Origin of the sequence: Streptomyces sp. NPDC057617 (assembly GCF_042800555.1) — a bacterium.
Taxonomy (GTDB): domain Bacteria; phylum Actinomycetota; class Actinomycetes; order Streptomycetales; family Streptomycetaceae; genus Streptomyces.
Genome location: NZ_JBHVGV010000005.1, coordinates 1 through 57671, shown reverse-complemented (window position 1 = coordinate 57671; position 57671 = coordinate 1). Strand labels below are relative to the sequence as shown.

Sequence of the window (57671 nt, the reverse complement as noted above, 5' to 3'; positions counted from 1 at the left end):
GTGCCGCCGTCGCTGAAGCTGAGCTTCAGCTTCTGGCCGGGGACGCCGACCGCGGTGAGGTCCTCGGTGGCCACGACCGCTGTCCGGCCGCCGAGACCGTTGTCGACATACCCGACGACCTGGCCCTCGCTGATCGCGACCGCGGAGGTCAGAGCCGTACGTACCGCCTCGATGACCTTCTTGCTGTTGTCCTGCACCAGGACAAGGCTGTTGGCGCCGTTGGGGTCGGGGGCAGGGGCGTGCTGGTCCATCATCGTGCCGAGGATCAGCCGGTCCTCGCCGTCCACGGTCTTGTAGGCCGCCCAGGACAGTGTGCCTCCGGCCGGTGTGTTGGAGCCGGTCTTGATGCCCCTGACGCTCAGTCCGGCCATGATCAGGCGGTCGTTGTTGTTGTAGATGCGCCCATGGCCGGGGATGTCGGCGTTGGGCAGGGCGACGATCGCGCGGAAGGCGTCGAACTCCATGACCGCCTCGGCCAGTTTGAGCTGGTCCACGGCGGTGCTGACGGTCTCCTTGTCCAGCCCGCTGGGGTCGGTGTAGGTGGTGTTCTTCATGCCGAGGGCCTTGGCCGCGTCGTTCATCTTCGTGACGAACGCCGTCTCGTCCTGGGACCCGGTGTCCCAACGGGCCAGCAGTCGGCCGATGTTGTTGCCCGACGGGATCATCAGCATCTTGAGCATGTCCTGCTGGCTGAACGTCTGGCCCTCCTCAAGCCCCTCGATACGCGACTCGTCCTCGGACTTGCCGTCCTCCACGGTCTGGGCGTCTACCTCGATCAGGGGACCCTTCTCGTCCTTCTTGAGCGGGTGCTCGCGAAGGATCACATAGGCCGTCATGATCTTGGCGATGCTCGCGGTCGGTACGGGCTTCTGCTCGCCGGACGTCCCGACACTGCCCGAACCCACGACCGTGACGGCGGCCTGCCCCTGCTCGGGCCAGGGGATGGTGAGGCTGTCGCCTCCGACAGTGAAGGTGGGCGGGGTCTCACCGAGGTCGAGCGCCGGGTCGGGGAGCGGGCGGAACATCTGTACGGAAAGGAAGACCAGCCCGAGGAGTACAACGAGCGGCGTCCAGATCTTGAGCCTGCGCACCAGGGTGCGGGCCGGGGACGGCGGCGGCGCGGGGGTGTTGGTCAGCTGCGCGAGCAGGTCGAGCGGGGGACGTACGTCCTGCTCGGCGGACTGGACCCGGGGCGCGTCGGCCGGCTTCAGGGCTACGAATTCGCTGGTGTCGACGTCCGGACCGGCGGGGCGGTCGGGCGTCTTGGGAGCAGGCGCGGGGGACGGGGCGGGCGCGGGGGACGGGGGCGCTTTGGGGCTGGGCGCGGCGGGCGCGGCGGGCTTGGCGGGCGCGGTGGGCTTGGCGGCCGGAGTGGGCTTGGCGGCCGGGGTGGGCGCGGCCGGCGGGATGATCCGGAGTGTGACGGTCGGTGTTATGAGTTCCTGGGTGCTGTCCGGGGATTCCGGCTTGCCGGAGGGCTTGGAGGATTCCGCCTCACCGGAAGGCTTGGGCGATCCCGTGTTGCCGGAAGGCTTGGAGGATTGCGTCGCGGCGGAGGGCTTGCGAGCGGCTTCGCGGTCCTCGCGCTTCGGTGTCCCGGGCGCCTCGGCCGCGCCGCCGGCCGCTGTCCGGGGGCGGTCGACCGTACCCGCGGCCTTGTCGGGAACGGCGCTCGTCGGCGACACCTTGGAGGGGCCGGAGGCCGGGGACTTGGCCCCCGATAACCCGGCTGCCGCCGCGGGCTCCGGCGCTGCCGCGCGGTCGGCCGCTCCGGGCTCCGGCTGTTTTTCCGCGGCGCCCTTCGGCGGCGACGCCTTCTTCTCGGACGGTTCTCTCGGCTCTCTCGGCTCGCTGTTCTGATCGAGTGTGTCGGGGGATCGGTCCGCCATTGATGTCTCCTTCATGTGCCGCGACGCCGCTTTGTGCCCGAACCGGCGGCGTCGCGTGTCCTGATGCCGGATGCTTCGGTCCGGCGCGGGCGTCGGTGCTCCCGTACCGCTTCCGTGAGCGCCTCGGCGACCGGGGCTCCCGGCGGGCCGTCGGAGCCGTCGGAGCCGTCGCTGTGCCCGGCGCGGGACACGAACCAGACGTACGGCCGCTCGTCGCGGCCATCGGCACCCCGCCGGGCGGTACGAGGCCAGGCCCTGTCCGGCGACAGAACCTCGCGCCCGACGCCGACCCTATCGATCTTCACCCTGCTCCCGCTGCCACCGTCGGCCGTGCAGTCGATTATCTCCTGCGCATCGGTCGCGATCGCACCAACGGCGGCCGCGGACAAGGCATCTGTCAGCGCCGAGTGGCGTGTTGAGAGTCACGCAGGGCGGGCAGTACGGGGGTGAGCGCGGCCAGGGCGAGCAGAATCACGGCGATGGCCTGGAACGCGTGCCCATAACTGCCGGCCAGTGCGGCGGGCGTGGTCGGCGTATCAGGGGTGGCGGTCGCGGTGAGGGTGAGCACCACGGCGAGGCCGAACGCGCCGCCGAACTGCCGTGAGGTGTTCATGAGCCCGGAGGCCGCGCCCGCGTCGGCGGACATGACGCCCGCGGTGACGGTGGTGGTCAGCGGGGTGCTGAGCAGTCCGCCGCCGAACGAGATCGTCACGGCCGGGCCGAGGATACCGGTGAGGTAGCCGCTGTCCGGCGTGACACCGCTCTGCCACCAGAAACCGGCCGCGGAGATCAGCGCCCCGGTGGCGATCAGAACCCTGGCCTGCACATGCCGCATCAGCCAGGGAATGAGACGCAACCCGACCAGAAGCATCACCACCGCGTGCGGCACGAACGCGAGGCCCGTCTGCGCGGCGCTGTAGTGCAGCACATCCTGCATGGTCAGGGTCAGGAAGTACCACAGCGGAACCTGGCTCGCCCCGGCCAGCACCATCGCCAGATTGCCCCAGCCGATCCCCGGCAGCCCGAACAGCCGCGGCGGTATCAGGGGGGCCCGGGCGAATCTTGTCTCGACGACCACGAACGCGGCCAGGGCGGCGGTCCCGCCGAGCAGCGGCAGAGCGGTGCCGCGGTCGGTCCAGGCGTACGTGTGGGCCTGGGAGACGGCGAAGGTGAGCAGGGTCAGCGCGGCCGTGGCCAGTACGGCGCCGGGCAGGTCGAGCCGTACCCGCCGCGGAGGCGCGCCGCGCCGGGCGAGCACCCGGGCGGCGAACAGCATCGCCGGAACCCCGATCGGTACGTTGATCAGCAGGACGGAACGCCAGGACAGATACTCGGTCAGCACACCGCCGAGCAGATTGCCCGATGCCCCGCCGGCCAGGCTCACCGCCGTCCAGACCGTCAACGCCCTGGTGCGCGCGGGACCTTCGGGAAAGGTCGTGGTCAGCAGGGTCAGGGCCAGCGGGGCGAGCACGGCCGCGCCGATCCCCTGCGCGGCCCGTGCCGCGATCAGCATGGCCGGGGTGGTCGCGAGCCCGCCGATCACACTGGCGCCGGTGAACACCGCGAGCCCGCCGATGAACACCCGCCGGTGTCCGTAGAGATCGGCCAGCCTTCCGCCCAGCAGCAACAGCCCCGCGAACGCCAGTGTGTAGCCGCTGACGACCCATTGCAGATCCTCCGGGGCGAACCCGAGATCCGTCTGGACCGACGGCAGCGCGACGGTCATCACGGAGACGTCGAACAGGACCAGGAAGTGTGCCGTACATGCCAGGGCCAGGGCCGTCGTGGCAGCGGATCTCCCCTGCATGACTCCCCCAGTCGACAGTCGACGGTCGGCTCCCGGCGCCGCGCTCTCCGGCGGATCCGCGCTCCACCGGATCCGCGCTCCACCGGATCCGCGCTCCAGCGGCCGTGCTACGGCGTGGGGGAGAAACTCACGCCCTGGGCCAGTGCCACATGTCCGGAGTAGTTCACCGTGTTGGTCGCCCGGCGCATATACGCCCGCCAGGCGTCGGAGCCGGACTCGCGCCCGCCGCCGGTCTCCTTCTCCCCGCCGAACGCGCCGCCGATCTCCGCGCCCGAGGTGCCGATATTGACGTTGACGATGCCGCAGTCCGCGCCGTCGGCGGCGAGGAACCGTTCCGCCTCGCTCTGGTCGGTGGTGAAGATCCCGGACGACAGCCCCTGCGGTACGTCGTTGTGCAGGTGGACCGCCTCGTCGAAGTCCCGGTAGGTCAGGACGTACAGGACCGGCGCGAAGGTCTCCTCGCGTACGACGGCGGTCTGCGCGGGCATCCGTACGAGCGCCGGCCGGACGTAGTACGCGCCCGGTGCCGCCTCGGTGAGCTGCCGTTCGCCGCCGGTGATCAGGGTGCCGCCTTCCGCGGTCGCGCGGTCGAGGGAGACCTGCATCCTGGTGTGGGCGGTCTCGTCGACGAGCGGCCCGACCAGGGTGGTGTCCTGGAACGGGTCGCCGATCGGGAGCCGGCGGTACGCGGCGGTGAGCCGCTCGACGACGGTGTCCGCGATGTCCTCGTGCACGATCAGCCTGCGGAGCGTCGTACACCGCTGGCCCGCCGTGCCCACGGCGGCGAACAGGGCCGCGTTGACGGTGAGTTCGAGGTCGGCGGACGGGGTCACCACGGCGGCGTTGTTCCCGCCCAGCTCCAGGATGCTGCGTCCGAACCGGGCGGCCACCCGGGGACCCACCGCGCGGCCCATCCGGGTCGAGCCGGTCGCGCTGATCAGCGGCACCCGCGGTGAGTCGACGAGGCGCTCACCGGTCCCGGCCCCGCCGAGGACGACCTGGCTGAGCCTGGCCGGGGCGCCGGTCTCGGCGATGGCGCGGTCGAGCAGGGCGGAGCAGGCGAGGGCGGTCAGCGGGGTCAGTTCCGACGGCTTCCACACCACGGTGTCACCGCAGACCAGCGCCACCGCGGTGTTCCACGCCCACACGGCCACCGGAAAGTTGAAGGCGCTGATCACACCGACCACGCCCAGCGGGTGCCAGGTCTCCATCAGCCGGTGGCCGGGGCGTTCGGAAGGCATGGTGCGGCCGTAGAGCTGCCGGGACAGACCCACCGCGAAGTCGCAGATGTCGATCATCTCGCGCACTTCGCCGAGCGCCTCGGAGCGGATCTTGCCGGCCTCGATGGTGACCAGATCGGCGACCTCCCGCTGATGCTCGGCGAGCAGCTCGCCGAACCGCTTGACCAGCGCGCCGCGCACCGGCGCCGGGGTGGTCCGCCACGTACGGAACGCGGTGTACGCGCTCTCAACCGCCTGGTCCACGTCCGCCGGGGTGTCGGCGCGCAGGCCGAACAGGGCGGCGCCGGTGATGGGCGTACGGGCGGTGATCGCGTCGCCCTTGAACGCGGCGATTTCGACTCCGCAGCGTGTCAGGGCCGTCTCCGCCCTGCCGCGTATGCCGTCGGTACCGCTGACTCCTGCTGTGCCCATGGCGGCGCCCTTTCTGTGCCTGGAAACCTTGCCCCGGAACTGTGCTCGGACCGCCTGTGCCCAGGACTGCCTGTGTCCTGGACTGCCTATGCCTCGGACTTCCGGCGGATATTGACGTAGTTGCCCTGGATCCAGTCCTTGAAGGTGGCGGTGTCGCCGTCCAGGCTGATGTCGAATCCGCACTGTCTGGCCAGCGGGACCGAGAAGGTGAAGTCCGAGTCGGGGCGCAGGAAGAAGACACTGGATGTACGGCTGCTGCCCGCGATCCGGTCCCGGCCCGGCGCCGCGACATGATGCTTCGGGGCCTTCACCTGGCCACCGGTCACCAGGGTCGCCACGGCTCCGCAGAAGACAAGCACCGCATCCGGTTTGGCCGGCAGGTCCACAAAAGTACCGCCGACCTCGCACTGAAGACTCACAAAGCCGTTCGGGCACGGAGTCTGCTGAATCACCGTCACCGTCGACAAGTCGTAATGCGGCGCCATCCGCAGCGGCTCTTCCTCGGCGCTGCGATGCGCCGGGACCTCCGGGAAATACCGGAATCTCAGCAGCGGTTCACAGTTGACGAACGACTCGACACCGCCTTCCGGCTCAGTCCCGGTCGCCTTCAGCACTTGCCTCGCCGCTTCTCGGGTGGCGTCATACATACGGTCGAAGTAGTGCGTCCAGATCCGTTCGAAGTCCTCGGTGGGGAATACATTGTCCGCGGTCCCCATCGAGTAGCACATCGAATAGTCGGAGTAGGTGCCGGTGTTGGTGATCTGCGCGGTGCTCTCCGACTCCAGCCCGGTGAATCCACGGCGGATGGTGGGAACCGGGGATGTGACGGCCCGCTTCGCCTCCTCCGTACCGTGCTCGAAGAAATCGACGACGACATCCTTGGCGGATTTCTGGTCGGCCTCCGACAGACTGCTGCCCGTCAGATAGAAAACACCCTTGTTCTTCAGGCAGCTGCGGAACTCGTCCTGGTGGAGCCCCTCCTGAAGCTCGGCCAGGTGGAACGTCGGTACCGTCGTGTCCAACACGTACTGCTCCTCTCGTCACCGCTCGGGCAGGGGGAACGCGACGAACGTGAAGCACCGTAGCAGCCGGCGCGCGATTTCGAACAGGTGCTTTCCTGCCGTTGCCGGAAATCCCGGAAGAGAACTCCGAGAGAGCCGGAAGAGGACCTCAAGAGCAGCCCGGGGCAGAATGGCAGCATGGGTGAACAAGAACACTGTCCTGACCGAGGCCTTTCAGAAGCGGGAGCACTGAACGCTCAGGACGTGCATCGCGCGCTTGAGCCCCATATGCTTGTGGACGGCTATGACATCGTCCTTGATTTTTCCGCCAGTTCGGGTTCCTGGCTGGTCGACGCCATTACGGGGAACCGCTATCTCGATCTCTTTTCCTTCTTTTCCTCGGCGCCGCTCGGCATTAATCCGTCCTGCATTGTCGACGACCCCGCATTCATGCGCGAGCTGGCCGTGGCGGCCGTGAACAAGCCGTCGAACCCCGACCTCTATTCGGTTCCGTACGCCAGGTTCGTCAGGACCTTCGCCCGGGTGCTCGGTGACCCGCGGCTGCCGCGTCTGTTCTTCGTGGACGGCGGGGCGCTGGCCGTGGAGAACGCTCTCAAGGCGGCCCTCGACTGGAAGGCACAGAAGCTGGGCCTGGACGAGCGGGCCGTCGACGGTCTCCAAGTCCTGCACCTGGAGCGCTCGTTCCACGGTCGCAGCGGCTACACCATGTCGCTGACGAACACCGAGCCGGCAAAGACCGCCCGCTACCCCAAGCTCCCCTGGCCCCGGATCCCGTCCCCCGCCCTTCAGCACCCGCTCGCCGAACACGCCGCCGCCAACCGGGAAGCCGAGCGGCAGGCGCTGGAGGCCGCCGAGGCGGCATTCCGTACCGCGGGCGGCATGATCGCCTGCTTCATCGCCGAGCCCGTCCAGGGCGAAGGCGGCGACAACCATCTCAGCGCCGGTTTCCTCCAGGCGATGCGGCGGCTCTGCCACGAGCACGACGCGCTGTTCGTCCTCGACGAGGTCCAGAGCGGCTGCGGAATCACCGGCACCGCATGGGCGTACCAGCAACTCGGCCTGGAGCCCGACCTGGTGGCGTTCGGCAAGAAGACCCAGGTCTGCGGGGTGATGGGCGGCGGCCGGATCGACGAGGTCCCGGACAACGTCTTCGCGGTCCCGTCCCGGATCAGCTCGACGTGGGGCGGCAACCTCGCCGACATGGTCCGCGCCACCCGGATCCTGGAGACGATCGAGCGTACGCAGCTCTTCGACACCGTCGTCCGGCGCGGCAAGTACTTCGGCGACGGCCTCGAAGCCCTGGCCGCCAAGCACCCCGCCGTTGTGACCAACGCCCGCGGCCGGGGTCTGATGTGCGCGATCGACCTGCCGGACACCCGCCTCCGTGACGAGGTCCTGCGCCGGATGTACCGGGACCACCGGGTGATCGCCCTGCCGTGCGGCGACCGCGGCCTCAGGTTCCGCCCCGCGCTGACGATCGGCGAGAGCGAGATCGATCACGCCCTTGAGGCGCTGGCACTCAGCGTCCAGCCGCTCGGCGTCGAACCGCTCGGCCTCTGAAGCGCCCTGTGTAGTCCCACTCGTCCGCATCCCGTACGACGGAGAGCCCACGAATGATGTCAGCACGGTACCCGAGGACCGCAGCGGACTGGACTGCCCGCATCGAAGGTGTGTCGAGCGAGCGCTGCGATCTGGAAATGCTGCTCAAGGACGAGTGGCGCAACAAGATCGCGGTACGGGACGACGATCCTGGTATCCGTACGACGAAGCAACAGGACCTGCTCATCGGCGGCCGGGACTACACCGCGCTGAAGAACGCGCTCCGGGATGACGAAGGCACGTCCGTGGGCGCGTTCGCGCTTGCCGCGCTGCACAGCGTCATGCGCGCGTACGGCCACGGGAACCGGACGGTCGCGGCCTTCGTCGACGCCACCGGTACGGACGGCCTGCGGCAGGCCGGCGTTCTCCCGGTCGTCGTCGACCACACCGAGCAGGCCCGGCTCACCTGCGCCGCGGCGGTACGGGAACTCGACGAGGCGCTGCGGCGGAAGGACGCGTACGGCAGCCCGGCCGAGCTGCTGGAGCGCGGCCTGTTCGACGCCCTGCTCGTGCTCGCCGACCGTGACATGGCCCTGGCCGACCTGCCGTCCACTCCGCTCGCCGTGATCGTCCGGGACATCGAGGCCGACGGCTGTCTGCGCTGGACGATGGCCTACGCGGGAGATCTGTTCGAGGACCGGACGGTCGCCGGTGTGCTCGATGTCGTACGGGAGGTGCTCGGCCAGTTCGTCGCCCGGCCCGGCCACCCCGTGGCCGGCATCGAGCTGGCGTCGGCGGAGCAGCGGGAGCGGCTGCGCGAATGGAACGCCACCGACGGTGATTTCCCGGAGGGCAAGCGGCTCAACGAGCTGTTCGAGGACGCTGTCCGGCGGTCGCCGGACCGCGAGGCCGTCGTCTTCGGCGACACCGCACTGACGTACCGCGAGGTCGACGAGCGGTCCAACCAGTTCGCGCACTGGCTGCTCGGCCCCGGGATGGGCGTGCGCCCGCAGCAACTGATCGGGCTCTACCTCGACAAGAGCGATCTGGGTGTCTTCGCCACCCTCGGCATCTGGAAGTCCGGCGCGGCGTACGTACCGATCGACCCGGCCTACCCGGCCGACCGGGTGCGTTTTGTCGTCCGTGACACCGGTCTGACCGGCATCGTCACCAACCGCCACCACGCTCCGCGGCTGCGGGAGATGCTCGAAACGCTCGGTCCTGAGCACTCGGCCGTCCGCGTCATCGAGATCGAAACCGTGCTGGCGGGGCAGGACGCCGGCGGGAGCGCGCTGCGGGAGAGACCGCGGCTGTCCCTGGGCAGCCGGGACCTCGCGTACCTCACGTACACCTCCGGCACCACCGGCGTGCCGAAGGGCGTCCCCAAATACCACGACAGTGTGGTGAACAGCATCACGGATCTGTCCGAGCGGTACGGCATGCTCTCGCCCGGCGAGGAACGGGTCGCGCTCTTCGCGTCGTACGTCTTCGAACCGCATCTGCGGCAGACGCTGATCGCGCTCATCAACTCACAGACGCTGGTGATCGTCCCCGAAGAGGTCCGGCTCGACCCGGATCTGTTCCCCGCGTACATCAAGCGCCACGGCGTCACGTATCTCAACGCCACGGGATCGGTGGTCCAGCATTTCGATCTGCGCCGCTGTACGAGCCTCAAGCGGCTGCTGCTGGTCGGCGAGGAGCTGACGGCGGCAGGGCTGCGCCGGCTCCGTGAGAGGTTCTCCGGTCGCGTCATCAATGAGTACGCCTTCACCGAGGCGGCCTTCGTCACCGCCGTCAAGGAGTTCGCTCCGGGCGTGACGGAGCGCAGGGACCGCAGCATCGGGCGGCCGGTACGGAATGTGAAGTGGTACGTGCTGAGCCAGAACCTGAAGCAGTTGCCGATCGGCGCCATCGGTGAGCTGTACATCGGCGGGCACGGGGTCGCCCCGGGCTATCTCAACCGGGACGATCTGACCGCGGAACGGTTCATGGCGAACCCGTTCCAGTCGGAGCGGGACAAGGCGCGCGGTGTGAACGCCCGTATCTACCGGACCGGCGATCTGGCGCGCGTACTGCCGTCCGGCGAAGTCGAGTTCATGGGGCGCAGTGACTTCCAGCTCAAGCTCAACGGTGTCCGGGTGGAGCCGGGCGAGATCGAGGCGCAGGCGACGGAGTTCCCGGGGGTGCGCAAGTGCACCGTCGTGGCGCGCGAGGGGGCGGGTGGTACGGGCGACCGCCATCTGGTCGGGTACTACGTGACCGAGTCCTCGGCGGAGGTGACCGAGGAGGAGCTGCTGGCCTTCCTCGAACAGCGGCTGATACGGATCATGGTCCCGGCCCGTATGGTCCGCCTCGACACCATTCCGGTCAATGTCAACGGCAAGGTGGACTGGCGGGCGCTGCCGGAGGTGGAACCCGCCCGCCCGGGCGGGACTCCCGTGATCGCCCCCGGTGGTGCCACGGCCGGCGGTGGCGCGGGCGTTGGTGTCATCGACGAGCTGCGCGAGATCTGGAGCACGGTCCTCGGAGTGCCGGCGGCACGGATCGGCGACGGCGACGACTTCTTCCGGCTCGGTGGCCAGAGCATCTCCTGCATCCTGCTGATCGCGCGCGTACGGCGGCGGCTGGGTGTCTTCGTCAGCGTCGAGGACGTGTTCACCCTCAGAACACTGGGCGAGCTGGCGCTCCACCTGGACCAGCGGCGCGGGGAGCCGGGGCCCGAGCCGCGAACGGCTGCCGAACAGGCGGCCGACGAGCGGGCGTCGGCCGACGGCGAGTCCGTCAGGCTTCTCGCGAACGGTCTGCAACAGGGCCTGCTCTACCACGCCCTCAAGCGCAGGAACGGCGACGACGCCTACGTCATGCAGTCGGTGCACCGCTACCACTGCCGTATCCGCCCCGATCTGATGCGGGACGCCTGGCAGCAGGCGCGGCGCAAGTACCCGGCACTGAGACTGCGTTTCGAGTGGGGCGAGGAGCCGCTCCAGATCGTCGACAACGACGACAAGCCCTTCGAGTGGCGCTTCACCGATCTCAGCGATGTGCCGGACCCCGGTGAACAGGACGCCCTCATCAGGGAGTTGCAGGAGCGGGACCGGACCGAGCCGTACGATCCGGGCGCGGGCCGGCTGTTCCGGGTCTATCTGATCAAGCAGCGCGAGGACCTGTTCTCGCTGATCTTCAGCTGCCACCACATCATCCTGGACGGCTGGAGCCTGCCCGTACTCCACGACGACGTGCACCGTACGTACCTCCGGCTGCTCCGCGGCGACGCGGCCGGACCGGCGATCGACAGCACGTACGTCGACGGTGCGCACACCGACAGCGCGTACATGGCGGCACAGCGGCACTGGGAGACGCACCGGAACGACGACGTCGAGTACTGGACGCGGCAGGTCGAACGCATCGACGAGCGCGGTGACTTCGCCGGACTGGTCAAGGAGGACATCCGGTACCAGGTCGCGCTGAGCGACTACGACCACGTGCGGGAGCACCGTACGAAGAAGCTGCGCCTCGGCGCGGACCGGACCGCCGCGCTCAAGGCGGTGTGCGCCGCCCACCGGGTCACCCTGCACTCGGTGCTCCAGTTCGTGTGGCACAAGGTGCTGTACGCGGTCGGCGGCGGGAACACCACGGTGGTGGGGACGATCGTCTCCGGCCGGGACCCCCGCATCGACTCCATCGAGAACTCGGTGGGTCTATTCATCAACACACTGCCCGTGATCGTCGACCACGACGATCAGGCGACGAAGAGCGTCGGCGCGGCCATCAGCGAGATCCAGACCGCTGTGAACACCATGAACAGCAAGAGCACCGTGGAGCTGGGCCGGCTGGAGACCGGTGGGATGAAGCGCCGGCTGTTCGACACACTGCTCGTGCTGGAGAACTATCCGCGGCTCCTGGACGAGGACGAGGAGCGGGAGCACGAGGAGCTGCTGCGCTTCGAGAAGGCGTACGACGCCGACAAGGTCGACTACCCGCTGGCCGTCGTGGCGCGCGAGGAGGGCGACGAGCTGACGGTCACGCTGTGGTACGCGGGTGAGCTGTTCGACGACGACGCCATCGGCACACTGCTCGACGTGACCGGCACACTGTTCGGCCAGGTGGCGGACGACATCACGCGGCCGGTCGACGCCCTCGAATTCGTCACGCCGCCGATGATCGAGCGCTTCGACGCGTGGAACCGTACGGAGACCGGGTTCCCGGACGGCAAGACTCTGCACGGGGTGTTCGAGGAGATGGCCGCGGCCTGGCCGGACGAGATCGCCGTGGTCTACCGGGAGACGAGACTGACGTACCGTCAGCTCAACGAGCGGGCCAATCAGTTGGCGCACTATCTGCGGACCGTTGTGGAGCTGCGGCCGAACGATCTCGTCGGCCTGATGGTGGACAAGAGCGAGCTGATGATCACCGCGATCCTGGCGGTGTGGAAGACCGGAGCGGCGTACGTACCGATCGACCCCGGATATCCGGACGACCGGGTCACGTTCATGCTCGAAGACACCCGGTCCCGTCTGGTCATCACCAACCACGCCCACGCCGAACGGCTCCGCGGCCTTCCCTGCGCGGCCGGGCTGCCGGTGGTGGAGCCGGACCGGCTGCCGATGGGCTACCGGTCGACGGAGAACCCCGTCACGGCCGTTACGAGCACCGACCTCGCCTACGCCATCTACACCTCCGGCACCACCGGCAGGCCCAAGGCCGTACTCGTCGAGCACCGGGGAGTCGTCAACCTCCAGACGTCCATGGTGAAGCTGTTCTCGCTCGACAAGAGCGCGGGCGACGAGGCCCTCCTGTCGTTCTCCAACTATGTGTTCGACCACTTCGTCGAGCAGATGACCGACGCCCTGCTCAACGGGCAGAAGCTGGTGGTGCTCGACGACTCGATGCGTACGGACGCCGAGCGCCTGTACAAGTACATCAACGACGAGAACGTCACCTACCTCTCCGGAACGCCCTCGGTCCTCTCGCTGTACGACTACTCGACGACGACGTCCCTGACCCGTATCGACGCGATCGGCGAGGACTTCACCGAGCCGGTGTTCAACAAGATCCGCGGGATGTTCGGTGGCACCATCATCAACGGGTACGGCCCGACGGAGATCTCGATCACCAGCCACAAGCGGCTGTACGCGCCCGGCGAGCGGCGTGCCACCAAGAGCATCGGCCATCCGGTGGCCAACACCATGTGTTACGTGCTCGACAAGTCGATGCGGCGTGTGCCGGTCGGGGGCATGGGCGAGCTGTACATCGGCGGTGTCGGTGTCACACGCGGATATCTCAACCGTGACGAGCTGACGGCGGAGCGCTTCCTGGACAACCCGTTCCAGACCCCGGAGGAGAAGGCGTCGGGGCAGAACGCGCGCATCTACAGGACGGGCGACCTGGCCCGCTGGCTGCCCAACGGCGAGCTGGAGTGTCTGGGCCGTACCGATCACCAGGTCAAGATCCGCGGGCAGCGTGTCGAACTCGGCGAGGTCGAGGCGGCGCTCTCGTCGTACCCCGGTGTGACCCGGTCCCTGGTGATCGCCCGCGAGCACCGGGCGGCGGGGCCCGGGGGCGCTGGGGCCGCGGGCGCGGGGCTTCCGGGCGCGCAGAAATACCTTGTCGGCTTCTACGTCTGCGACCGCGAGCTGGACGAGACGGATCTGAAGCAGTGGATGCGCGGGAAGCTGCCCGAGGCCGTTGTGCCCTCCCGCCTTCTGCGCATCACGGACATTCCGGTGACCCCCAGCGGAAAGCTGGACACACGGCGGCTTCCGGAGACGGACTTCGGGCCGGACGAGGGCAGTGCGTACGTCGCGCCCTCGAACGATGTCGAGGCCAAGCTGTGCGGTATCTGGTCCACGGTGCTCGGTGTCGCCCCTGACCGGGTCGGTGTGCACGACGACTTCTTCGCGCTCGGCGGCGACAGTCTGCGCGCGATGGTGCTCGCGCAGGCCATCACGACCGGTTTCGGGCGTGGCCTCGGCGTCGCGACCGTACTCCAGCACACGACCCTCGGGGCGCAGGCGGAACACATCCGGGAGATGGCCGCGCAGCCGGAGGAGGAGCGGGGCGAGCCGGCGGGCGGCGGGGGCGCGGCGGGGTCGGCGGGCGCTTCCGGCCCGGCCGACGCTTCCGGCCCGGCCGGCGTGGAGAACCCTCCGGTGTCCCTCGCGCAGGAACGCCTGCTGTTCATCGACGAGTTCGAGGGCGGGACCGCCGCGTACAACATCCCGTTCGTCCTCCGGATCGCGACGGACGGCGACCGCGTCACGCCGGATACGATCACTCGCGCGCTGCGCACACTGGTACGGCGCCATCCCGCGCTGCGCACCCTGCTCACCATGGACGGTGCCGGTGTCCGGCGGCAGCACACACTGCCCCAGGACGACGCGTCCGCCATGTTCGATGTGCCCGTGCACACGGTCGGCGGCGTCACCGAGCTGGACGAGAAGCTTGTGGAGCGTTCCGGGTATGTGTTCCGGCTGCACGAGGAACTGCCCGTCCAGGCGGACCTGTTCGCGCTCGCCACGGACCGCGGCAGTGTGTATCTGAGCATTGTGCTCCACCACACATGCTTCGACGGCTGGTCATGGAACACCTTCCGCGGCGAACTGGCGGCCCTTCTGCACGGTTTGCCCGAGGCGGAGCTGGGGGCGGTCCACGGTACGTACGCGGACTTCGCCGTGTGGCAGCGGGAGTATCTGGCCGGGCGGCGGCTGTCCGAGCTGACCGAATTCTGGACGAATACGCTGGCCGGGTTCGAGACGGTCAGGCTGCCGCTGGACAATCCTCGCCCGGCGCGGTTCGACTACCGCGGCCGGGAGATCGAGTTCGGTCTCGACGAGCGGACCACCGAGGTGCTGAGGGCACTGGCCCAGTCGTCGAGGGTGAGTCTGTACAGCGTGCTGCTGGGCGCCTGGTGCCTGATGCTGCACATGTACACGGGCCAGGACGACTTCGTCGTGGGGACCCCCTCCGCCAACCGCGGGCGCCCGGAGTTCGACCGTACGATCGGCTTCTTCGCGAACCTGCTGGCGCTGCGGGTACGGGTCGACGCCGACGCGACGCCGGAGGAGTACGTACGCGCGGTCGGCGCGGGTGTGGTGGCGGCGCAGGTGCACGGCGAGCTGCCGTTCGAGCAGCTCGTGAAGGAGCTGGATCCGGAGAGGGACCCGAGCCGTCACCCGGTCCTCCAGATCAACTTCACACTGCAGAACGTCACAGATCGCGACCCGGGTGCCGGCGCGGCTGCCCCGGCGTCCGACGAGCGGCCGGCACTGGTCGACCACAAGCCGGACGGCGGCGGCTGGACGGCCACCAAGTTCGATCTGTCGGCCACCCTCACCGAGACCCCGGGCGGTCTGGCGGGCAATCTGACCTTCGCCGCGTCCCTCTTCGACGACGCGAGCGCCGACGGCTTCATCTCCACCTTCCAGCACATCCTGCGCGAGTTCGCCCGGCTCTTCGCCTCCGGCAACGGGGCCACACTGGCGGACGTCACCTGCCTCGACGAAGCGGGCCGGGCTGCGCTGCCGGCCGACGCGACGGAGCCCGGCGGTCCCGTCGTACCGACCGCTGCCACCAGGCCGGCCCGGACGCTCCACGGGGTGTTCGAGGAGATGGCCGCGGCCTGGCCGGACGAGATCGCCGTGGTGCACGGCGGGACGAGGCTGACGTATCGCGAACTGAACGAGCGGGCCAATCAGTTGGCGCACCATCTGCGGACAGTCGTGGAGCTGCGGCCGAACGATCTGGTCGGCCTGGTGCTGGACAAGAGCGAGCTGATGATCACCGCGATTCTTGCGGTGTGGAAGACCGGAGCGGCGTACGTACCGATCGACCCCGGATATCCGGACGACCGGGTCGCCTTCATGCTTGAAGACACCCGAGCCCGTCTCGTACTGACCAACCACGCCCACACCGAGCGGCTACGCGAACTGCCCATCGTGGCAGAACTGCCGGTGGTCGACCTGGACGAGTTGCCCATGGGCCATCGGTCGACGGACAACCCCGTCACGGCCGTCACGAGCACCGACCTCGCCTACGCCATCTACACCTCCGGCACCACCGGCAAGCCCAAGGCCGTCCTCGTACCGCACCGCGCGGTGGACAGCTTCCGCGAACAGGTGGCCGAGCGCTACTTCGGGACACCCGACACATCGCGCCAAGGCGTCCTGTTCCTGGCCAACTACGTTTTCGACTTCTCCGTCGAACAGTTGGCGCTCTCGCTCCTGAGCGGCCACACCCTGATCGTTCCGCCGCCCTCCCCCGCCCACGACGACGGCTTCTACGACTACGCGAACCGTGCGGGGCTGACGTATCTGAGCGGTACGCCGACCCAGATCCAGCAGTTCGACCTCGCGCGTCTGCCGTATCTGCGGTGTGTGCTCGTCGCCGGCGAGGCGTTCCACGAGCGCCACTTCCGTAAGATCCGGAGCGAGTACTCCGGACCGATTGTCAACGCCTTCGGCACCACGGAGACGGCCGTCTACAACACCGGCCGGCGCTTCGAGCCCGGTGAGTCCTACCGGAACACCTTCGGGCAGCCGCTCGGGAACACCAGGCTGTATGTCCTCGGCGACTCGCGGAAACTGCTGCCCACGGGCGCGATCGGCGAGCTGTACATGGCCGGGGAGTGTGTCACGGACGGCTATCTGAACCGGCCGGACCTCACGCGCGAGCGGTTCCTGCCGAACCCGTTCCGGACCGAGGCCGAGCGCCGTGCGGGCCAGTACCCGGTCATCTACAGGACCGGTGATCTCGTGCGGCGGACGAGGGACGGCGAGTTCCAGTACGTGGGACGCAATGACGCGCAGGTCAAGATCCATGGCATCCGCGTCGAACCCGGTGAGGTCGAAGCGGTGCTGGCCGCGTGTCCGAACGTACGGGAGTGTGCCGTCATCGCCACGGAGGACGAACACGCGCCGGACGGCGGCGGCAAGCGGCTCGTCGGCTACTACGTGGCGGGGGTGGGCGCGGGCGCCGGTACGGAGGCGGGCGCCGCCGTCGACGAGGACGAGATCTTTGCCGCCCTGCGCGCGAAGCTGATGCCCGGCATGGTGCCGTCGCTGCTGGTACGGCTCGACAGGCCGCTGCCGATGACCATCAACGGCAAGCTCGACACCAAAGCACTGCCGAAGGCGGTCCTGTCCACGGAACGGGCGGGGTACACGGCGCCGCGCAGCCGTACCGAGGCCCGGCTGTGCCAGCTCTGGAGCGCGCGGCTGCCGGGCGGCACGGTCGGCATCGACGACGACTTCTTCCGGTCGGGCGGTGACAGCATCAGCGCCCTGCATCTGGCAAGCCAGGTGCGGCGGGAGGTCGGACGCAGGATCAGTGTGAAGGACATCTTCGACTTCCCCACCGTCCGGCGGCTGGCCGACAACGTACTGGCCGGGCCGGACGGCGGGCACGGCGCGCGGGGCGACACACGAGACGAGCGTGTGGAATCCGGGCGGCCCGAGCAGGGCCGGCTGTCCGGTGACTGCCCGCTGCTCCCCGTTCAGGAGTGGTTCTTCGCGAAGCCGCTCGCGGACCGCGGCTGGTGGAACCACAACTTCGCCATCACCACACCGCCGCTCGACATGGCGAGACTGCGCCAGGCCCTGACAAAGCTGGTCGCACACCATGACGCGTTCAGCCTCCGCTACACCGGGTTCGACGGTGCCGGGCGCGAGGGCGCCGGATTCAACGGTGACGGTACGGAGATCACCCAGGCGTACGGCGACGGCCGCCCGGACGTCGTACTGCACGAACTCGACGTGAGCGGCCTGCGGGACGAGGACATCAGCCGGCAACTCGCTGAATGGCAGAGCGGTTTCGACCTGGAGCACGGCCCGGTCGCCTGTGCCGCGTACCTCCACGGGTTCGACGACGGCACCGCCCGTGTCTGGTTCGCCCTGCACCATCTGATCGTCGACACCGTGAGCTGGCACATCCTCACTCAGGACCTGGAGATCCTGTACCACGGCGGTGAGTTGGAGGAGAAGACGGGCAGCTACCGGCAGTGGGCCCAGGCGCTGCGCACCTATGTCCCCGGTGAGGACGAGCGGCGGCTCTGGACGGAGATCACCGAGGGCATGGCTTCCGCGGCACCGAGCGCGCTGTCCCTGGCTCTGTCTCCGTCTCCGTCTCCGGCACCGTCAGCGTCACCGGACGCGAACGGTGCGGCGGCGCACCGCGAGGAGTTCGCACTGAACCCGTCGGACACCCGGACCCTGCTCACCGAGAGCCACCGGGCGTACGACACCACCATGAACGACCTGCTGCTGACGGCAACCGGATACGCACTGCGATCGGTCACGGGGCTGGCGACGAACCACATCACGGTCGAGGGCCACGGCCGCGAACTCTTCGACGGAGCCCCCGATGTCCGGGACACGGTCGGATGGTTCACAACGATGCATCCGCTGGCCGTCGAAGTGGATCCGCAGGACCTCGGGCGCAGCATCCTCAGGACGAAGGAGGCCCGTCGGCGGGTGCCGCACCACGGCATCGGTTACGGTGCGCTCTTCGGCCGGTACGGCAGTGAGCGCGCTCCCCTTCCGCCGGTCGGCTTCAACTATCTCGGCCGGATATCGGACGAGGGACCGCGGACGCCGGACCAACTGGCGGGCTGGCAGCTCGACTCGGCGATGTCCGGCAGCAATGTCTCCGAACGCAACCGGGGAGCCGATCAGTTCAGTGTCGATGTGACGATGAGGTGCGCGGGCGGTCGTCTCATCACCGTGGTCGACAGCCGACTGGACCGGGCCACCACCCGACGCTTCACGAGCGAGCTGAAGTTGTGGCTGGAGCGGCTGGTCGCTCACACGTCGACCGTGACGAGCAGCGCGGGCAACGGAACAGGCACCGGAATGGACAACGGAATCGGCAACGGAATCGGCCTCGCGCAGGCGGCCCCGCAGGCAGCGCCCGAGGATGAGGCCTTCGACCCGTACATCCTCGTCAACGAGGAAAGCGCGGAGCGCACCCTCTTTGTCTTCCCGCCCGGCGAGGGCGGTGCCGAGAGTTATCTGAGCAATATCGCGCAACGGCTGCCCGGGTACCGGCTCGTGCTGTTCAACAATGTGCATCTGCATTCCCCGATGGAGTCGTTCGAGTCCCTGGCCCGGTTCTATATCGAGCACATCCGGCACCTCCAGCCGTCTGGCCCCTACAGTTTCTTCGGCTGGAGCTTCGGAGGGGTTCTCGCTCTGGAGGTGTCGCTGCAACTGGCCGGTGCGGGCGAGAAGATCGACAACCTGTTCCTCGTCGACCCGTACTTCAATGTTCCCCAGGCGTCGGCCAGGATCGGACTCCCCGAAGTCGAGGACATCCTCGATCCGATCAATTACCACTACGCGCCGAGCGAGGCCGATCTGAAGCGGCTCGGTGCCCGTATCGGAAACCTGGTGATGTTCAAGGCGGGCGAGCCGAACGACATCGTCCGCGACGACCACCAGCGCCGGCTGTTCGCGTTCTACCAGCGGTCGCCGTACAACAGCCTGGACACTCTTCTGCCGGCCGAGTCGATCGAGATCCACCCGCTGCCCGGTGAGACCCATCATTCGTGGGTACGAAACGAGCGCCTGGTCACGGGCATGTGTGAACGCGTCTCCGCAGCGCTGTCCGATGCCCGTCGAGCAGATTCCCGCTGAAAAGGCCGAGTCCCCGGAGGATTCTTCCATGCCCATTCTGATGCCGTCAGCACACGTTCCGACCATCGACATCTCGCCGCTGTTCGGCAACGACTCGGACGAGAAGACACGCGTCGCACAGGAGATCAACAAGGCGTGCCGCGGGTCCGGCTTCTTCTACGCGTCGAACCACGGCGTCGATGTCAAGCTGCTCCAGGACGTGGTCAACGAGTTCCACCGGACCATGACCGACCAGGAGAAGTACGATCTGGCGATCCGCGCGTACAACAAGAACAACTCACATATCCGCAACGGCTATTACATGGCGGTCAAGGGGAAGAAGGCCGTCGAGTCCTTCTGCTATCTGAACCCGTCATTCAGCGACGATCACCCGATGATCAAGTCCGGAACGCCGATGCACGAGGTGAACCTCTGGCCGGACGAGGACAGGCATCCCGGATTCCGCCCGTTCTGCGAGTCGTACTACCGGGACATGCTCCGGCTCTCCACGGTCATCATGCGCGGTCTCGCCCTGGCCCTGGGCCGGCCCGAGCATTTCTTCGACCCCGCCCTGGCGGAAGCCGACACGCTCTCCTCCGTATCCCTGATCCGCTACCCCCACCTGGAGGACTACCCGCCGGTCAAGACAGGCCCGGACGGTACGAAGCTGAGCTTCGAGGACCATCTGGACGTTTCGATGATCACCGTCCTGTACCAGACCCAGGTCCAGAACCTCCAGGTCGAAACGGTCGACGGCTGGCAGGACCTGCCCACGTCCGAGGACAACTTCCTGGTGAACTGCGGTACGTACATGAGCCACATCACCAACGACTATTTCCCGGCCCCGAATCACCGTGTGAAATTCGTCAACGTGGAGCGTCTGTCGCTCCCCTTCTTCCTCAACGCCGGCCACACCAGCACCGTCGTCCCCTTCACCCCGGAGAGCGCGTCCGGGAATTCGACGAACCAGCCGATGTCCTACGGCGAATACCTCCAGCACGGCCTGCGAGCCCTGATCGTCAAGAACGGCCAGACGTGAGCGAGGCAGGCCCCGGTCGGCGGCCGGGTGGCGCGGCAGCACATGGCCGCCGCGCCACTGGTGCGCTCGGGAGTCACGTTGTGGTGCAGGAGACCGTTGGCCAGGTTTGGTTGCCGTTGTGCTGGATGGTGACGCCCCAGTTGTTGCCACTGCCGTTGGGTTTGGCCGTCAGTGTCTGGGTGTTGGGGTAGCTCGCGCTGATGTTCCAGGTGGACAGGACCCTGGCCGGCGACGGTACGTTCATCGTCACGGTCCAGTTGCTGGAGCCGGTGACCGTAACGTTGAGGTTGTACCGGTCGCTCCACTGCTGACCGGCGGACAGAGTCGCGGTGCATCCACTGCCACCACCACCGCCCCCACCGCCACCGCTGCCATCGGGAGCCACGGCGCGGCCGGTCTGCGGGGAGATCATTCCGGCGCACAGGCCGCGGGCCGCCAGGCCCTGGGCGATACGCGGGATCGCCGCGACCGTGTTGGCGGGCCAGTCGTGCATGAGGATGATCTGGCCGTTGGTGAGCCGGCCCGCGGCCTGGACGATCGCGTCGGTGCTCGCGTTGTTCCAGTCCTGCGAGTCGACGTCCCAGATGATCTCGGTGAGGCCGTACTTGGCCGCGACCGACTTCACCGTCGCGTTGGTCTCCCCGTACGGCGGCCGGAACAGCTTCGGTGTGCCGCCGCCCGCGCCCGCTATGGCCTGCTGGGTCCGGGAGATCTCCGAGTCGATCTGCGCCTGGCTCTGCTGGGTCAGATGGGGGTGCGTGTAGCTGTGGTTGGCGACCCACATGCCGGCGTCGACCTGGGCCCGGACCTGGGACGGATTGGCGGCGGCGTACTGGCCCTGGTTGAACATCGTGGCCCGCAGCCCGTTCTGCCTCAGCGCGTTGAGCAGGCTCGTTGTGGTGCTGGACGGGCCGTCGTCGTAGGTGAGCCCGACGTACCCGTTGCAGGCGGCGGGCTGCGCGGGGGCGGCCGATGCGGGCGCGGCGGCGTTGGCGGTGAGGGCGCTCGCCGCGGCCAGTGCGACGACGGCCAGTCCCGTGACCAGGGAGCGTAAGGAGAGTTGTGCTTGTGCTCTGGCTTTCATGAGGAGTGGTCCTCCAGCCTGGGGATTCGGGGGGTCAAGTCGTGGTGCAGGAGACTGATGGCCAGGTTTGGTTGCCGTTGTGCTGGATGGTGACGCCCCAGTTGTTGCCACTGCCGTTGGGTTTGGCCGTGAGGGTCTGGGAGTTGGGGTACTCGGCGTTGATGTTCCAGGTGGACAGGACCCTGGCCGGCGACGGTACGTTCATCGTCACGCTCCAGGAACTGGAGCCGGAGACCGCGACGTTGAGGTTGTACCGGTCACTCCACTGCTGACCGGCGGACAAGGTCGCGGTGCATCCGCTGCCACCACCGCCACCACCGCCACCGCCCGAACCGGTGCCGCCCAGGGTGATGTTGGAGTTCCCGCTGCTCTGGTAGCCCTCGGTGCCGAGGATCATGTAGTTGAAGGTGCCCAGACTCATACCGACGCGGGCCCAGGCGTCGAAGTGGTTGCCGGTGGTGATGGTCCCGCCGGTCCTCTTCGCCTGCCGGACGCTCCAGTACTGGTTGAAGGTGCGGATGCCCTCGATGGAGGGGGCGTTGTAGCGCGTCGTCTGGTAGATGTCGTACGTACCGCCGTCGCTGGTGACGGTGCCCTTGTACGTTCCCGTGGGCCGGTACGTGCCCCAGTTGTCGACGACGTAGTACTCCACCAGCGGGTTCGTCGACCAGCCGTAGAGCGCCAGATACGCGTTGCCGGACGGGTTGAAGGTGCCCGAGTACGTCACACTCCGGCGCCCGCCGGTGCTCCAGCCCTTGCCGGCGACGAAGTTCCCGGTGTTGCTCCATGAAGTGCTGTAGTTGCCACCGGACCCCAGGTTCATGGACACCGACCCCTGTGAGTCGGTCCAGAACGAGTAGTAGTAACCGTTGTTGGTGCCGGTCTGATTCGTGGTGACAACCGTGTCGGCGCTGGCGGTGCCGGGCATGGCCATCGCGGCCACGGCAACCAGCAACAGGGTGCAGGCACTGCTGATGAACAGCCTGAAGCGACGGGCCGGCGCAAACCGGCCGAGCCTACGGCGCGTCGAGCGTGCGGGTGCGTCGTTCATGTACGTGCTTCCTCCTCGTCCTCATGAGGCCGATGGGGGCCGGGCAGCGTGACATGCGTCTGCAAGGTGCGGTGGGTCGTCGGTGGCGGCCAACATCGGCAGTGGTCGAGCTCTACCAACGGCGACAGTGTTGAACTGGCTCTGTCGGCTGTCAACAGTTTCGGCAACGAATGCGAAATATTCGCGGAGCCTGACATGGTGCCAGGCAAGCATTCACACAGCTCAGAGCCATATCAGGCCGATTAGATCAAGGTGAGCCCAGAGGTGACCCTCACGGCGGGATCAAAATCCAGGAAGACACTTCGAAACATTTCGAAGACTTTTCGGACCACAACGGCTAGTTCACGCCAGGGCACGGCAACCCGGCGTGACCGGCCACCCCCGGCCCGTCAGCGGTGACATGAACCGCGAGACGCAAACCGATACCCTGCACGCAGAAAGTGCCTTCCGCTGGGAACGACAGAACCCTCGACAAGGTTCATCATCCCAGCTCAGAAGGCATTTTCGCGCCCAGACCGCCAACTGGGCCCACCTCAACCGAAATGGCGGGACCGGGGGCCGGGGGTGCGAGGGCACCGCACATCTGTCCGAGGGCAAGCGTGGGGTAGGGGGAGGATATGCCAAGTCCGGACGAGGGTGCCGACAGCATTGAAAATCGAATAATCGGCATCTATCGACTGGTTTCCCGACTCGGTGCGGGTGGCATGGGTGAGGTCTACCTGGCCCACTCCCCGTCAGGTCGCCGTGTGGCCGTCAAAGTGGTGCACCCGCAACTGGTGCAGGACCCCTTGTTCCGGGCTCGGTTCCGTCAAGAGGTGGACGCCGCCCGGCGAGTCAGTGGCGCCTTTACCGCCCCAGTGGTGGACGCCGACCCGAACGCCCGGCAACCCTGGATGGCCACGGTTTATGTACCTGCCCCGACCCTCTCGAAGTATATCCGGGACAATGGCCCCTTACCCGTGGAAGAACTGTGGCAGCTCTTTGCCGGATTAGCTGAAGCCCTGCGCGACATCCACCGCGCCCAGGTGATCCACCGGGACCTGAAACCCAGCAACGTACTCATTACCGATGACGGGCCACGGGTCATCGATTTCGGTATTGCCAGGGCCATCGACCGCAGCGCCAGCGAAGTGCACACCAAAACTGGCCAAGTAGTCGGAACGCCGCCGTTCATGGCCCCTGAGCAGTGGCAGGTTCCGCCAGAAATCAGCCCGGCCACCGATGTCTTTGCGCTCGGCTCGCTCCTGGTCTACGCGGCCACCGGCCGCGGCCCCTTCGACTCGGACCATCCTTATGTGAGCGCCTACCACATCGTCCATCACGACCCCGACCTGAGCGCCCTGCCCGATCCGCTGCGGCCCATCGTCGAAAAGTGTCTGGACAAGAACCCGACCCGCCGGCCCACCCCGGATGAGTTGCTCGCCGTGGTGCACTCCCGCCGCGCCACCATTGTCACGCAGGACCCGGCGGATGCCGCGCAGGAGCCGGCGGACCAACGTGCGGCCCGCGTGCGGCACAGGCGTCCCGGCAAACGCGGTTTCACACGTGCCCTCACCTCTGGGCTCGCAGCCATCAGTCTGCTGGCCGTGGGGATTCCAGTCGTGCTGAACTGGCTACAGGAGTCGTCGCAGCGGACGGCCGACTCCGGCGCCGGGTACAACGCCGCCACCAAAGGCATCGCCAACGCATCGAAGACCAAGGGCGGCACGCTGCGGTTTGTCTCCAACCAGGAGGCCGACTCCTGGGACCCGCACCGCGCCTATTACGGGTTCGTGTGGGACTTCGCCCGCTACTACACCCGCCAGTTGGTCACCTTCGCCCCCGAGCCAGGGCGCAAGAGCACCACCCTGGTGCCCGACCTCGCCACCGGCCTGGCCAAGGTCTCGGACAGCGGCACGACGTACACCTACGCACTGCGTGACGGCATCACTTGGGAGGACGGCTCGCCCATCACTTCCCAGGACATCAAATACGGCATCGAGCGCAGTTGGGCGGACGATGTCATCTCCGGCGGCCCTGCCCACCTCCAGAAGACCCTCGACCCGAAGAAAACCTACACGGGGCCGTACAACGACAAGGATCCACAGAAGCTGGGTCTGCGGGCCATCGAGACCCCTGACGAGAAGACGATCGTCTTCCATCTGCCCCAGCCGAACGGCGACTTCGAGCAGATGCTCGCCATGCCGACGGCGTCCCCGGTCAAACGTGAGCGGGACACCGGCAGCGTGTACGAACTGCGACCTTTTTCCTCGGGTCCGTACAAGTTCGCCGCATATGACCCGAACCGCAAGCTGGTCCTGGTCCGCAACGGACAGTGGAACAAGGAATCCGATCCGATCCGTCCGGCGCTGCCCGACCGCATCGAGGTCACCTTCGTCACCGACGCGGACGACATGGACAACCGTCTCCTCAGTGGTGAATTCGATCTCGACCTGAACGGGACAGGACTCAGTCAGGCAGCCATCTCCAAGGCGCTGGGAAACGCGGACCTCAAGAAGCACCTGGACAATCCGAGGACCGGATACATCAGATACGCAGTCTTTCCGCAATCGGTCAAGCCGCTGGACAATATTCACTGCCGCAAGGCCATCATCTTCGCCGCCGACCACAAGGAGCTTCAAACGGCCCGAGGTGGACCGATTGTCGGTGGCGATATCGCTCCGAATATGCTCCCTCCGTCCATTACGGGCTCCGACCCGGACTACGATCTTTATGGCGTGCTCGACAACAACGGCAAGCCGGACCTTGAAAGAGCCAGGAAAGAACTCCGGGCATGCGGCAAGCCGAACGGTTTTTCCACGTCCATTGGCGTACGCAAGAACATACCAGCCGAGCTGGACACCGCCGCGGCCCTGCAGAAGGCACTGCGGAAAGTCAATATCACCACCACGATCGACCGGATCGACGGCGCCGCAGCCTTTGACGTATGGAAGTCGCCCAAGGCGGTGAAGGACAGAGGGTACGGCATCATCCTCATGGGCTTCGCTGCGGATTTTCCAACCGGTCAAGGTTTCTTGCGATCCCTGGTCGACGGGCGATTCGTCCTGGAGTCGGGTAACAACAACTACAGCGAACTCAATGATCCGGAGATCAATGCGCTGTTCGACGATGCAATTGCCGAACGGGATCCGGTCAAGGCCGGAATAATTTACCAACAGATCAACCGCAAAGTCTCCGAGAATGCAGTCTACCTACCCATTACTTACGAGAAGATCATGATGTGGCGCGGCCCCCGATTGGTCAACGCATACACGGCCGACTCCTACTATGGCCGCTATGACTATGTGTCGTTGGGCGTAAAATAGGAAATTGCCTCGACCGCCCCTGGCGGGCTGTGGGAGCCGGCCGCTGCCACCGCCCGGCACGGGCGCGTCCGCAGAGCGGGGTGGCATGGGTTCATTGCCGACCCACCCGACTGCATGCCCGCATGAACAACAGGCCCTCCGATCCGGCGTTTTGCCTGATCAGAGGGCCTTTTAGGCACCATAACCATGGTGCCCCCGGCAGGATTCGAACCTGCGCACACGGCTCCGGAGGCCGTTGCTCTATCCCCTGAGCTACGGGGGCGGGTCGCTGTGGTGGCGACGGGTGAAACCCTACCAGCTTCGGTGGGGTGGCTGTGAACAGGTATTTCCGGGGGCGGAGCGGGGTGGGTGGGTCAGGCTGTGGAGCGGGGCTTCTTCTTGGAGGGCGGCTTCTTCGCGGCGGCCTTCTTCTGTGGCTTCGGGGGGAGTTCGGTGACCTCGGCGACCTCGCCCTCCGCGCCGCGGGCCTCCTTTGCCGCGCGGACGCTGTTCTCCAGGGCCGCCATCAGGTCGATGACCCGGCCGCCGCCCTCCGCCGGCGCGTGTTCCGGCAGGGGTTCGCCGCCGGCCTTCGCGGCGATCATTTCCTCGACCGCCTCGCGGTAGTCGTCGTGCAGGGTGTCGAGGTCGACCGAGCCGAGGGTGTCCATCAGGGCGTCGGCCAGGTCGAGTTCGGCGTCCCGTACGGTCACCTCGGTCTCGGGGGCGACGCCCTCGGGGGAGCGGATCTCGTCCGGCCAGAACATGCCGTGCATCGCGATCACATCGCCGACCACCCGCAGCATGCCGAGCCGCTCGCGCCCGCGCAGGGCGAACTTCGTGACCGCGACCCTTTCGCTGCGCTTCAGCGCCTCGCGCAGCAGGGTGTACGGCTTGGCCGCGGGCACCCCGTTCGCCGACAGGTAGTACGCCGTGTCCATCTGGAGCGGATCGATCGAGTCCGCCGGGACGAACGACACGATCTCGATCGTCTTCGCCGTCGGCAGCGGCAGCGCGGCCAGGTCCTCGTCCGAGATCGGGATGATCGTGCCGCCGGCGTCCTCGTATCCCTTGCCGATGTCCGCGGCCGCCAGTTCCTTGCCGTCCAGCTCGCAGACCTTGCGGTAGCGGATCCGGCCGCCGTCCTCCTTGTGGATCTGGCGGAAGGAGATGGAGTGGTTCTCGGTGGCGTTCACCAGCTTGATCGGGATGCTGACCAGGCCGAAGGAGATCGCACCGTTCCATATGGATCGCACAGCCCATCCCTTTCATCCGTTAATAGGGAAGTTTTGTGGGATTCTCATCGTATGACGCCGATCACCGTGGTGGAGGGGCGGCGCCTGGCGCTCAGCAATCTGGAGAAGGTGCTGTACGGCGCGACGGGCACCACCAAGGGCGAGGTCCTGCACTATTACGCCCGTACGGCGGGCCCTCTGCTGGCCCATCTCGCCAACCGGCCCGTCTCCTTCCTGCGCTACCCGGACGGGCCCGGCGGCCAGGTGTTCTTCACCAAGAACCCGCCGCCCGGCACCCCTGACTGGGCGCGGGTCGCCGAGGTGCCCAGGAAGACGGCCGACAGCGGCCGGCAGGTGGTGGTGGAGGATCTGCCGACGCTGATGTGGGCGGCGAACCTGGTGGTGGAGTTCCACACGCACCAGTGGCAGGCCGACACACCCGGCCTCGCGGACCGGCTGATCCTCGATCTGGACCCCGGAGCGCCCGCGACCGTCGTGGAGTGCTGTGCGGTGGCGCGCTGGCTGCGCGGGCGGCTGGGCGCGGACGGGCTTGAGACCTTCGCGAAGACCTCGGGGTCGAAGGGGCTGCATCTGCTCGTACCGCTGGAGCGGGCCCCCTCGGCTGAGGTGTCGGCGTACGCGAAGGGGCTGGCCGTGGAGGCGGAGGCGGCGCTGCCGGAACTGGTCGTGCACCGGATGACCCGCTCGCTGCGTCCGCGGAAGGTCTTCGTCGACCACGGCCAGAACGCGGCGGCGAAGACGACCGCGGCGCCCTACACCCTGCGCGCCCGGCCGGAACCGACCGTCTCCACACCGGTGACCTGGGACGAGATCGCGGACTGCACGGCCGCCGAGCAGCTCGTCTTCCGGCTGGAGGACATCGCGGGGCGGCTGGAACGGTACGGGGACCTCCTCGCCCCGCTCCTCGACCCCGGCCGCGCCGGACCGCTGCCCGGGGCCTGACCTGGGTGCCCCGGCCCCGGGGCCTGACCTGGCCTGGGCCGTGGTGGGCCGGTCCACGGCCCGGGGTGCGCGTACCGCACGTACAGCGCGCTACACCGACAGCCAGGTGTGGCGGTCGCGGGCCGTCGCGTACAGGGCCTCGATGTCCGCCGGTTTGAGTACGCCGCCGAGGGACGCGAGCGAGGGGATCTCGGTGTCGCGCAGGATCCGTACGCCGGGCACGGAAAGCAGTGTGCCGCGACGGCCCGTACGGAGGGACCGCTCGGACGCGCCGGCCACTGCGAGGACCGGGCGTACGGCGGTGGCCAGGGCGTACGAGGCGCGCTCGGCGGCGCGGCGGGCCCAGCGTAGGTGCGGAAGCGGTGCGGAACGGCCCGTACGGACCATGGGGTCGGCGATACGGACCCGCTGTCCGCGGGCGGCGAGGGTACGGACGGCCAGCACGCCGGCCGGGCCGATCGCGAGGTGGTCGATCCGGGCATCGGCGCCGGGGAGCGGAATCGAGTGCAGCACCCGCCAGCCGGCCCCTTCCAGGTGGTCGAGCTGGTCGCCGATGATCTGCTGGGCGAGCAGTTCGGTACGCAGTGGGGTGTGACGCCATGTGTCCTTGCGCCATGTGCTCGCAGGCCATGTGGCCCGGCCCCATGTGCCGCGGCCCCATATGCGCTGACGCCATGGGGCTGCGCTCTGTGTGGCCTCGCCCTGCGGTGAGGGTCCGCTCTGTGTGGTCTCGCCCTGTGTGGTCGTACGCCATGTGGTCCGGCCACGGCCGAGGCGGCCCGGCCGGCCTGACGGTGCGGGCGACACCTCCCGTACCGCCGAAGCCGCCAGTTCCGCGTGGAGTGCCTCGCCCGGGCGGTTGGGGGCGAGGTCGTCGTCCGGGTGGAGGGAGAGCCGGTCGAGATCGGCGGGGGTCGGCAACGGGGGCGGTCCGACGGTCACCTCACCGGCGAGGTACGGCGTGAGCGCGGCCAGCACATCCTCGCGCCCCGCTCCCGGGAGCGCCCCCGGAAGCACGCTGACCCGGCCGCCCGATCCGGCCCCGGGCCCCTGGCCGTCGCTGTCGTACCAGGCGACGGTCGTACCGTCCGGCAGGCTGACATACAGCCGGTCCCGGCCCCGTACACGCACCGGAGTGACACGTAATCGGTTCGTCGTCACAGCACCTCACCCCCACTTCGGACGGACCCTGCCCATGGGACCAGCCGCGGGGCGGCCGAGGCAATAGCCCCCGGAGACCACCGAACCCCCCGGCTCACCCGCTCTTACCCGCACCGTCACCCCCGTACGGCAAGCTGGTTACAAGGACCGGACTCTGCCGGGGGCCGCGTGTCCCGCGGAAGGAAGCCAGATGATCATCTTCGGCACCAAGAGCTATCTCTACCAACTCGCGATACTCACGCTGGTCTGCGGACACTGCGGCAACCCCTCCGCGCACACTCTGAAGAAGCGCGTCACCAAGTTCACGCTGTTCTTCGTACCGCTCTTCGCGTTCTCCACGAAGTACGTCACCCAGTGCACCTTCTGCGGCGCGGAGCAGCGGGTGACGAAGGAGCAGGCCGACGAACTGCTCGTCCAGAGCACCGGCCACGGCGCCGCGAACCCCGCGTACAACCAGCAGGAGCAGCGAAACCTCTAGCGCCTGCCCCAGCCTGCCTCCGTCTGCCTCCCCCTGCCTCCAGCAGGCCTCAGCCGTCACACCTCAGTACGGCACAGCAATACGCCACAGCGGTAAAGGCACGGCGGTAACGACACGGCGATACGCCACGGAAAGTCATAATTTGCGGACTCTGAGTAGCGAACTTAGCGTGAGCCTCGCGAGTCATATGCCGGAATCACCGGCTCCTCGCCCTCAGGTCACAGGAGTCTCCATGCCCGTGCGTTCGCTCGGCCGTACCGCCGCCGCCCTCGCCGTCACCGCGGTCGCCGCCGCGACTCTCGCCACCGCCGCCGTCGTACCCGCCGCCGCCGCACCCCCTGCTCCCGGCACCTCGGCCACCGAGCCGAAGGACCATACCAAGCCGGCGGCCATGCCCACGCCCGAGCCCGTCACCACCAAGCCCCCCGGCGACACCGCCCCCGGCACCGACGCCGCCGTCCCCGCCCGTTACCGCGGCAAGGTCACCGCCAAGACCGGTCTCCTCCTCCGGGACAAGCCGACCCGCAGCAGCAGAGTCGTGGGCGAGCTGGAGTACGGCGACATCGTGCGCATCTTCTGCCGGGTGGAGGGCGGCAGTGTGGACGGGAACAACCGCTGGTACCTCCTCGCGGACGGCAGCTGGGCCTGGGCGTCGGCCAAGTACATCCGCAGCCTGGGTGAGACCCCGCACTGGTGCTGACGGGTGGTGAGACCCCGCACGGGTGCTGACAGGTGGTGACGGGGGCTGACGCAACACCTGACGCAACACCCGGCGCGGCACCTGGCGCGGCACCTGGCGCGAAATCAACCACAGCACCGGTCCGGCATGCCTTACGCCGCCACATAAACGGACATAAGGCATGCCGCCTTGCTACGTTTCGCTCCATGACCGCAACGACGGCGGACACTCCCCCGCCCGAGCCACGCCTCCGCAAACGCCGCGGCGTCGAACTCTCGCTGCTCGTCTGCGCCGTCCTCATCTCCGTCTTCGGCTACGTCAGTGTCGGCCTCGGCACATACGGAGCCGTGCCGCCCGGCGCCGCCGGTTATGGCGCCGGGCTCGGCATGCTCGCCCTGCTCGCGCATATCGCGGTCCGCCTGCGCGCCCCGTACGCGGATCCCCTGCTGCTGCCCATCGCCGTCCTGCTCAACGGTCTCGGCCTGGTCCTGATCTACCGGCTCGACCTGGAGACCCCGAACGCCGTCGCGGCGCCGACGCAACTGGTGTGGTCGACGTTCGGCGTCGCGCTGTTCATCGCCGTCGTCGTGTTCCTGCGCGACCACCGCGCGCTCCAGCGGTACGCGTATCTCTCCGTCGTCACCGCCCTGGTGCTGCTGATCGTGCCGATCTTCTACCCCGCCGTGAACGGCGCGAAGATCTGGATCAGGATCGGCGGACTCTCCTTCCAGCCGGGCGAGTTCGCGAAGATCCTGCTGGCGGTCTTCTTCGCCGCGTATCTCGCCGCGAACCAGAACGCGCTCACGTACACCGGCCGCAGGTTCCGCAAGCTGCATCTGCCCACCGGGCGGGTGCTCGGGCCGGTCGTCGCGATCTGGCTGCTCAGTGTGATCGTGCTGGTCCTCGAACGGGATCTGGGCACGTCGCTGCTCTTCTTCGGGCTGTTCGTGATCCTGCTGTACGTGGCGACGGGGCGCACCGGCTGGATCGCCGTCGGTCTGCTGCTCGCGGCGGCCGGCGCCTTCGCGGCCGGCTCGCTGGAACCGCATGTGCACAGCAGGGTGCAGGACTGGCTCCACCCGTTCGCGTCCATCGAGGCGGGGCGGGGGCCCGGCCAGCTCGCGCAGTCGCTGTTCGCGTTCGCGGCGGGCGGTCTTTCGGGGACCGGGCTCGGCCGGGGCGAGTCCATCCTGATCGGCTTCGCCGCCAAGTCGGACTTCATCCTCGCCACCGCTGGCGAGGAACTGGGGCTGCTGGGGCTGGCCGCGCTGTTCCTGCTGTACGGGCTGCTGGTCGCCCGGGGGTACTGCGCGGGGCTGGTCCTGGTGGACCCGTTCGGCCGGTTGCTCGCCACCGGGCTGGCCTCGATCCTGGCCCTTCAGGTGTTCGTCATCGCGGGCGGGGTGATGGGGCTGATTCCGCTGACCGGTATGGCGATGCCGTTTCTGGCGCAGGGCGGCTCGTCCGTGGTCACCAACTGGATCAGCGTGGCGCTGCTGATCCGGCTGAGCGACTCGGCACGCAGCCCGCGGCCGGAGGCCCGTACGGATGAACGTACCGACGCTGCGAACCCCGCGGGCCCCAGGAGCCCCGCTAGCCCTGCGGGCCACAGCAACCCCGCGGGCCCTACAGGCTCCACAGGCCACAGCAGCCCCGCCGTCCTGGAGGACGACCGGTGATCCGCCATATCCGGCACACCGCCCTCTTCTGTCTGCTTCTCCTCATCGCCCTGCTGCTCAACGCCATCAGGATCCAGCTCGTCGAGGCCCGTTCCCTCGACAACAACCCCGCCAACCGCCGCGCTTCCGTGGCCCGTTACGCCCAGCCGCGCGGCGACATCCTGGTCGAGGGCAGGACGGTCACCCGCTCCAAGGACACCGGCGAGCTGCTGCGGTACGAACAGACCTACACCCAGGGGCCGTTGTACGCGCCCGTCACCGGCTACGCCTCCCAGACCTACGGCACGACCCTGCTGGAGAGCGCCGAGGACGACGTCCTCTCCGGTACGGAACCGCTGCTCTCGCCGCTCCCCTTCCTCCCCCTCTGGCACGACATCACCCGCGGCCGGCAGCCCGGCGGCACGGTCGTCACCACCATCAGGGCCTCGCTGCAACGCGCAGCTTACGAAGGGCTCGCCGGGCGGCGGGGCGCGGTCGCGGCGATCGAGCCCACGACGGGCAGGATCCTGGCGCTGGTCAGCAGCCCTTCGTACGATCCGGGGCGGCTGTCCGGCACCGGCAGTGAGGTGACCGCGGCCTGGAACCGGCTGACCGGGGCGAGCACGCAGCCCATGCTCAACCGGGCGATCCGGGAGACCTATCCGCCCGGTTCGGCCTTCAAGATCGTTACGGCGGCGGCAGCGCTGGAGTCCCGTACGGTCGTGGACGCCGACGCCCCGACGCCCATCGCCGAACCGTTTGTCCTGCCCGGGACCAGGACCACCCTCCCCAATGAGGTGACGGGCTGCCATCGCGCGTCCCTGTCGTACGCGATCAGATGGTCGTGCAACTCGGTGCTGGCCGGGCTCTCCGTACGGACCGGGCCGACCAGGATGGCGGAGACCGCGGAGGGGTTCGGTTTCAACGACAGCGGACTGCGGATCCCCACCGCGGTGGTTCCGTCCCGCTTCGGCACCCGGATGAGTGACGCCGAGCTGGCGCTGTCGTCCATCGGGCAGCTCGACACCCGGGCGACCCCGCTCCAGATGGCGATGGTCGCGGCCGCGGTGGCCAACGGCGGGGACCTGAGACACCCCTATCTGGTGGACCGGATCACCACGTCGGACGGCGATGTGGTGTCGCATACGGGCGAGCGGCCGTACCGGCGGCCGATGAGCCCGGCGACGGCGCAGCAGTTGCGGGAGATGATGACCGAGGTGGTCAGGGACGGTACGGGTACGAGGGCGGCCATCCCCGGGGCGACGGTCGGCGGGAAGACGGGGACGGCGCAGCACGGGGTGGGCAACTCCGGTCTGCCGTACGCCTGGTTCATCGCCTGGGCACAGGAGGAGGACGCGGTACGGCCCGCCGTGGCGGTGGCGGTGGTCGTGGAGGACGCGGCGGCCGACCGCACGGACATCAGCGGGGGCGGGAGCGCGGCGCCGATCGCGCGGGCGGTGATGGAGGAGGCGCTGGGAGACTGAGCGGGGTTGGCGTTGGGGTGGGGGTGCAGGTGGACGGGGGTCCGATGAGGGGGACGATGACGGAGCCGGTGCCGGAGCCGGGGACGGAGCTGGTCGCGGAGGCGCTGGCGCGGATCGAACGGCGCGATCCCGAACTGTGCGCGTTCATCGAGGTATGGGGCGACGAGGCGCTGGAGCGGGCGCGGACGGTGGACCGGCGGCTGCCGCTCGCGGGGGTGCCGTTCGCGGTGAAGGGACCGTCCGGGATCCGGTCGTACGCGGCGGGGCGGCTGATCGCGGCGGGGGCGGTGCCGGTCGGCTCGACGGCGGTGCCGGGGCCGGGTACGTACTGGCAGACCTGGGGGCAGGGCAGGTACGGCCGTACGCTCAACCCGCACCGCGCCGACCGCACCCCCGGCGGGTCCTCGGCGGGCTCCGCGGTGGCGGTCGCGGCAGGCATGGTGCCGCTGGCGACGGGCAGCGACGGGGCGGGCTCGGTGCGGATTCCGGCCGCCTGGTGCGGGGTGTTCGGCCTGAAGACGACGAACGGGCTGCTGCCGTCGCCGGACCGGACGGGGCTGGCGTCGGCGGGCGTGCTGGCACGGTCGGCGGCGGAGGCACGGGCGTATCTGACCTGTGTGCTCGGCACGCGTGTGCTCGGCACATGTGCGGTGACCTCGTGTACGCCTGACACATGTGCGGCCGATACATGTACGCGCGGCGCATGTGTGGCCGGTACGCGTGCGCCTGACACGTATACGGCCGGCACGTGTACGGCCGATACATGTGCGGCAGCTACATGTGCGCCGGGCACGTATGCGCTCGACACATGTGGCCGGTCCGAGGTGCGGCTGCCGGTGCCTGCGGTCTTCTCGCCCGATCTCGGGTTCGCGGACTCGGACCCGGAGGTGGTGGCGGTGGTACGGGACGCGGTGGAGCGGCTCGTGACGGCCGGGGTCGTACGACTCGTACCACCGGCGCACGAAGCGCACCCGCACCCCGGGCACCCGGTGCCCCCGTCGCCGGCCCCAGCGCCCCGCTCCCCCTTCGCCCTGCTCGATCCGCGCGAGGCCTGGACCGCGGTGCGCGGTGGCCACCTGGCAGGGCCAACGGGCGCACGTGCCGCGGAAGTACGGGCCGAGAACGACCGCAGGCTGGACGCCCTGTTCGCCCGTACGACCCTGCTGCTCACCCCGGTCACCCCGAACAGACCGCATGGGCACGAAGGCCCGGGCGACCGCTACTCCACCGCGCTGACCTGGGCGTTCAATCTGAGCGGGCATCCGGCGGCCAGCATCCCGGCCGGATTCACCGCGGACGGCTGCCCCGTCGGTCTGCACCTGGTCGCGGAGCGCGGAGCGGACGCCTCGCTGCTCGATATCGCCACCGCGGCGGAACAGCACACGGTCACCGTCCGGCCCTGACAAAAGAGTTGACGGTCCATCCATGTCCGGTACGCGCGCACCGCGCCGCGCCGGGAGCGGGAGTTCACCCGGCTCGCCTCGGGACAGGCGGCCGGGTGCGGTTACGCTGCCCGCATGACCGCGCCGCCAACACCCGCGTACCGGAGGCTCAGCGTCGAGGAGCGCCGTGCCCAGCTCCTCGCCGCGGCGCTCACGCTCTTCGCGCACCGGGCGCCCGAGGATGTCTCCCTCGACGACGTAGCGGCGGCGGCCGGGGTGTCGCGGCCGCTCGTCTACCGGTATTTCCGCGGCGGCAAGCAGGAGTTGTACGAGGCGGCGCTCCGCTCCGCCGCCGACGAGCTGGAGCAGTGCTTCGCCGAGCCGTCCGCGGGGCCGCCGACCGAGCGGCTGGGGCGGGTCCTCGACCGCTATCTGGCCTTCGTCGACGAGCACGACGCCGGGTTCAGCGCGCTGCTCCAGGGCGGCAGCGTCTGCGAGACGTCCCGTACGACCGCGATCGTCGACGAGGTACGGCGGGCCGCGGCCGAACAGATCCTGCTGCACATCTGCCCGGGCCGCCCGTCGCGGAACGTCCCGGGCATGCCGGGAACCCCGGGGCCGCGCCTGCGGATGATGGTGCGCACCTGGATCGCCGCGGTCGAGTCGGCCTCACTGATATGGCTGGACGAGGAGAAACGTCCCCCCGCCCCCGAACTCCGCGACTGGCTGGTGGACCACCTCATCGCCCTGCTGGTCGCCACGGCGGCCTCGGACGAGGAAACCGCCGGAGCCGTGGACGCCCTGGTCTCCCGCGAACGCCCGGACGGCCCCGTAGTCAGACTGGCCCGCAGAGTGGCCCCCCGGGTAACCGAAGCAGCCCACCTCCTCTGACCACCCTGCCCCCGCACCGCACCGCCCCTCCCCGACCGGCCGCGGGCACGGGGCTGAGGGAGACTGAGAGGGTGAGAAGTGAGGACACCCTTTTTGTCGGGGGGCCGATGGACGGGCGGGTGGTGGCCGTGTTGACCGGGCTCACCGGGCATCCGCCGAAGTGGTACGAGATTCCCGTGCCCGGTGCGGACGGCGGGCCCGTTGTGGTGCATACCTATCGGCGCGCGCCCGCCGGGTACAGCAAGCGGCTCGGGCTTCAGCGGGGGTGGATCTACGAGTACATGTCCGCGGGGCGGGAGCGGCGGGCGCTGAAGTGGCCCTGGTCGAAGCCGGGCGGTCCCTCTCAGGGGTGACACTCGTCCGCCAGACCGCCTAGTGGCGATGTATTAGCCGTATAAGCACCTTTCCTTATCTCATCATCACCTGGGGCTGGACCGTCCGTCCCGTGACCGGAGGTGATGAGGTGTCAGGCAGAGCGGTACGAGTACGAGCGGCCTGGGCGGCAGGGCTGGCCGCCGTGACGGTGCTCGGCGCGGTGCCCTGCGCCTCGGCGGCCCCGCCCCCCTCGCCGTCGCCCGCCGCGTCCAGCGACGCCCCGGACCAGGCCGCTGACGCTGACGCCGATGAGGCCGATGAGGCCGCTGACGCCACTGACGCCACTGACGCCACTGACGCCACTGACGCCACTGACGCCACTGACGCCGACGATGCCGTGGACGGCGTGGACGGCGCCCCGCCCCGTACCGTCTCCCAGATGCTCACCCGCCTCCAGCGCCTCTACCGGCAGGCCGAACGCGCCACCGAGGAGTTCAACGCGACCGAGGACGAGCTGACCCGGCAGCGTGCCGAGACCAAGCGGCTCTCGGCCGCCCTCTCCCGGGCCCGTACCGCACTGGCGCTCAGCCGGGGCGAGGCCGGCCGGCTGGCGCGCGAGCAGTACGAGGGCCACTCCTCCGAACTCTCCGGCTATCTGCGGCTGTTGCTCGCCGAGGACCCGCAGCACGCCCTCGACGAGACCTATCTGCTGCGCCGCTCGGCCCGCCACCGGGCCCATACCCTGGCCCGGCTCACCGGCGGCGAGAAGCGCGCCGCCGCCCTCGCCGCCGCCTCCCGCGAGGCCCTCGCCGCGCAGCAGGCCCTCGCCACCAAGCAGCGCAAGCAGCGCGACATGGTCCGTTCCAGGCTCCTGGACGTCGAGAAGTTGCTCGCCTCGCTCAGCGGACGGCAGATCGCCGCGGTGGCCGCGCTGGAGAAGGCCGGTACGGACAAGGCCCAGCGCGAGCTGCTCGCCTCGGGCGCGCTCGGCGAGGGCCTGGGGCCGAAGGGAGCGGCCGGAGCGCCCGGCGGAGGTGCGAGCAGGGCGCCGTCGGCCAACGGCGACGAGGCGGTGCGCTACGCCGTCGGGCAGATCGGCAAACCGTACGAGTGGGGCGCCGAGGGTCCCGACACCTTCGACTGCTCGGGGCTGACCCAGCAGGCCTGGGCGCGCGCCGGCGTGCCCATCCCCCGTACCAGCCAGGAACAGTGGGACCAGCTCCCCGAGATCGAACTGCACGAACTGCGCCCCGGTGACCTGGTCATCTACTTCCCGGAGGCCACGCATGTGGCGATCTATCTGGGCGACGGAATGGTGATCCAGGCCCCGCGCCCCGGTGCCCGGGTCAAGGTCTCCCCGATCGCCGCGAACCCGCTGCTGGGCGCCGTACGCCCGGACCCCGAGGCCGGGTCGCTGTCCGCGGGTGAGTACGAACCGCCGGAGCTGCCCCAGGGCGCCATGGACGGCTCGGACACGGGGTACAACGAGGGCTGAGCCGCTACCCGTACACGACCGGGGCCCGCGTCGGCGCGCGCCCTCAGGCCCCCGCACGCCCCTCTCACGCCCCCGCCCCCTCACGCCGTCCCCGACGCCTCCGCCAGATACGCCTCCGCCTTCGCCGGCTCGTAGAAGAAGTTCTCGAAGTCGGCCGGGTCGTCGAAGCCGTTCGCGAACCGGTCGGCGACGGCCGGGAGTTCGGCCGCCGCGCCGATCAGGTTCAGGACATGCTCCGGCACCGCGCCCAGCATCGCGTTCGTCCACTTGGTGGCATGTCGCGCGGACTCCCAGAACCGGTCGAACGCCGACCGCATCCACGCCTCGTCGAACGGCCGGTCGCCCCGCTCCACGATCGAGTCCAGATACGAAGCGGCACACCGCGCCGCGGAGTTGGCGCCCTGCCCGGTGATCGGGTCGTTGGCCACGACCACATCGGCCGCCCCGAGGACAAGCCCGCCGCCGGGCAGCCGCCCGACCGGATGGCGCACGGTCGGCGTATAACGGCCCGTCAGCGTGCCGTTGGCGTCGGTCAGTTCGACCCGGGCGGCACGCGCGTACTCCCAGGGCGTGAACCGTTTCATCAGCTCCAGCGTGAGCGCGAGATGCTCGCCCGGGTCCTCGACGCCCGTGAAGACATCGAGCGGCCCGCCGGGGACGCCCTCCCAGAAGAGGATGTCGGCGCGGCCGGAGGTGGTGAAGGCGGGCATCACGAACAGCTCGCCGACCCCCGGCACCAGATTGCAGCGCACCGCCTCGTACTCCGGATGCTCGGGGCGCGGGCCCAGACCATGGACGTACGCGACGGCGAGGGCGCGCTGCGGGGTGTCGTACGGGGAGCGGGCGGCATCGCGGCCGAACATCGAGACCAGTTCGCTCTTGCCCGCCGAGATCAGCACCAGGTCGTACGCGCGCGAGAAGTGGTCCAGGTCGGAAACGGACGCGCCGTGGATCACCAACTGCCCGCCGCGCTGCGCGAACGTCTCCAGCCAGCCGGCCATCTTGACCCGCTGGTCGACGGACTGGGCGTACCCGCCGAGCCTGCCGACCCAGTCGACCGCACGGGTGGCGTCCGGCCCGGCGACGGAGACCCCGAGGCCTTCGATCCTCGGGGCCTGCGACTCCCAGAAGTCCAGCTTGAGATCGCGTTCGTGCTGGAGCGCCGTGCGGAACATGCACTGCGTGGACATGACCCGGCCGGTGCGTATCTCGTCCGCCGTACGGTTGGACATCAGCGTGATCTCGTACCCCCGCGTCTGCAGGCCGAGGGCGAGCTGAAGCCCGGACTGGCCGGCTCCGACGACAAGAATCTTCCGCAAGGCGGGGTCTCCGTTGCTGCGTACGTGGTCGCGGTGGTGCGTTCACGGACGCGGTGCTGGATGCGCGGACGCGGTGCTCGCGGTGCCGGATGGCGCGGGCGGCTACTCGGGCGATGTCTTGAGCGCGTGCCGTACCAGCGTGAGCATCGACTCCACGACCGTGTCCCGCTTGCGCGCGTCCATGGTCAGCATCGGGATGTCGTCGGGAATCGTCAGCGCGTCCCGTACATCCTCGACGTCGAACGGTTCCGCGCCCTCGAACTGGTTGACCGCGACGACAAAAGGCAGCCCGGCGCTCTCGAAGTAGTCGAGCGCGGGGAAGGCGTCGTCGATCCGCCGCGTGTCGCAGAGAATGACCGCGCCGATCGCGCCGCGCACCAGGTCGTCCCACATGAACCAGAAACGTTCCTGGCCCGGCGTGCCGAAGACATACAGCACCAGGTCGTTGTCGAGCGTGATACGGCCGTAGTCCATCGCCACGGTCGTGGTGACCTTGTCGGGCGTGGCGCTGAGATCGTCGGTCTCGGCGCTGGCCTCGGTCATCAGGGCCTCGGTCTGGAGCGGGGGGATCTCCGAGACCGCTCCGACGAAGGTCGTCTTGCCGACACCGAAGCCGCCCGCGACCACGATCTTGGTGGCGATGGGCGCACGGCTGTGGTCCAACTGCCAAGCCTTGAGCGGCTCTTCGGGCTCGGGCACCGGCGGCACGAACGGCAGGGCCCCCGATCTCGGATGGAACAGCGAAGCCCCCGCACCCGAGCCCGGGACAGCGGCAGTAGTTGTGACGTCAGAGACGACGGAGTCCACTCAGCACCCTTTCCAGCAGCGCGTGGTCGGGCTGGCCGGTGCCCTGCCCGGTTCCGTACACACGGATTTTTCCCTGGTCGGCCAGGTCGCTGAGAAGTACCCGGACGACTCCCAGCGGCATCTTGAGCAACGCCGAGACCTCGGCCACTGTACGCATGCGCCGGCACAGCTCGACGATGGCCCTCATCTCCGGCATGACCCGGGAGGAGGCACCGCCGTCCGTCAGCTCCTTGCGCTCCTCCGGCGCTTCGATCGCGGCGACGAAGGTCTCCACGAGGAGCACATGCCCGAACTGGGTACGCCCGCCCGTGAGCGAGTACGGGCGCACCCGGGCGGACCGGTGATCCTCACCCCGGGCAGACAGCCGACGGCCCGGATCGGATACCGGCGTCATTCGCCCTTCTCCATGGACTTCCGCAACTCGTCGCGGAGTTCAGGGGTGAGCACATGTCCGGCGCGCCCGACGAAGAGCGCCATATGGTACGCGACCACACTCATGTCGCAGTCAGGTGTGGCGTGCACCCCCAGCAGCGAGCCGTCGCTGATCGCCATGACGAAGACGCTGCCCTCCTCCATGGCGATCATGGTCTGTTTGACCCCGCCGCCCTCCATCAGCTTCGCCGCTCCCACGGTCAGGCTGCCGATCCCCGAGACGATGGTGGCCAGATCGGCGCTGGAGCCTCTCGGGCTCTCGTGGCGCTCGGCGGCGGCCGCCTCGGTGTTCTGCCCCGGATCGGAGGAGAGCAGCAGGAGTCCGTCGGACGACACGACGGCGACCGAGTGCACTCCTGGCACCTCCTCGACGAGGTTGCTCAACAGCCAGTGCAGGTTTCGGGCTTCGCTGCTCAGTCCGAACGTACCGGTCGCGGTCAACTGCGTGCCTCCTCGACTGTTTCCCCCGTCTCATCGGTATGTATCCCGGTGCGGGCCGTGGACGACGCCACCCGCTCCGTGAGTTCGGCCTCGACATCGCGTCTGCCGTCCTTCGCCCCTTGGTGGAAGCCGCCTAGTCTGCGGCGCAGGGCTTCCGCGTCGACACTGCCGGTCCGCTCGGTCGGGGCGGTGGCAGGCTTGACGATTCTGGGGGTGCGCTTGGGCAGACCTTTGCCGGTGGTGCGCTCCCGCCGGGAGGCGGGGCCGGCTGCCGGGGTTTCCGCCGCGGCGGCCGCAGCGGGGGCCGGCTTCGGCGCCGCGCTGGTCCGGCGCGGCAGCGGCATCGTAAAGGTGTCCTGGTCCGGGCCCGCGGTCTCCGAGTCGCCGTCGCGGACGCGCTCATGGCGGTCGGGGCCGATGGCGTACGGCCCGGGCAGCGGGGCGGGGTCGGGTACGGCGAGGTCCCTGGCGGCGGGGAATCCGCGCCCGGCTCCGGGCTCGGACTCGGACCCGCGCGCCGACTTCGGCTCCGGCTCCAGCTCTTCAAGCTCTTGTACGGCGAGCGGCTCGGATTCCGGCTCCTGCTCCCGTATCGCGAGGGGCTCCGGCCCGGGCTCGTCCTCCGCGGACCCGTCGGCCTCCGCCGATTCGGCGTCCGCGGCCTCCGCGGCCTCCGCCGCTTCGGCCTCCGCCTTGCGGATCGCCTCCTCCGCCGCCACGACCAGCGGATCCGGTTCCGAACCCGCGGGCAGGCCGGGCGAGTCGGTCTCCTCCGGCGCCTCCACCTCCGCCGCCGCCACAGCCGGTTCCGGCTGCTGGGCGACCGAGGCCGGTGCCGTCCGGTGCGGCGCGGCGGTCTGCGGGGACGCCTGCGGCGACGCCGGGAGCAGCGACGGCGGCAGGACGAGGACCGCGGCCACGCCGCCCTGCTCGTGCTCGCGCAGCTCGATCCGTACGCCATGGCGCGCCGCGAGCAGTGCGGCGACCCGCAGTCCGAGGCCCTCGCCGTCGATCTCGTTCCCGTACCGCTTCCGCGCTCGGCCGTCGAGACCCACGCCGCCCAGCGGGTCGTCCTTGGTGTCCTCGGGGTTGGCCAGCCGCGCGTTCAGCTCGGCGAGCCGGTCCGGGGACATCCCGATGCCCTGGTCCTGTACGGAGAGCATCACCTCGCCGCTCTCCAGCAGCCAGCCGGAGAGCTGGACTTCGGCCTCCGGCGGGGAGAAGGACGTGGCGTTCTCCAGCAGTTCGGCGACGAGATGGCTCAGGTCGTCCGCGGCGAAGCCGGCCACCTGGGAGTGCGGCGGCAGGGACTGGATGGTGACCCGCTCGTACCGTTCGATCTCGCTGACCGCGGCGCGCAGGACGTCCACGAGCGGGACCGGGCCGTGCGAGCCGCGGCCGTGGTCGTGGCCCGCGAGCACCAGCAGGTTCTCGCTGTGCCGGCGCATGACCGTGGCCATGTGGTCGAGCTTGAAGAGGGTGTCGAGGCGCTGCGGGTCCTGCTCGTCCTCCTCCAGCCCCTCGATCACCGCGAGCTGGCGCTCCACGAGGCCGAGCGTGCGCAGCGAGAGATTGACGAAGGTGTGGTGGACGGTGTGGCGCAGACGCTGGAGCTGGGCGGCGATCTCGGCCGTACGCTCCTGGAGTTCGGCGCGCTGGGCCGCGACCTTCTCGCGCGCGCCGATCAGGTCCGTACGGTCGCCGTTCAGGCTCTCGGCCCGCGCGGAGAGGTCGAGCAGGGTGCTGTGCAGGCCGTTGAGGGACCGTACGACCTGCGCGAACTCGTCGTTGCGGCCGGTGAAGACGACCGGCGTCTCGGTCGCGGGCGACGCCGCGAGCCGGGCGGCGCCGATACGCAGGACGGCGAGCGGGCGGGTGAGCGTACGGGCGACGGCGGTGGACACCCCGACGGCGACCAGCAGACAGCCGCCGAGGAGCGCGATCCGCAGTTCGAGGCCGGTGACACCGTCGTCGCGGAGCTTTTCGAGGCGTTCGAGGCCGCGGGAGCCGAGCCCGGACTCGACACCGCGCATCTGGTCGACCCTGGCGGAGAGGGCGGCCTCCGCCTTGTCCTGGTCGGCCTCGCGGTCGGCGTCGGAGAGTTCGGGCTGGTCGGTGAAGCGGGTCAGATACCGCTCGGCGGTCTTGACGTCCGGGCCGGTGACGGTGGCGGCGAGGGATTCGCTCGCCTCGGTGTCCGCGGTCTGGTCGAAGTCGGCGAGCGCGGCGAGTTCACGGACGCGCGACTGCTGGGCGGCGGCGGTGAGTTCGTCGCGGAGCTGGTCGTTCTTCTTGCTGTCCGAGTCGGACCCGGACTCGACCGGGAGCCCGGTGACCGGGTCGTACTGCGGTCCCGAATCGGTGGGCGCGGGTACGGCGAGCGCGGCCATCAGCAGGCCGCGGGTGGCGGACGCCTGCTCGACGGCGCGGCCGAGCGCGCCGGGTGCGCGGGTGCCGTCGGCGATCTCGGCCGGGGTCTTCTCGGCCAGTTCGTCGGCGAGGGCCTGGAGCTTGGCGATGACCTCGGAGTACGCGCGGTACGCCTCCAGCGCGGAGCCCTTGCCGGTGAGGGCGGTACGGCGGATGGAGGGGACGGTGGAGAGGTCGTGCAGCAGCCCGGGGGAGGCGGACGCGGCGGCGCGGATCTCGTCGATCTGGCGGTCGACGCGGGCGCTCCGGGCCTCGGAGACGGTGTAGAGGTCCTTGCCGCCCCCGCTTCCGTTGTCCGCGGGATCCGGCTGCTCCTCGCGGCCCGCGGCGATGTAGACGATCACCTCGTCGCGCTCGTCGGCGAGGGAGTGGGACAGGATCACGGCCTGCTGGTTCAGCTCGGCGAGGGTCACCAGCCGCTGGGCGTCGTTCAGTTCGGCCGAGGCGGTGAGGACGGCGGGGGCGCCGGCCGCGATGACGGTGATGCCGACGACGGCGACACCGGCGACGAGCCGGGTGCGGACGCGGACGCGGCGGCCTTCGGGGACCGTACCGCCCGTACTCGTACCGGCACCGCTGCCGATACCCGTACCGCTACCGATACCGCCTCCGGCGATACCCGTACCGCCGCCGAGGGCGCCGGCGGACCCGCCGGACTTCCCGGGCTTGCGCGCCTTGCCTGCCTTCTTGCCCTTGCCGGCTGCCTTGCCCGTGCCCGTGGGCTGTGCCGGGCCGCTCCCGCCGCCCGGGCCGGGCCCGCCGGCCGCGTTGGGAGCGATGGTGGCGTTGATAGTGGAACCAGCCAATCCGGCCGGTCCGGCCGTGCCGCCGTTACCCGCCGTCACACTGTCCGTTCCGGCCACGCCTGCCGTGGCCTCGCCGGTCTCAGCCTTGGTCGCCCCGCCGCGCGTGACACCGTTACCCCGAGGCCGCTTCTTCTGCACCGGTGCTCGCATTCTTGACTCGTCCGCCCATGAAGCAGAGGTGACGACCGGTCACAACGAAAGGGCCCCCACCTCTGGTACGGCATCAGACCATCCCAGCGCGTTCGGACAAGGGGGCACGCATCGGCCGCTCCGCCACCTGAACGAGTGAACATCACGATGGAGTTGGCAAACAACTCTTCCCAGCCGATGCCCAGCCGGAACCTGGCGTACCGGGTGGACCTTCGGGGCGTGCTTTGGCAGGATGCGCGCCCGCAGCTCGCCGGTCGCTGTCAGCACCGTTCCACCCCGCCCTCGTACCGCGTTCATTCTGACCGAATGACAGTGGTTGACCAGGCCGTACGAGTCCACGGACAGCGCGTGCAGAGACCGTGAAGGAGTCATGGGGTCCACTGGTGGAATCGTGCAGACTGGACATCATGCGCATCGAACTGGCCAGCGCGCCGGGGGCCGCCGCGAGGCCCAATGAGGACTGGACATCCGTGACTCTGCCCGCCGTCGGCCGGGGTGGTGCGCTGGTCGTACTGGACGGGGTGACCCCGCCGGCGGGGGACGACGGTTGTGTGCATGGTGTGCCCTGGTTCACCGCGCGGCTGGGCGGGGCGCTCGCCGAACTGTCCGGTTCCCGCTGGGATATGACACTGGCAGAAATCCTTGCCGTTTCGATCACCCGTACGGCGGCCGCACACCACGACACATGTGACCTTTCTCACGTGCGTACCCCCCAGGCAACCGTCGTACTGGCGCGCTGGGACGGGGACGGTGTCGACCATCTGGTCCTGTCCGATTCGACGCTGCTGCTGGAGTCGCCGGACGGCGCGGTACGGGCGGTGCTGGACGACCGCCTCGGCCGCGTCCCGCGCGAGGCGCTGCGCACGGTGGCCTCGGCGGACGCGCTGCGCAACGCGGAGGGCGGCTTCTTCACGGCGGCGGCGGACCCGGAGGTCGCGGTGCGGGCGGTGACGGGCCGTACACCGGCCGCGCAGGTACGGTCCCTGCTGGCCCTGACGGACGGCGCGGCCCGCTGGGTGGAGGTCTTCCGGGAGGGCGGCTGGGCGGACTGCCTGGCGCTGGTACGGAAGAGCGGCCCGCAGGAACTGATCGACCGGGTCAGGGCGGCGGAGTACGCGGACCCGGAGGGGACGGCGTTCCGACGGGGAAAGCCGAGCGACGACGCGACGGTGACATTCGTGGAGCTGTGAGGGGGCGGCGCGGGAAGCTGGCCGGACGTACGGCGGGGGCGGCAGGTCGTAGCCGTACGGCGGCGGGAGCGGCCGGGGCGGGCCTGCGAGAGGCGCGCGCCCACCGCCGGGCCCCGTCCCTCAGCTCTCCGCGCGCTTGTTGAGGTGGTTCAGCAGCCGGGCCAGCTCGGCGATCTCCGCGCGGTCCCAGTCCGCCAGCTTCTGTACGTACATCGCGCGGCGCGCGTCCCGCACCCGCCGGAAGCGGGCCGTGCCCTCGTCGGTGATCCGGATGAGCCAGGCGCGCCCGTCCGCCGGATCGGGCTCGCGCGTGACCAGCCGCAGCTCCTCCAGGGCGCGGAGCTGCCGGCTCATCGTGGCCTTGCCGACTCCGAAGTACGCGGCCAGCTCGGTGGCGCGCTGGCCGCCGGTCTCCTCCAGCCGTACGAGAAGTCCGTACGCGGCCGGTTCCAGATCGGGATGGACCGCGCGCGCCATCTCTCCGGAATTGGCGCGGGCGCGGCGCAAAAAGACCGCCAGTTCCCGCTCCAGGGCCAGGAATTCGTGGTCCACACCATTCCACCGGCCCTGCTCCGGTTCATTTTCCGTACTGCTCCCGTGCACGTCAGCACCCATCGCGCGCTTTTCCGCTCCTGAAAGTTTCTTTTGCCGACGACTGTTGCCGCAGCTCGGCCAGTATTTCGCAGGTTTATACCAACGGCAGCCGCGTGGCACCCTTCCGTCACCTGGTCTACGTGCGTAGCTTCATGAGTGACATGTCCATCCCCACCACATGTCGACCCATCACGCGCACTCCCCCCACGAGGTCTTCGGAGGCACGCAATGCCCGTGCACAGATCCGGAACGACCGGCCGCTCACTCATCGCCGCGGCCGCCGCGCTCCTCACCGTCCCCGCGCTCGCCCTCACCCTGCCGGGTACGGCGAGCGCCGCCGACATCCCGGCGGGCCCGCCGGCCGACAACACCCCCGCACGAGGCTCTGCCCATATGGGCATGGGCGTAATCGAACACGATGGCCAGGGCGGTCTGCCCCGTACGAACCGCGTCGCCCAGACCGAAGGCGTGGACGTCTCGGGACACCAGGGCAACGTCGACTGGCCGGCGCTGTGGAACAGCGGTGTGAAGTGGGCCTATGTCAAGGCCACCGAGGGGAACTACTACAAGAATCCCTCCTTCGCGCAGCAGTACAACGGCTCGTACAACATCGGCATGATCCGTGGCGCGTACCACTTCGCCACCCCCAACGACTCCAGCGGCGCCAACCAGGCCAACTACTTCGCCGACGGCGGCGGTGCCTGGTCGCGCGACGGCAAGACCCTGCCGGGCGTGCTGGACATCGAGTGGAACCCGTACGGCGCGGCCTGCTACGGCAAGACGCAGTCCCAGATGGTCGCCTGGATCCGCGAGTTCCTGACCACCTACCGGGCCCGCACCGGCCGTGACGCCGTGATCTACACGGCCACGAGCTGGTGGAAGGACTGCACCGGCAACTACGCGGGCTTCGGCAGCACGTACCCGCTCTGGATCGCCCGCTACAACACGACGGTCGGCGAACTCCCGGCCGGCTGGGGCTTCCAGACGATCTGGCAGTACACCTCGACGGGCCCGATCGTGGGCGACCACAACCGCTTCAACGGCGCCCTGGACCGAGTCCAGGCCCTGGCCAACGGCTGACCCCCACCACCCCGGCGGTCCCGGCCCCGCACGACCGGGACCGCCCCGCCGTGGGCGTATCCCGGTCGCGCACAGGCGGAGGTACGCCCGCGGCCGGGACCCTTCTGAGGTTCCGGCCGCGGGCGTTTTTGTTCGTACGGAGGTCAGGCCGCCGTCTTGACCAGGGCCTCCGGGGCCTCCGCCGGGGTCAGGGCCAGGTCGAGGACCTGGCGGACGTCTGTGACCGGGTGGATGTCCAGTTTGTCGAGGATCTCGGACGGGACGTCGTCCAGGTCGGGTTCGTTGCGCTTCGGGATCACGACCGTTGTGATGCCCGCGCGGTGGGCGGCCAGCAGCTTCTGCTTGAGGCCGCCGATGGGGAGCACGCGGCCGGTCAGTGAGACCTCGCCGGTCATGGCGACATCCGTACGGACCAGCCGCCCGCTGAGCAGCGAGGCGAGCGCCGTCGTCATTGTGATGCCGGCGCTCGGGCCGTCCTTCGGGACCGCGCCCGCCGGGAAGTGGATGTGTACGCCGCGGTCCTTGAGGTCGGCCACCGGCAGCTCCAGTTCCGCGCCGCGCGAGCGGAGGAAGGAGAGCGCGATCCGCGCCGACTCCTTCATCACATCGCCGAGCTGTCCGGTCAGGGTCAGCCCGGACGCGCCGGTCTCCGGATCGGCCAGCGACGCCTCCACGTACAGGACGTCACCGCCCGCGCCGGTCACCGCGAGGCCCGTGGCCACGCCCGGCACCGCCGTACGCCGCTCGGCCGGGTCCTGCGCGGACTCGGGCACATGGTGCGGCCGGCCGATCAGCTTGCGCAGATGCCCGGCGCCGAGGGTGAACGGCAGTTCGCGGTCGCCCAGTTCGTGCTCGGCCGCGACCTTGCGGAGCAGCCGTGCGATGGCGCGCTCCAGGTTCCGTACGCCCGCCTCGCGGGTGTACTCCCCCGCCAGCTTGCGCAGCGCCTCGTCCTCCAGCGTGACCTCACCGGGCTCCAGGCCCGCGCGTTCGAGCTGCCTGGGCAGCAGGTGGTCCCGGGCGATGACGATCTTCTCGTCCTCGGTGTAGCCGTCGAGCCTGACCAGCTCCATACGGTCGAGCAGCGCCTCCGGGATGGCCTCCAGGACGTTCGCCGTGGCGAGGAACACCACGTCGGACAGGTCGAGTTCGACCTCCAGGTAGTGATCGCGGAAGGTGTGGTTCTGCGCGGGGTCCAGGACTTCGAGCAGCGCCGCGGCCGGGTCGCCGCGGAAGTCGGAGCCGACCTTGTCGATCTCGTCGAGCAGGACGACCGGGTTCATCGAACCGGCCTCCTTGATCGCCCGGACGATACGGCCGGGCAGCGCGCCCACGTACGTACGCCGGTGCCCGCGGATCTCCGCCTCGTCCCGTACGCCGCCGAGCGCGACCCGTACGAACTTGCGTCCCATCGCGTGCGCCACGCTCTCGCCGAGCGAGGTCTTGCCGACGCCGGGAGGACCGACCAGGGCCAGTACGGCGCCGCCGCGCCGGCCGCCGACCACGCCGAGGCCGCGGTCCGCGCGCCGCTTGCGCACGGCCAGATACTCGGTGATCCGCTCCTTCACGTCCTCCAGGCCCGCGTGCTCGGCGTCGAGGATCGCCTGCGCGCCGCGGATGTCGTACTCGTCCTCCGTACGCTCGTTCCAGGGCAGCTCCAGGACCGTGTCCAGCCACGTGCGGATCCAGGAGCCCTCCGGGCTCTGGTCGGAGGCGCGCTCCAGCTTGTCGACCTCCTTGAGCGCGGCTTCCCGTACCTTCTCAGGCAGATCGGCGGCCTCGACACGGGACCGGTAGTCGCCGGACTCGTCCTCGTCCCCCTCGCCGTTCAGCTCGCGCAGCTCCTTGCGTACGGCGTCGAGCTGGCGCCGCAGCAGGAACTCGCGCTGCTGCTTGTCGACGCCCTCCTGGACGTCCTTGGCGATGGACTCGGCGACGTCCTGCTCGGCGAGGTGGTGGCGGAGCTGCTCGGTGGCGAGCCTCAGCCGGGCGACCGGGTCGGTGGTCTCCAGCAGCTCGACCTTCTGGGCGGTGGAGAGGAACGGTGAGTAACCGGAATTGTCGGCGAGCGCGGACACGTCCTCGATCTGCTGGACGCGGTCCACGACCTGCCAGGCGCCGCGCTTCTTCAGCCAGTCGGTGGCGAGCGCCTTGTACTCCTTGACCAGCTCGACGACCGCGCCGGGCAGCGGGTCGGGGGCGGTCTCGTCGATGCTCAGCCCCTCGATCCAGAGGGCCGCGCCGGGCCCGGTCGTACCGGCCCCGATCTGTACGCGGCCGCGCCCCCGGATCAGGGCGCCGGGGTCGCCGTCGGAGAGCCGGCCGACCTGCTCGACGGTCCCGAGCACGCCGGTCCCGGCATAGGTCCCGTCGATGCGCGGCACGAGCAGCACCTTCGGCTTGCCCTTGCCCCCGTCCCCGGCCCGAGCGGCGGCCTGCGCGGCCTCCACAGCGGCCCGGACCTCGGCATCGGACAGGTCAAGAGGCACCACCATGCCGGGCAGCACGACCTCGTCGTCGAGCGGCAGCACGGGAAGCGTGAGCGGTGTGGACATGGCAGCCATGATCTCCCCTTCGGCAGTCAAGTTGAGCTATACCGACTCAATGCTTGTGAGCCTCTGTATGTTCCCTCAGGGGCGTTCGCTCTGAGCGATCGCACTGCGACTGCGGGGGAGGGGCTGTGTGGGGTGAACGCTGGGGACGGGCGATGGCTTCCCGGGGCTGCGGCATCGGCGCGGGGCGACGTGAACCGGGTGGGGTTCGGTGGGCGATAGAGGGGGTGTGAGATTTTTCCGCCCCATGGGGGGTGAGCCGGATGACGGGGATCTGTTGCGGGCCGTTGGCGCGGGGGACTCGGAGGCGCTCGGTGTGCTGTACGACCGGCATGCCGGGTGGCTGTTCGCGCGGCTGGCGCGGCGGTGCGGGGATCCCGAGACCGTACGGGAAGTCCTCCAGGACACCTTCGTCACCGTATGGCGCTCAGCCGCGAGCCATCGCGGCGGCGAGGCCGGCGGCTGGCTCTGGGTGATCGCCGCGCGGCGGCTGGTGGACGCGGAGCGCGCGCGGGCGCGGGCCGAGCGGGCCGACCGGGCGGAGGCCGAGCACGAGCCCGGCACCGTCGCGCCCTCCGCGGAGGAGCGTGTGCTGGCCGGGCTGGAGTACGGGGACGTCGGCGCCGCGCTCGACCGGATATCCCCCGAACTCCGCGAGGTCCTGCGCGCCACGGTCGTCGACGGCCTCACCACCCGCGAGACCGCGCGGCTCCTCGGCATACCCGAGGGAACCGTCAAGTCCCGTGCGGCACGGGCCCGCAAGGAGCTGCGGGCCGCGCTGGACGGGATCGCCCCGATGGGAGGTACGGCATGAACAACGCCGGAAAGCGCCCCAAGGACACCGCGCGCACCGGGCGCACCTGGCATGTGGACGACGCGCTGGCCGCCGCCTACGCGGCCGGCTCCGCGCCCGAGCCCGACGCCTGGTCGCTGGAGAAGCACGTCGAGTCGTGCGGCGCGTGTGCGGTACGGGTGTCCGCGGCGGTACGGAGGGGCGCCGCGGGTCCCGTACTCGCCGAGGTCAGAGCGGCGGTGCTGACGGCCGCAACGGGACCCGCGCCGCGCACGAGCGCCCCCCGGACCGGGGCCCCTCGGACCGGGCTCGTGGCCCGCGTTCTCTGGGCGGCCGGGCCCGCGCTGCGCGGTTCCTGGCTGGTGGCCCTGGTGCTGGTGGCCGCGGGGGCGGTCGGGCTGGCGTACGGCGCCGGGTTCGACGGGGCGCGACCGCTGCTGCTGGCGCTGGCGCCGGTACTGCCGCTCGCCGGGGTGGCGGTGTCGTACGGACAGCACGTCGACCCGATGTACGAGATCGGCGCGTCCAGCCCGGGCGGCGGGCTGCGGCTGCTGCTGACCCGTACCGCCGCCGTACTGGCGGTGAGCCTGCCCCTGCTCACCCTGACCGGGGCGGTGCTGCCTGCCTCGGGTGCGGTGCCGGGCGCGGCGGCCTGGCTGCTGCCGGGGCTGGCGCTGACGCTGGCGGCGCTGGTGCTCGGTTCGTACGTGGGGTGCCGTACGGCGGCCGGCACGGTCGCGGCGGTGTGGGCGGTGGCGCTCGCCGTACCCGTACTGGGGACGGCGCGGCAGGGGGACGCGGTCGGGATCTCACCGCTGCCGGTGGCCGAACTGTCCGCGTATCTGACGCGGTTCCTCGACGGCGCGGCGGCGCAGGGCGGCTGGGCCGTGGGCGCGGCGGTGTGCGCGGGGCTGCTGGTGCTGCGGCGGCGGTCGTTCGACCACCCGGGGTTCGGCGCCGCGGGGCGCGTATGAGGCGCGTGGGCAGGGCGCATGAGCAGACGGATCACGACGGATCAGGACGTGAAGACGGCAATGAGGCAAGGGGAAAGCGCATGACGGCAAGGGACACGGCGGGCGGAATGGGAGTGGCGGTGGGGACGGGGGTGGACGTACTCGGGCTGACCGTCAGGCATCGGGGTACGGTCGCGCTCGACGCGGTCGACCTCGGCTTCGGCACCGGCGTGCACGGCCTGCTCGGCCCGAACGGCGCCGGCAAGACCTCTCTGATCCGGGTGCTGGCGACGGTCGCCGCGCCGGCCGCGGGTCGGGTCGAACTGCTCGGCCGCGATGTCTCCCGTCACCACGACCGCTCGGCGGTACGGCGGCGGCTCGGCTATCTCCCGCAGGACTTCGGCTACTACCCGGGGTTCACGGTCCGCGAGTTCGTCTCGTACGTGGCGTGGCTCAAGGAGATGCCGGCGGCGGGGGTGCCGGAGGCGGTGGCGTGCGCGGTGGAACGGGTGGGGCTGGCGGACCGTATCGACGCCAAGGTGAAGACGCTGTCCGGCGGGATGGTGCGGCGGGTCGGGATCGCGCAGGCGATCGTGAACGAGCCGGAGTTGCTGCTGCTCGACGAACCGACCGCCGGTCTCGATCCGGAGCAGCGCGTCGAATTCAGAGCACTGCTCCGCGACGTGGGCACCGCTTCCACGGTCATCGTCTCCACACATCTGGTCGAGGACGTCGCCGCGGCCTGCTCGGAGGTCACCTTGCTGGAATCGGGCCGGGTCGCGTTCCGCGGTACGACGACGGAGCTGACGGCACTGGGCATGGAGACGGGCGAACCGGGCGACCACCCGATCGAACGCGGCTACACGGCAGCGCTACGGTCCCACCGCACGGCGACGGCGACGGCGCCCGGACCGGCCGCGGGGAGGCACGGATGAGCGACCTCGACACCCCGGAGACCACCGGCACCACAGGCCCGCCCGACACCCCGGGCGCCGTTGCCGGCCCCGGCCCGTCCGGCACCGCCGAGGCCGACGGCCGCGCCGACGCGCCTGGCGCCCCTGCCCCGTCCGGCACCCCCCGTACCCGCGACACATCCGCTGCCCCCGGCACCGCCGTCCCCCGCGCCGCGTCACCCCTTCGGGCCGAGCTCCTCCGGGGTGTCGGGCCCTGGGGTGGCATCGCCAGCGCGCTTGTCATCGGGGTGACGATGTACTCCCAGCCGGCCGGCTGGGAGGGGCGGTGGGGCGATGTCACCGATCTCCTGCGGGCCGTCGCGCTGCTGATCTCTGGGCCGCTGGCCGTTGCCGTCGGGTGCTGGCAGGGCGGACGGGAACGGCGGCGGGGCACCGAGGAGCTGTGGGGGTCGGTTCCCCGTACCCGGCTGCGGCAGGTGCTGCTCGCCGTGGCGCCCGCCGCGTGCTGGCCGGTCGTCGGGTACCTCGTCGCCGCGGCCGGGTGTCTGCTCGTGGCCTGGCCGTATACGAGCGGGAGCCGGCCGTTCGTCTCGCTGATCGGCGCGGACGCCGTGGTCCTCGGCGCCCTCGGAGTGCTGGGCTTCGTCGCCGGCCGGCTGGTTCCGTGGCGGCTGGCCGCCCCCATGCTCGCGGCCGTCACCTATGTCGGCCTGGCCATTCCCCTGTACAGCGACTCCCCTGCCCGCTGGCTGGATCCAGCCGTCCAGCACAGCTATACGTGGGATCAGCCGGTGTGGTGGTTCGGCCCCGCGAGTGCCGTGTGGTCGGGCGGTCTCGCCCTCGCCGCACTGCTCGCGTACGCCGCCCGGCACCGCGCCCTCGCGCTGCTGCCGCTCGCCCTGGCCGTCGCCGCCGCCGTGCCGATCGCACGGACCGGGGACGCGGTCTGGTACCCCGACCCGCAGGCCGCCCGACTCGTCTGCGACGACGGCTCACCGCAGGTGTGCGTGACAGCTGTCGACCGGAAACTGCTGCCCGGCATTTCGGCCGCGCTCGCCGGTCTCAACGCGAAACTGCGCGGCGTCCCCGGAGCACCGGCCCGCTGGATCGACGGCCCGTACGGGAGCGACACCCGCCCGGGGGACGTACGGCTGCCGACCCCGGCCGAGCCGGCCGTACGCGGCCGACTCGCCGACCCCGGCTCGTACGCGAACGACGCGACCTGGCAACTTCTCGACGACGACTGCAACCGGACCGCCTCCGACGCCGTCAGCTACGCACAGGTCACCGACATCGACCACGCCGTAGGCCAATGGCTCGCCCCGCGCCCGGACTTCAGCCCCTCCCGATCGCCCGAAGTGACGGCCCGCCTCAAGCGGCTGCAAGCGATGGACGCCGAGCAAGGCCGCGCGTACCTGACCCGCTATCTGGCCGCCGACCACTGCCGCCCCGACACCATCCCGGCCCCATGACCACAACGATGACGACCAAAACGACTCCCCCGACCCCGTTCACGCTGTACACCCTCTACGCCCGCACCCGCGTCCTCCCCGCCACCCTCACCGCCCTCGCCGGCATCGCGCTCGTCGCCGCGTGGGCCGCGTACTGGCTCCAGGCGCAGCGGCAGTTCGGCGCGAGCCCGAGCGCCCGCGTCCCGGTCGTGGTACTCGCTCCGCTGCTCGCGGCGGGGGTGATCGGGACCGGGCTGTACACCCACAGCGACGAGCTGGACCGTACGGCCGTACGCCCCTGGTGGCCCCGGCGGGCGGCCCATCTGCTCGTACTGACCGCACTCGCGGCCGCGAGCCTCGCGCTCGCCGTACCCGGCCGTCCCGACCAGTTCGGGGCCCTGGCGATCGTGCGCAATCTGCTCGGTGCCACCGGCGTCACGGCCGCGGCGGCGGCCCTCCTCGGGGCGCGGCTGAGCTGGCTGCCGATGACGGTGTACGTGAGCGGCACCTATCTGTCGGCACCGCGAACGCCGGGCGGCGCCGCGGCCGTCTGGGCCTGGCCCATGCAGCCGGGACCGCAGGCCGCGGCATGGGTGACCGCGGTGGTCGCGTACGTCGGCGGGGCCGCGCTGTACGCCTGGCGGGGTGCGCGACGCGAGAGCAGGTGAGACCGGTGAGATCGGTGAGAATTCGACGGAACCGGTTTGGCCCCTTCCGACTCTGAGCGTAAGGATGGCGGCGACGTCGTCCGTACCCGCCCGGCGGAAAGGCCAGCATGCCCGCACCCCCGTCCACCCTCCCCGCCCCCGTCACCCTCGACCGGCGTGACGGGCCGTACGGCGAGATCGTTCTGCGGCAGCGCGGCGAGCGGCTGGAAATCATCGCCAACGGGTGCTTCCTGATGGACACCTCGGACGGCCGTTCCGAGCGGCTGCTGATCGACGCCGCCCTCGCGACCCTGCCGTCGCCGAGCGGCCGGACGCCGAGCAGCCCGCCGTCCGTCCTCATCGGCGGACTCGGCGTCGGATTCTCGCTGGCGCACGCCGCCGCCGACCCCCGCTGGGGCCGCATCGTGGTCGTCGAGCGCGAGCAGGCCGTCATCGACTGGCACCGCGAGGGCCCGCTCGCCCGGATCTCGGCCGCCGCGCTCGCCGACCCCCGGGTGGAGATCGTCCGCGCCGACCTGGTCGAGTACGTACGGACCGCCACGGAACGTTACGACGCGCTCTGCCTGGACATCGACAACGGGCCGGACTGGACGGTTACCGAAGGCAACGGAAATCTCTACGCGGCCGACGGTCTGGCCGCCTGCCGGGCGCGGCTGAAACCAGGCGGTGTACTCGCCGTATGGTCGGCCCAGCCCTCCGCGGCCTTCGGCGATGCGTTGCGGAATGCCGGTTTCACCGGGGTACGGGAGGAAGAGATCCAGGTTGCCCGAGGCGTACCCGACGTGGTCCATCTCGGTGTTCGCACTGCGTAGCCGGGAAGCTCCCGCTGCCTCTACGCTGCACCACACACACATCGATCCACATCCTCATCGGGAATGTGGATCGCCGGATCAAGGATCGCGGAACGCGTACCAGGGGCGGGCGATGGAGCAGACACACACCAGCCACAACGGAGTGGCGGCCACGCCCGGCGCCCAGCGCCGGGTCCTGGTCGTCGAGGACGACACGACGATCGTCGACGCCATCGCAGCGCGGCTGAGGGCCGAGGGATTTCTGGTCCAGACGGCGGCGGACGGCCCGGCGGCCGTCGACGCGGCCGAGGCCTGGCAGCCGGACCTGATGGTCCTCGACGTCATGCTGCCCGGCTTCGACGGCCTTGAGGTCTGCCGCCGGGTCCAGGCGCAGCGCCCGGTGCCGGTGCTGATGCTGACGGCGCGCGACGACGAGACCGACATGCTGGTCGGCCTCGGGGTCGGCGCCGACGACTACATGACCAAGCCGTTCTCCATGCGGGAGCTGGCGGCGCGGGTGCATGTGCTGCTGCGCCGGGTGGAGCGCGCGGCGCTCGCCGCGGTGACTCCGCGCAGCGGCATCCTGCGCCTCGGCGAGCTGGAGATCGACCACGCGCAGCGCCGGGTGCGGGTGCGCAGCGAGGACGTGCATCTCACGCCGACCGAGTTCGATCTGCTGGTCTGCCTGGCGAACACCCCGCGCGCGGTGCTCTCCCGGGAGCAGCTTCTCGCCGAGGTGTGGGACTGGGCGGACGCCTCCGGGACCCGTACGGTCGACAGCCACATCAAGGCGCTGCGCCGGAAGATCGGCGCCGAGCGGATCCGTACGGTGCACGGGGTCGGGTACGCGCTGGAGACCCCCGCGCCATGAGCCCGCCGGCGTCCGGCAACCCCGAGGGCACCGGTCTGCGGCCGTTCTCCATCAAGGCCAAGCTCGGCACCCTCGTCGTCGTCTCCGTCTTCATCACCACCGGCCTGCTGATGGTGGCCCTGCGCACCGAGACCGAGCTGCGCTTCATCACCGTCTTCTCGGTGATCGCCACCCTGCTGATCACCCAGTTCGTGGCCCATGGCCTGACCGCGCCCCTCGACGAGATGAACACCGTCGCCAAGGGCATCTCGCACGGCGACTACACCCGCCGGGTCAGCGGCGCCGACCGCAAGGACGAGCTGGGCGACCTCGCCTCCACCATCAACCGCATGGCCGACGACCTGGAGGCGGAGGACCGGCACCGCAAGGAGCTGATCGCCAATGTCTCGCACGAGCTGCGCACCCCCATCGCGGCCCTGCGCGCCGTGCTGGAGAACGTCGTCGACGGGGTGTCCGCCGCCGATCCCGAGACGATGCGCACGGCCCTGCGCCAGACCGAGCGGCTCGGCCGGCTGACCGAGACGCTGCTCGATCTGTCCCGGCTGGACAACGGCGTCGTACCGCTCAGGGCGCAGCGCTTCGAGGTGTGGCCGTATCTCTCCGGAGTGCTCAAGGAGGCCAATCTGGCCGCCTCGCGGCGCGCGATGGGGTCCGGCTCCAGCAGTCACACCCGTACGGACGTGCATCTGCATCTCGATGTGTCGCCGCCCGAACTGACCGCGCACGCCGACGCGGAGCGGCTCCACCAGGTCGTCGCCAACCTCATCGACAACGCCGTCAAGCACAGTCCGCCGCACGGCCGGGTCACCGTACGGGCGCGGCGCGGCACCGGGCCCGAGTCGCTGGAACTGGAGGTCCAGGACGAAGGTCCCGGGATCCCGGAGCAGGAGCGGCACCGGGTCTTCGAGCGGTTCAACCGGGGTACGGCGCCCTCCCCGCACGGCCCCGGCAGCGACGGCGGTACGGGGCTCGGTCTGGCGATCGCGCGCTGGGCGGTGGATCTGCACGGCGGCCGGATAGGAGTGGCCGAATCGGCTCGCGGCTGCCTGATACGCGTCACTCTTCCGGGAACACCCCGAACGCACGATTGACGTAGGCTTCGAACTGCGAGGCCCTGAGAAGTGCCGGGGTACGCGAGGGGTACGTCGTGGTGACCGCAGAAGCACGAGGTGAGGGCCGAAGTCCGGTTGTCACCGGGGTGTTGTGTGCCCTGCCACCATGGAACCCCGCTTGTTTCCCGCCATTTCATACGCCGAAACCCGCCGTCGGATGTGATGTGCACGACGATGGCACGCCCGGCCTGCACCTGAAGGCCTGGTAGGCGTAGCCTTGATTCCCGCTGTCCATCACCTTGTGAAGCGGAAGAGGGCGGTTCACGCCGTGTCGTCTCAGTCCCCCAGTAACGCGAGCATCTCGACCGACGAAGACGGGCAGGGCAAGAACCCTGCGGCCGCCTTCGGAGCCAACGAATGGCTCGTCGACGAGATCTACCAGCAGTACCTCCAGGACCCGAATTCGGTCGACCGTGCCTGGTGGGACTTCTTCGCCGACTACAAGCCGGGCACTCCCGGCACGGCGGGCGATCCCACCCAGAGCGCCGTCACCGCAGCCGCGGGGGCTGCGGTGACCACGACCCAGGCCGCCCCGGCTCCGGCCGCCCAGGCTCCGGCGAGGCCCGCCCAGGCCGCGGCCGCGCCCGCCGCTCCGGCGAGGCC

40 protein-coding genes and 1 tRNA gene (1 of these 41 running past the window's edge) are annotated in these 57671 nt (G+C 69.8%); 24 read left to right on the top strand and 17 right to left on the bottom strand.

Translation table 11 applies throughout. The features are described 5' to 3' along the window. The 5 genes from ACFU9P_RS14235 to ACFU9P_RS14215 all read right to left on the bottom strand — a co-directional run. On the bottom strand, nt 1-1889 hold the 5' portion of the coding sequence (locus ACFU9P_RS14235; RefSeq protein ID WP_384080178.1) for a D-alanyl-D-alanine carboxypeptidase. Its footprint begins 139 nt before the window's first position; 1889 of the gene's 2028 nt are visible here — the first part of the coding sequence; the start codon lies at nt 1887-1889; its stop codon lies beyond the left edge, outside the window. Between the two features lie 11 nt (nt 1890-1900). After that, nucleotides 1901-2194, bottom strand: a complete 294-nt coding sequence (locus ACFU9P_RS14230; RefSeq protein ID WP_384080175.1) for a hypothetical protein — start codon at nt 2192-2194, stop codon at nt 1901-1903. Nucleotides 2195-2286: 92 nt separating this feature from the next. After that, complete coding sequence (locus ACFU9P_RS14225; protein ID WP_384080172.1) at nt 2287-3696, bottom strand: MFS transporter; 1410 nt, start codon at nt 3694-3696, stop codon at nt 2287-2289. A 107-nt stretch (nt 3697-3803) separates the two neighbouring features. Continuing rightward, nucleotides 3804-5348 carry an aldehyde dehydrogenase family protein gene (locus tag ACFU9P_RS14220; protein ID WP_384080169.1) on the bottom strand — a complete coding sequence of 515 codons (1545 nt, stop codon included), beginning with the start codon at nt 5346-5348 and terminating at the stop codon, nt 3804-3806. An 86-nt stretch (nt 5349-5434) separates the two neighbouring features. Continuing rightward, nucleotides 5435-6373: a 2OG-Fe(II) oxygenase family protein gene (locus ACFU9P_RS14215; protein WP_384080166.1), complete on the bottom strand. Its 939-nt coding sequence runs from the start codon at nt 6371-6373 to the stop codon at nt 5435-5437. A 174-nt stretch (nt 6374-6547) separates the two neighbouring features. Here ACFU9P_RS14215 and lat point away from each other — a divergent pair, with 174 nt between their 5' ends. The 3 genes from lat to ACFU9P_RS14200 are packed head-to-tail and all read left to right on the top strand — an operon-like array spanning nt 6548 to nt 20554. Continuing rightward, entirely contained in the window at nt 6548-7930 is a 1383-nt protein-coding gene (lat, locus tag ACFU9P_RS14210) for an L-lysine 6-transaminase (protein ID WP_384080163.1), read from the top strand. A 53-nt stretch (nt 7931-7983) separates the two neighbouring features. Further along, on the top strand, nt 7984-19536 hold the full coding sequence (locus ACFU9P_RS14205; RefSeq protein WP_384080160.1) for an amino acid adenylation domain-containing protein: 11553 nt from the start codon (nt 7984-7986) through the stop codon (nt 19534-19536). A 28-nt stretch (nt 19537-19564) separates the two neighbouring features. Continuing rightward, nucleotides 19565-20554 (top strand): 2OG-Fe(II) oxygenase family protein, encoded by a 990-nt coding sequence (locus ACFU9P_RS14200; RefSeq protein WP_384080157.1) that lies wholly within the window; start codon nt 19565-19567, stop codon nt 20552-20554. A 73-nt stretch (nt 20555-20627) separates the two neighbouring features. On the opposite strand, the gene ACFU9P_RS14195 is transcribed toward ACFU9P_RS14200, so the two are convergent. Together ACFU9P_RS14195 and ACFU9P_RS14190 are read right to left on the bottom strand one after the other, a co-directional pair. Next, nucleotides 20628-21638 (bottom strand): polysaccharide deacetylase family protein, encoded by a 1011-nt coding sequence (locus ACFU9P_RS14195; protein ID WP_384080154.1) that lies wholly within the window; start codon nt 21636-21638, stop codon nt 20628-20630. A gap of 34 nt (nt 21639-21672) precedes the next feature. Then, nucleotides 21673-22689: a glycoside hydrolase family 11 protein gene (locus tag ACFU9P_RS14190; RefSeq protein ID WP_384080151.1), complete on the bottom strand. Its 1017-nt coding sequence runs from the start codon at nt 22687-22689 to the stop codon at nt 21673-21675. A gap of 617 nt (nt 22690-23306) precedes the next feature. Here ACFU9P_RS14190 and ACFU9P_RS14185 point away from each other — a divergent pair. Beyond that, entirely contained in the window at nt 23307-25994 is a 2688-nt protein-coding gene (locus ACFU9P_RS14185; RefSeq protein ID WP_384080148.1) for an ABC transporter substrate-binding protein, read from the top strand. 187 nt (nt 25995-26181) lie between these two features. Here ACFU9P_RS14185 and ACFU9P_RS14180 read toward each other — a convergent pair. Continuing rightward, nucleotides 26182-26256, bottom strand: a tRNA-Arg gene (locus tag ACFU9P_RS14180). Between the two features lie 91 nt (nt 26257-26347). Next, nucleotides 26348-27229, bottom strand: a complete 882-nt coding sequence (locus ACFU9P_RS14175) for a Ku protein (protein WP_376382125.1) — start codon at nt 27227-27229, stop codon at nt 26348-26350. A gap of 51 nt (nt 27230-27280) precedes the next feature. Here ACFU9P_RS14175 and ligD point away from each other — a divergent pair, with 51 nt between their 5' ends. Next, the gene (gene ligD, locus ACFU9P_RS14170) at nt 27281-28171 is read left to right on the top strand and encodes a non-homologous end-joining DNA ligase (RefSeq protein ID WP_376382123.1); all 891 of its coding nucleotides are present in this window, start codon (nt 27281-27283) and stop codon (nt 28169-28171) included. A gap of 90 nt (nt 28172-28261) precedes the next feature. On the opposite strand, the gene ACFU9P_RS14165 is transcribed toward ligD, so the two are convergent. Beyond that, nucleotides 28262-29332, bottom strand: coding sequence for a nuclease-related domain-containing protein (locus ACFU9P_RS14165; protein ID WP_384080143.1), 1071 nt, complete (start codon nt 29330-29332; stop codon nt 28262-28264). Nucleotides 29333-29522: 190 nt separating this feature from the next. Here ACFU9P_RS14165 and ACFU9P_RS14160 point away from each other — a divergent pair, with 190 nt between their 5' ends. The 8 genes from ACFU9P_RS14160 (at nt 29523) to ACFU9P_RS14125 (ending at nt 37714) form a co-directional block, all read left to right on the top strand. Continuing rightward, nucleotides 29523-29810, top strand: coding sequence for a zinc-ribbon domain-containing protein (locus tag ACFU9P_RS14160; protein ID WP_384080140.1), 288 nt, complete (start codon nt 29523-29525; stop codon nt 29808-29810). A 232-nt stretch (nt 29811-30042) separates the two neighbouring features. Further along, nucleotides 30043-30510: an SH3 domain-containing protein gene (locus tag ACFU9P_RS14155; protein ID WP_376382117.1), complete on the top strand. Its 468-nt coding sequence runs from the start codon at nt 30043-30045 to the stop codon at nt 30508-30510. A gap of 185 nt (nt 30511-30695) precedes the next feature. After that, nucleotides 30696-32168: an FtsW/RodA/SpoVE family cell cycle protein gene (locus ACFU9P_RS14150; protein ID WP_384080138.1), complete on the top strand. Its 1473-nt coding sequence runs from the start codon at nt 30696-30698 to the stop codon at nt 32166-32168. Further along, nucleotides 32165-33631, top strand: coding sequence for a penicillin-binding transpeptidase domain-containing protein (locus ACFU9P_RS14145; protein ID WP_384080135.1), 1467 nt, complete (start codon nt 32165-32167; stop codon nt 33629-33631). Before ACFU9P_RS14150 ends, ACFU9P_RS14145 begins: the two co-directional genes overlap by 4 nt. A 56-nt stretch (nt 33632-33687) precedes the next feature. Then, the gene (locus ACFU9P_RS14140) at nt 33688-35034 is read left to right on the top strand and encodes an amidase (protein WP_384080131.1); all 1347 of its coding nucleotides are present in this window, start codon (nt 33688-33690) and stop codon (nt 35032-35034) included. A 114-nt stretch (nt 35035-35148) separates the two neighbouring features. Further along, nucleotides 35149-35904, top strand: a complete 756-nt coding sequence (locus ACFU9P_RS14135; protein WP_384080129.1) for a TetR/AcrR family transcriptional regulator — start codon at nt 35149-35151, stop codon at nt 35902-35904. Between the two features lie 71 nt (nt 35905-35975). Then, on the top strand, nt 35976-36257 hold the full coding sequence (locus tag ACFU9P_RS14130) for a hypothetical protein (protein WP_384080126.1): 282 nt from the start codon (nt 35976-35978) through the stop codon (nt 36255-36257). Nucleotides 36258-36349: 92 nt separating this feature from the next. Then, nucleotides 36350-37714: an NlpC/P60 family protein gene (locus tag ACFU9P_RS14125; protein WP_384080123.1), complete on the top strand. Its 1365-nt coding sequence runs from the start codon at nt 36350-36352 to the stop codon at nt 37712-37714. An 80-nt stretch (nt 37715-37794) separates the two neighbouring features. Here the strand turns inward: ACFU9P_RS14125 and ACFU9P_RS14120 are convergent, their stop codons facing one another. The 5 genes from ACFU9P_RS14120 to ACFU9P_RS14100 all read right to left on the bottom strand — a co-directional run bounded on the left by ACFU9P_RS14120 (nt 37795) and on the right by ACFU9P_RS14100 (nt 43745). Then, nucleotides 37795-39033, bottom strand: coding sequence for a styrene monooxygenase/indole monooxygenase family protein (locus ACFU9P_RS14120; RefSeq protein ID WP_384080120.1), 1239 nt, complete (start codon nt 39031-39033; stop codon nt 37795-37797). 102 nt (nt 39034-39135) lie between these two features. Beyond that, nucleotides 39136-39840, bottom strand: coding sequence for an ATP/GTP-binding protein (locus tag ACFU9P_RS14115; protein WP_376382104.1), 705 nt, complete (start codon nt 39838-39840; stop codon nt 39136-39138). Further along, entirely contained in the window at nt 39821-40234 is a 414-nt protein-coding gene (locus ACFU9P_RS14110; RefSeq protein ID WP_376382102.1) for a DUF742 domain-containing protein, read from the bottom strand. Before ACFU9P_RS14110 ends, ACFU9P_RS14115 begins: the two co-directional genes overlap by 20 nt. Beyond that, nucleotides 40231-40713, bottom strand: a complete 483-nt coding sequence (locus tag ACFU9P_RS14105) for a roadblock/LC7 domain-containing protein (RefSeq protein WP_376382100.1) — start codon at nt 40711-40713, stop codon at nt 40231-40233. The genes ACFU9P_RS14110 and ACFU9P_RS14105 overlap by 4 nt, the downstream gene beginning before the upstream one ends. Next, nucleotides 40710-43745 carry a nitrate- and nitrite sensing domain-containing protein gene (locus tag ACFU9P_RS14100; RefSeq protein WP_384081001.1) on the bottom strand — a complete coding sequence of 1012 codons (3036 nt, stop codon included), beginning with the start codon at nt 43743-43745 and terminating at the stop codon, nt 40710-40712. The genes ACFU9P_RS14105 and ACFU9P_RS14100 overlap by 4 nt, the downstream gene beginning before the upstream one ends. 761 nt (nt 43746-44506) lie before the next feature. Between ACFU9P_RS14100 and ACFU9P_RS14095 the strand changes: the two genes are divergently transcribed. Further along, nucleotides 44507-45289 (top strand): hypothetical protein, encoded by a 783-nt coding sequence (locus ACFU9P_RS14095; RefSeq protein ID WP_384080115.1) that lies wholly within the window; start codon nt 44507-44509, stop codon nt 45287-45289. Between the two features lie 120 nt (nt 45290-45409). Here the strand turns inward: ACFU9P_RS14095 and ACFU9P_RS14090 are convergent, their stop codons facing one another. Then, entirely contained in the window at nt 45410-45904 is a 495-nt protein-coding gene (locus tag ACFU9P_RS14090) for a MarR family winged helix-turn-helix transcriptional regulator (protein WP_106409741.1), read from the bottom strand. Between the two features lie 207 nt (nt 45905-46111). Between ACFU9P_RS14090 and ACFU9P_RS14085 the strand changes: the two genes are divergently transcribed. Then, on the top strand, nt 46112-46963 hold the full coding sequence (locus tag ACFU9P_RS14085) for a lysozyme (protein ID WP_384080112.1): 852 nt from the start codon (nt 46112-46114) through the stop codon (nt 46961-46963). A gap of 143 nt (nt 46964-47106) precedes the next feature. Here the strand turns inward: ACFU9P_RS14085 and lon are convergent, their stop codons facing one another. Further along, nucleotides 47107-49527: an endopeptidase La gene (lon, locus tag ACFU9P_RS14080; RefSeq protein WP_384080109.1), complete on the bottom strand. Its 2421-nt coding sequence runs from the start codon at nt 49525-49527 to the stop codon at nt 47107-47109. 235 nt (nt 49528-49762) lie between these two features. Between lon and ACFU9P_RS14075 the strand changes: the two genes are divergently transcribed. The 9 genes from ACFU9P_RS14075 to ACFU9P_RS14035 form a co-directional block, all read left to right on the top strand. Continuing rightward, on the top strand, nt 49763-50329 hold the full coding sequence (locus ACFU9P_RS14075) for an RNA polymerase sigma factor (protein WP_384080106.1): 567 nt from the start codon (nt 49763-49765) through the stop codon (nt 50327-50329). Continuing rightward, nucleotides 50326-51282 carry a zf-HC2 domain-containing protein gene (locus ACFU9P_RS14070; protein ID WP_384080103.1) on the top strand — a complete coding sequence of 319 codons (957 nt, stop codon included), beginning with the start codon at nt 50326-50328 and terminating at the stop codon, nt 51280-51282. The genes ACFU9P_RS14075 and ACFU9P_RS14070 overlap by 4 nt, the downstream gene beginning before the upstream one ends. 107 nt (nt 51283-51389) lie before the next feature. Continuing rightward, entirely contained in the window at nt 51390-52196 is an 807-nt protein-coding gene (locus tag ACFU9P_RS14065; protein WP_384080998.1) for an ABC transporter ATP-binding protein, read from the top strand. After that, a complete protein-coding gene (locus ACFU9P_RS14060) occupies nt 52193-53647 on the top strand; it encodes a hypothetical protein (RefSeq protein WP_384080100.1) in 1455 nt (484 codons plus the stop codon). Before ACFU9P_RS14065 ends, ACFU9P_RS14060 begins: the two co-directional genes overlap by 4 nt. After that, nucleotides 53644-54294 (top strand): hypothetical protein, encoded by a 651-nt coding sequence (locus ACFU9P_RS14055; RefSeq protein ID WP_384080098.1) that lies wholly within the window; start codon nt 53644-53646, stop codon nt 54292-54294. The genes ACFU9P_RS14060 and ACFU9P_RS14055 overlap by 4 nt, the downstream gene beginning before the upstream one ends. A gap of 107 nt (nt 54295-54401) precedes the next feature. After that, entirely contained in the window at nt 54402-55106 is a 705-nt protein-coding gene (locus ACFU9P_RS14050) for a spermidine synthase (protein WP_384080095.1), read from the top strand. 112 nt (nt 55107-55218) lie between these two features. Next, nucleotides 55219-55956 carry a response regulator transcription factor gene (locus ACFU9P_RS14045; protein WP_046508857.1) on the top strand — a complete coding sequence of 246 codons (738 nt, stop codon included), beginning with the start codon at nt 55219-55221 and terminating at the stop codon, nt 55954-55956. Continuing rightward, a complete protein-coding gene (locus ACFU9P_RS14040; RefSeq protein WP_376382075.1) occupies nt 55953-57047 on the top strand; it encodes an ATP-binding protein in 1095 nt (364 codons plus the stop codon). Before ACFU9P_RS14045 ends, ACFU9P_RS14040 begins: the two co-directional genes overlap by 4 nt. Before the next feature lie 289 nt (nt 57048-57336). Further along, the coding region (locus tag ACFU9P_RS14035; protein WP_384080091.1) for a hypothetical protein at nt 57337-57671 on the top strand (335 nt) is incomplete at its 3' end.

Excerpts from the sequence above, each read along its gene's own strand:
- ACFU9P_RS14225 (WP_384080172.1), bottom strand. The coding sequence starts at position 3,696 with ATGCAGGGGAGATCCGCTGCCACGACGGCCCTGGCCCTGGCATGTACG.
- ACFU9P_RS14220 (WP_384080169.1), bottom strand. The coding sequence starts at position 5,348 with ATGGGCACAGCAGGAGTCAGCGGTACCGACGGCATACGCGGCAGGGCG.
- lat (WP_384080163.1), top strand. The coding sequence starts at position 6,548 with ATGGGTGAACAAGAACACTGTCCTGACCGAGGCCTTTCAGAAGCGGGA.
- ACFU9P_RS14205 (WP_384080160.1), top strand. The coding sequence starts at position 7,984 with ATGATGTCAGCACGGTACCCGAGGACCGCAGCGGACTGGACTGCCCGC.
- ACFU9P_RS14200 (WP_384080157.1), top strand. The coding sequence starts at position 19,565 with ATGCCCATTCTGATGCCGTCAGCACACGTTCCGACCATCGACATCTCG.
- ACFU9P_RS14195 (WP_384080154.1), bottom strand. The coding sequence starts at position 21,638 with ATGAAAGCCAGAGCACAAGCACAACTCTCCTTACGCTCCCTGGTCACG.
- ACFU9P_RS14190 (WP_384080151.1), bottom strand. The coding sequence starts at position 22,689 with ATGAACGACGCACCCGCACGCTCGACGCGCCGTAGGCTCGGCCGGTTT.
- ACFU9P_RS14185 (WP_384080148.1), top strand. The coding sequence starts at position 23,307 with ATGCCAAGTCCGGACGAGGGTGCCGACAGCATTGAAAATCGAATAATC.
- ligD (WP_376382123.1), top strand. The coding sequence starts at position 27,281 with ATGACGCCGATCACCGTGGTGGAGGGGCGGCGCCTGGCGCTCAGCAAT.
- ACFU9P_RS14160 (WP_384080140.1), top strand. The coding sequence starts at position 29,523 with ATGATCATCTTCGGCACCAAGAGCTATCTCTACCAACTCGCGATACTC.
- ACFU9P_RS14155 (WP_376382117.1), top strand. The coding sequence starts at position 30,043 with ATGCCCGTGCGTTCGCTCGGCCGTACCGCCGCCGCCCTCGCCGTCACC.
- ACFU9P_RS14150 (WP_384080138.1), top strand. The coding sequence starts at position 30,696 with ATGACCGCAACGACGGCGGACACTCCCCCGCCCGAGCCACGCCTCCGC.
- ACFU9P_RS14140 (WP_384080131.1), top strand. The coding sequence starts at position 33,688 with ATGACGGAGCCGGTGCCGGAGCCGGGGACGGAGCTGGTCGCGGAGGCG.
- ACFU9P_RS14135 (WP_384080129.1), top strand. The coding sequence starts at position 35,149 with ATGACCGCGCCGCCAACACCCGCGTACCGGAGGCTCAGCGTCGAGGAG.
- ACFU9P_RS14110 (WP_376382102.1), bottom strand. The coding sequence starts at position 40,234 with ATGACGCCGGTATCCGATCCGGGCCGTCGGCTGTCTGCCCGGGGTGAG.
- ACFU9P_RS14095 (WP_384080115.1), top strand. The coding sequence starts at position 44,507 with ATGCGCATCGAACTGGCCAGCGCGCCGGGGGCCGCCGCGAGGCCCAAT.
- ACFU9P_RS14090 (WP_106409741.1), bottom strand. The coding sequence starts at position 45,904 with ATGGGTGCTGACGTGCACGGGAGCAGTACGGAAAATGAACCGGAGCAG.
- ACFU9P_RS14085 (WP_384080112.1), top strand. The coding sequence starts at position 46,112 with ATGCCCGTGCACAGATCCGGAACGACCGGCCGCTCACTCATCGCCGCG.
- lon (WP_384080109.1), bottom strand. The coding sequence starts at position 49,527 with ATGGCTGCCATGTCCACACCGCTCACGCTTCCCGTGCTGCCGCTCGAC.
- ACFU9P_RS14075 (WP_384080106.1), top strand. The coding sequence starts at position 49,763 with ATGGGGGGTGAGCCGGATGACGGGGATCTGTTGCGGGCCGTTGGCGCG.
- ACFU9P_RS14070 (WP_384080103.1), top strand. The coding sequence starts at position 50,326 with ATGAACAACGCCGGAAAGCGCCCCAAGGACACCGCGCGCACCGGGCGC.
- ACFU9P_RS14065 (WP_384080998.1), top strand. The coding sequence starts at position 51,390 with ATGGGAGTGGCGGTGGGGACGGGGGTGGACGTACTCGGGCTGACCGTC.
- ACFU9P_RS14060 (WP_384080100.1), top strand. The coding sequence starts at position 52,193 with ATGAGCGACCTCGACACCCCGGAGACCACCGGCACCACAGGCCCGCCC.
- ACFU9P_RS14055 (WP_384080098.1), top strand. The coding sequence starts at position 53,644 with ATGACCACAACGATGACGACCAAAACGACTCCCCCGACCCCGTTCACG.
- ACFU9P_RS14050 (WP_384080095.1), top strand. The coding sequence starts at position 54,402 with ATGCCCGCACCCCCGTCCACCCTCCCCGCCCCCGTCACCCTCGACCGG.
- ACFU9P_RS14045 (WP_046508857.1), top strand. The coding sequence starts at position 55,219 with ATGGAGCAGACACACACCAGCCACAACGGAGTGGCGGCCACGCCCGGC.
- ACFU9P_RS14040 (WP_376382075.1), top strand. The coding sequence starts at position 55,953 with ATGAGCCCGCCGGCGTCCGGCAACCCCGAGGGCACCGGTCTGCGGCCG.